General features: G+C 36.8%; 63 protein-coding genes, 1 tRNA gene and 2 pseudogenes (1 of these 66 cut by a window edge). 42 read left to right on the forward strand and 24 right to left on the reverse strand.

Going from position 1 to position 57,073, the window contains the following annotated elements:
- Positions 1-230: 230 nt before the first annotated feature.
- Positions 231-923: a lipoyl(octanoyl) transferase LipB gene (gene lipB, locus H6G25_RS16475; protein WP_190393427.1), complete on the reverse strand. Its 693-nt coding sequence runs from the start codon at positions 921-923 to the stop codon at positions 231-233.
- Between the two features lie 634 nt (positions 924-1,557).
- Here lipB and raiA point away from each other — a divergent pair.
- Positions 1,558-2,202: a ribosome-associated translation inhibitor RaiA gene (raiA, locus tag H6G25_RS16480; RefSeq protein WP_190393428.1), complete on the forward strand. Its 645-nt coding sequence runs from the start codon at positions 1,558-1,560 to the stop codon at positions 2,200-2,202.
- 198 nt (positions 2,203-2,400) lie between these two features.
- On the opposite strand, the gene H6G25_RS16485 is transcribed toward raiA, so the two are convergent.
- A complete protein-coding gene (locus H6G25_RS16485) occupies positions 2,401-2,862 on the reverse strand; it encodes a peroxiredoxin (protein ID WP_028090486.1) in 462 nt (153 codons plus the stop codon).
- Between the two features lie 124 nt (positions 2,863-2,986).
- On the opposite strand from H6G25_RS16485, the gene H6G25_RS16490 reads away from it, so the two are divergent.
- Positions 2,987-4,117, forward strand: a complete 1,131-nt coding sequence (locus tag H6G25_RS16490; protein WP_190393429.1) for an acyltransferase family protein — start codon at positions 2,987-2,989, stop codon at positions 4,115-4,117.
- A 236-nt stretch (positions 4,118-4,353) separates the two neighbouring features.
- On the opposite strand, the gene H6G25_RS16495 is transcribed toward H6G25_RS16490, so the two are convergent.
- Genes H6G25_RS16495 through H6G25_RS16515 form a run of 4 tightly spaced genes read right to left on the reverse strand, consistent with a single transcriptional unit; the run spans position 4,354 to position 5,607 of the window.
- Positions 4,354-4,752: a type II toxin-antitoxin system VapC family toxin gene (locus H6G25_RS16495; RefSeq protein ID WP_190393430.1), complete on the reverse strand. Its 399-nt coding sequence runs from the start codon at positions 4,750-4,752 to the stop codon at positions 4,354-4,356.
- Between the two features lie 4 nt (positions 4,753-4,756).
- Entirely contained in the window at positions 4,757-5,053 is a 297-nt protein-coding gene (locus H6G25_RS16500; protein ID WP_127055268.1) for a hypothetical protein, read from the reverse strand.
- Between the two features lie 42 nt (positions 5,054-5,095).
- Entirely contained in the window at positions 5,096-5,410 is a 315-nt protein-coding gene (locus H6G25_RS21320) for a hypothetical protein (RefSeq protein WP_242034998.1), read from the reverse strand.
- Entirely contained in the window at positions 5,407-5,607 is a 201-nt protein-coding gene (locus H6G25_RS16515; protein ID WP_190393431.1) for a type II toxin-antitoxin system VapB family antitoxin, read from the reverse strand. Before H6G25_RS16515 ends, H6G25_RS21320 begins: the two co-directional genes overlap by 4 nt.
- A gap of 49 nt (positions 5,608-5,656) precedes the next feature.
- Between H6G25_RS16515 and H6G25_RS16520 the strand changes: the two genes are divergently transcribed.
- The 3 genes from H6G25_RS16520 to H6G25_RS16530 all read left to right on the forward strand — a co-directional run bounded on the left by H6G25_RS16520 (position 5,657) and on the right by H6G25_RS16530 (position 6,419).
- On the forward strand, positions 5,657-5,851 hold the full coding sequence (locus tag H6G25_RS16520; protein ID WP_190393432.1) for a hypothetical protein: 195 nt from the start codon (positions 5,657-5,659) through the stop codon (positions 5,849-5,851).
- Between the two features lie 101 nt (positions 5,852-5,952).
- Positions 5,953-6,192 (forward strand): type II toxin-antitoxin system HicB family antitoxin, encoded by a 240-nt coding sequence (locus H6G25_RS16525; RefSeq protein WP_190370530.1) that lies wholly within the window; start codon positions 5,953-5,955, stop codon positions 6,190-6,192.
- A complete protein-coding gene (locus H6G25_RS16530) occupies positions 6,189-6,419 on the forward strand; it encodes a type II toxin-antitoxin system HicA family toxin (protein ID WP_071187708.1) in 231 nt (76 codons plus the stop codon). Before H6G25_RS16525 ends, H6G25_RS16530 begins: the two co-directional genes overlap by 4 nt.
- A gap of 285 nt (positions 6,420-6,704) precedes the next feature.
- On the opposite strand, the gene H6G25_RS16535 is transcribed toward H6G25_RS16530, so the two are convergent.
- Positions 6,705-6,929 carry a type II toxin-antitoxin system HicA family toxin gene (locus H6G25_RS16535; RefSeq protein WP_028091223.1) on the reverse strand — a complete coding sequence of 75 codons (225 nt, stop codon included), beginning with the start codon at positions 6,927-6,929 and terminating at the stop codon, positions 6,705-6,707.
- Positions 6,926-7,129: a type II toxin-antitoxin system HicB family antitoxin gene (locus H6G25_RS16540; RefSeq protein ID WP_027402758.1), complete on the reverse strand. Its 204-nt coding sequence runs from the start codon at positions 7,127-7,129 to the stop codon at positions 6,926-6,928. Before H6G25_RS16540 ends, H6G25_RS16535 begins: the two co-directional genes overlap by 4 nt.
- A gap of 410 nt (positions 7,130-7,539) precedes the next feature.
- Between H6G25_RS16540 and H6G25_RS16545 the strand changes: the two genes are divergently transcribed.
- Both H6G25_RS16545 and H6G25_RS16550 read left to right on the forward strand, forming a co-directional pair.
- Positions 7,540-7,788 carry a hypothetical protein gene (locus H6G25_RS16545; protein WP_015078629.1) on the forward strand — a complete coding sequence of 83 codons (249 nt, stop codon included), beginning with the start codon at positions 7,540-7,542 and terminating at the stop codon, positions 7,786-7,788.
- Positions 7,788-8,201, forward strand: a complete 414-nt coding sequence (locus H6G25_RS16550; protein WP_190393433.1) for a PIN domain-containing protein — start codon at positions 7,788-7,790, stop codon at positions 8,199-8,201. The genes H6G25_RS16545 and H6G25_RS16550 overlap by 1 nt, the downstream gene beginning before the upstream one ends.
- Before the next feature lie 382 nt (positions 8,202-8,583).
- Here H6G25_RS16550 and H6G25_RS16555 read toward each other — a convergent pair whose 3' ends face one another.
- Together H6G25_RS16555 and H6G25_RS16560 are read right to left on the reverse strand one after the other, a co-directional pair.
- Positions 8,584-8,754, reverse strand: coding sequence for a hypothetical protein (locus tag H6G25_RS16555; protein WP_190393434.1), 171 nt, complete (start codon positions 8,752-8,754; stop codon positions 8,584-8,586).
- A 1-nt stretch (position 8,755) separates the two neighbouring features.
- Positions 8,756-9,076 (reverse strand): hypothetical protein, encoded by a 321-nt coding sequence (locus H6G25_RS16560; protein ID WP_190393435.1) that lies wholly within the window; start codon positions 9,074-9,076, stop codon positions 8,756-8,758.
- A gap of 361 nt (positions 9,077-9,437) precedes the next feature.
- Here H6G25_RS16560 and H6G25_RS16565 point away from each other — a divergent pair, with 361 nt between their 5' ends.
- Positions 9,438-13,424 (forward strand): magnesium chelatase subunit H, encoded by a 3,987-nt coding sequence (locus tag H6G25_RS16565; protein WP_190393436.1) that lies wholly within the window; start codon positions 9,438-9,440, stop codon positions 13,422-13,424.
- 179 nt (positions 13,425-13,603) lie between these two features.
- Entirely contained in the window at positions 13,604-14,248 is a 645-nt protein-coding gene (locus H6G25_RS16570; protein ID WP_190393437.1) for a transposase, read from the forward strand.
- A gap of 96 nt (positions 14,249-14,344) precedes the next feature.
- Here H6G25_RS16570 and H6G25_RS16575 read toward each other — a convergent pair whose 3' ends face one another.
- A complete protein-coding gene (locus tag H6G25_RS16575) occupies positions 14,345-15,595 on the reverse strand; it encodes an STAS-like domain-containing protein (RefSeq protein WP_190393438.1) in 1,251 nt (416 codons plus the stop codon).
- A 51-nt stretch (positions 15,596-15,646) separates the two neighbouring features.
- On the opposite strand from H6G25_RS16575, the gene H6G25_RS16580 reads away from it, so the two are divergent.
- From H6G25_RS16580 to H6G25_RS16610, 7 genes are all read left to right on the forward strand, one after another.
- Entirely contained in the window at positions 15,647-15,784 is a 138-nt protein-coding gene (locus tag H6G25_RS16580; RefSeq protein ID WP_190393439.1) for a hypothetical protein, read from the forward strand.
- Between the two features lie 33 nt (positions 15,785-15,817).
- Positions 15,818-16,012, forward strand: coding sequence for a hypothetical protein (locus H6G25_RS16585; protein ID WP_190393440.1), 195 nt, complete (start codon positions 15,818-15,820; stop codon positions 16,010-16,012).
- 61 nt (positions 16,013-16,073) lie between these two features.
- Positions 16,074-16,211: a hypothetical protein gene (locus H6G25_RS16590; RefSeq protein WP_190393441.1), complete on the forward strand. Its 138-nt coding sequence runs from the start codon at positions 16,074-16,076 to the stop codon at positions 16,209-16,211.
- 46 nt (positions 16,212-16,257) lie between these two features.
- Complete coding sequence (locus H6G25_RS16595; protein ID WP_190393442.1) at positions 16,258-17,637, forward strand: DNA cytosine methyltransferase; 1,380 nt, start codon at positions 16,258-16,260, stop codon at positions 17,635-17,637.
- A gap of 101 nt (positions 17,638-17,738) precedes the next feature.
- Complete coding sequence (locus H6G25_RS16600; RefSeq protein WP_190393479.1) at positions 17,739-18,485, forward strand: TdeIII family type II restriction endonuclease; 747 nt, start codon at positions 17,739-17,741, stop codon at positions 18,483-18,485.
- Between the two features lie 171 nt (positions 18,486-18,656).
- Positions 18,657-19,034 carry a papain fold toxin domain-containing protein gene (locus H6G25_RS16605; protein WP_190393443.1) on the forward strand — a complete coding sequence of 126 codons (378 nt, stop codon included), beginning with the start codon at positions 18,657-18,659 and terminating at the stop codon, positions 19,032-19,034.
- Positions 19,035-19,046: 12 nt separating this feature from the next.
- The gene (locus H6G25_RS16610) at positions 19,047-19,463 is read left to right on the forward strand and encodes a hypothetical protein (protein WP_190393444.1); all 417 of its coding nucleotides are present in this window, start codon (positions 19,047-19,049) and stop codon (positions 19,461-19,463) included.
- Positions 19,464-19,594: 131 nt separating this feature from the next.
- Here the strand turns inward: H6G25_RS16610 and H6G25_RS16615 are convergent, their stop codons facing one another.
- From H6G25_RS16615 to H6G25_RS16630, 4 genes are all read right to left on the reverse strand, one after another.
- On the reverse strand, positions 19,595-19,909 hold the full coding sequence (locus H6G25_RS16615) for a type II toxin-antitoxin system RelE/ParE family toxin (protein WP_190393480.1): 315 nt from the start codon (positions 19,907-19,909) through the stop codon (positions 19,595-19,597).
- Positions 19,910-19,933: 24 nt separating this feature from the next.
- Positions 19,934-20,176, reverse strand: a complete 243-nt coding sequence (locus H6G25_RS16620) for a transcriptional regulator (protein ID WP_028083810.1) — start codon at positions 20,174-20,176, stop codon at positions 19,934-19,936.
- Positions 20,177-20,337: 161 nt separating this feature from the next.
- The gene (locus H6G25_RS16625; protein WP_190393445.1) at positions 20,338-20,784 is read right to left on the reverse strand and encodes a PIN domain-containing protein; all 447 of its coding nucleotides are present in this window, start codon (positions 20,782-20,784) and stop codon (positions 20,338-20,340) included.
- On the reverse strand, positions 20,772-20,990 hold the full coding sequence (locus tag H6G25_RS16630; RefSeq protein WP_015078641.1) for a hypothetical protein: 219 nt from the start codon (positions 20,988-20,990) through the stop codon (positions 20,772-20,774). The genes H6G25_RS16625 and H6G25_RS16630 overlap by 13 nt, the downstream gene beginning before the upstream one ends.
- A 339-nt stretch (positions 20,991-21,329) precedes the next feature.
- On the opposite strand from H6G25_RS16630, the pseudogene H6G25_RS16635 reads away from it, so the two are divergent.
- From H6G25_RS16635 to H6G25_RS16680, 10 genes and pseudogenes are all read left to right on the forward strand, one after another.
- Positions 21,330-21,590 (forward strand): annotated as a pseudogene (locus H6G25_RS16635) (type II toxin-antitoxin system HicA family toxin).
- 52 nt (positions 21,591-21,642) lie between these two features.
- Complete coding sequence (locus H6G25_RS16640; protein ID WP_190370542.1) at positions 21,643-21,981, forward strand: type II toxin-antitoxin system HicB family antitoxin; 339 nt, start codon at positions 21,643-21,645, stop codon at positions 21,979-21,981.
- Positions 21,982-22,088: 107 nt separating this feature from the next.
- A complete protein-coding gene (locus H6G25_RS21325; protein WP_242035000.1) occupies positions 22,089-22,253 on the forward strand; it encodes an element excision factor XisH family protein in 165 nt (54 codons plus the stop codon).
- Positions 22,241-22,571: pseudogene (locus H6G25_RS16650) on the forward strand (XisI protein). The gene H6G25_RS21325 and the pseudogene H6G25_RS16650 overlap by 13 nt, the downstream one beginning before the upstream one ends.
- Positions 22,572-22,591: 20 nt before the next feature.
- A complete protein-coding gene (locus H6G25_RS16655) occupies positions 22,592-22,903 on the forward strand; it encodes a HigA family addiction module antitoxin (protein ID WP_190393446.1) in 312 nt (103 codons plus the stop codon).
- An 82-nt stretch (positions 22,904-22,985) separates the two neighbouring features.
- Positions 22,986-23,615: a Uma2 family endonuclease gene (locus H6G25_RS16660; protein WP_190393447.1), complete on the forward strand. Its 630-nt coding sequence runs from the start codon at positions 22,986-22,988 to the stop codon at positions 23,613-23,615.
- 53 nt (positions 23,616-23,668) lie between these two features.
- Complete coding sequence (locus tag H6G25_RS16665; protein ID WP_190393448.1) at positions 23,669-24,511, forward strand: ParA family protein; 843 nt, start codon at positions 23,669-23,671, stop codon at positions 24,509-24,511.
- Positions 24,508-25,347 (forward strand): hypothetical protein, encoded by an 840-nt coding sequence (locus tag H6G25_RS16670; protein ID WP_190393449.1) that lies wholly within the window; start codon positions 24,508-24,510, stop codon positions 25,345-25,347. The genes H6G25_RS16665 and H6G25_RS16670 overlap by 4 nt, the downstream gene beginning before the upstream one ends.
- A gap of 252 nt (positions 25,348-25,599) precedes the next feature.
- The gene (locus H6G25_RS16675) at positions 25,600-26,073 is read left to right on the forward strand and encodes a type II toxin-antitoxin system VapC family toxin (RefSeq protein ID WP_190393450.1); all 474 of its coding nucleotides are present in this window, start codon (positions 25,600-25,602) and stop codon (positions 26,071-26,073) included.
- A 3-nt stretch (positions 26,074-26,076) separates the two neighbouring features.
- Positions 26,077-26,262, forward strand: a complete 186-nt coding sequence (locus H6G25_RS16680; protein ID WP_015078638.1) for a hypothetical protein — start codon at positions 26,077-26,079, stop codon at positions 26,260-26,262.
- A gap of 47 nt (positions 26,263-26,309) precedes the next feature.
- Here the strand turns inward: H6G25_RS16680 and H6G25_RS16685 are convergent, their stop codons facing one another.
- The gene (locus H6G25_RS16685) at positions 26,310-26,531 is read right to left on the reverse strand and encodes a hypothetical protein (protein ID WP_190393451.1); all 222 of its coding nucleotides are present in this window, start codon (positions 26,529-26,531) and stop codon (positions 26,310-26,312) included.
- A 669-nt stretch (positions 26,532-27,200) separates the two neighbouring features.
- On the opposite strand from H6G25_RS16685, the gene H6G25_RS16690 reads away from it, so the two are divergent.
- Positions 27,201-28,283 (forward strand): ATP-binding protein, encoded by a 1,083-nt coding sequence (locus H6G25_RS16690; protein WP_190393452.1) that lies wholly within the window; start codon positions 27,201-27,203, stop codon positions 28,281-28,283.
- A complete protein-coding gene (locus tag H6G25_RS16695; RefSeq protein ID WP_190393453.1) occupies positions 28,274-29,137 on the forward strand; it encodes a hypothetical protein in 864 nt (287 codons plus the stop codon). The genes H6G25_RS16690 and H6G25_RS16695 overlap by 10 nt, the downstream gene beginning before the upstream one ends.
- A gap of 258 nt (positions 29,138-29,395) precedes the next feature.
- Here the strand turns inward: H6G25_RS16695 and H6G25_RS16700 are convergent, their stop codons facing one another.
- Positions 29,396-31,417 (reverse strand): cation:proton antiporter, encoded by a 2,022-nt coding sequence (locus tag H6G25_RS16700; RefSeq protein WP_190393454.1) that lies wholly within the window; start codon positions 31,415-31,417, stop codon positions 29,396-29,398.
- An 84-nt stretch (positions 31,418-31,501) separates the two neighbouring features.
- Between H6G25_RS16700 and H6G25_RS16705 the strand changes: the two genes are divergently transcribed.
- Positions 31,502-32,179: a Mo-dependent nitrogenase C-terminal domain-containing protein gene (locus H6G25_RS16705; protein WP_190393455.1), complete on the forward strand. Its 678-nt coding sequence runs from the start codon at positions 31,502-31,504 to the stop codon at positions 32,177-32,179.
- Positions 32,180-32,349: 170 nt separating this feature from the next.
- A complete protein-coding gene (obgE, locus tag H6G25_RS16710) occupies positions 32,350-33,378 on the forward strand; it encodes a GTPase ObgE (RefSeq protein ID WP_190393456.1) in 1,029 nt (342 codons plus the stop codon).
- A 36-nt stretch (positions 33,379-33,414) separates the two neighbouring features.
- Here obgE and H6G25_RS16715 read toward each other — a convergent pair whose 3' ends face one another.
- Complete coding sequence (locus H6G25_RS16715) at positions 33,415-36,096, reverse strand: AAA family ATPase (RefSeq protein ID WP_190393457.1); 2,682 nt, start codon at positions 36,094-36,096, stop codon at positions 33,415-33,417.
- Positions 36,093-36,533, reverse strand: coding sequence for a hypothetical protein (locus tag H6G25_RS16720; protein ID WP_190393458.1), 441 nt, complete (start codon positions 36,531-36,533; stop codon positions 36,093-36,095). Before H6G25_RS16720 ends, H6G25_RS16715 begins: the two co-directional genes overlap by 4 nt.
- 889 nt (positions 36,534-37,422) lie before the next feature.
- On the opposite strand from H6G25_RS16720, the gene H6G25_RS16725 reads away from it, so the two are divergent.
- Both H6G25_RS16725 and H6G25_RS16730 read left to right on the forward strand, forming a co-directional pair.
- Positions 37,423-37,740, forward strand: a complete 318-nt coding sequence (locus H6G25_RS16725; RefSeq protein ID WP_190393459.1) for a DUF2605 domain-containing protein — start codon at positions 37,423-37,425, stop codon at positions 37,738-37,740.
- Between the two features lie 250 nt (positions 37,741-37,990).
- Positions 37,991-38,311 carry a DUF2973 domain-containing protein gene (locus tag H6G25_RS16730; RefSeq protein WP_028089503.1) on the forward strand — a complete coding sequence of 107 codons (321 nt, stop codon included), beginning with the start codon at positions 37,991-37,993 and terminating at the stop codon, positions 38,309-38,311.
- Between the two features lie 125 nt (positions 38,312-38,436).
- Here the strand turns inward: H6G25_RS16730 and H6G25_RS16735 are convergent, their stop codons facing one another.
- Positions 38,437-40,704 (reverse strand): amylo-alpha-1,6-glucosidase, encoded by a 2,268-nt coding sequence (locus H6G25_RS16735; RefSeq protein ID WP_190393460.1) that lies wholly within the window; start codon positions 40,702-40,704, stop codon positions 38,437-38,439.
- Positions 40,705-41,015: 311 nt separating this feature from the next.
- A complete protein-coding gene (locus tag H6G25_RS16740) occupies positions 41,016-41,510 on the reverse strand; it encodes a DUF427 domain-containing protein (protein WP_190393461.1) in 495 nt (164 codons plus the stop codon).
- 186 nt (positions 41,511-41,696) lie between these two features.
- On the opposite strand from H6G25_RS16740, the gene H6G25_RS16745 reads away from it, so the two are divergent.
- Complete coding sequence (locus H6G25_RS16745) at positions 41,697-42,872, forward strand: DNA double-strand break repair nuclease NurA (protein ID WP_190393462.1); 1,176 nt, start codon at positions 41,697-41,699, stop codon at positions 42,870-42,872.
- A 7-nt stretch (positions 42,873-42,879) separates the two neighbouring features.
- Here the strand turns inward: H6G25_RS16745 and dacB are convergent, their stop codons facing one another.
- From dacB to rplI, 3 genes are all read right to left on the reverse strand, one after another.
- Positions 42,880-44,343 carry a D-alanyl-D-alanine carboxypeptidase/D-alanyl-D-alanine-endopeptidase gene (gene dacB, locus H6G25_RS16750; protein ID WP_190393463.1) on the reverse strand — a complete coding sequence of 488 codons (1,464 nt, stop codon included), beginning with the start codon at positions 44,341-44,343 and terminating at the stop codon, positions 42,880-42,882.
- Position 44,344: 1 nt separating this feature from the next.
- A complete protein-coding gene (gene dnaB / locus H6G25_RS16755) occupies positions 44,345-45,700 on the reverse strand; it encodes a replicative DNA helicase (protein WP_190393464.1) in 1,356 nt (451 codons plus the stop codon).
- A 270-nt stretch (positions 45,701-45,970) separates the two neighbouring features.
- Positions 45,971-46,429 (reverse strand): 50S ribosomal protein L9, encoded by a 459-nt coding sequence (gene rplI / locus H6G25_RS16760; protein ID WP_137908022.1) that lies wholly within the window; start codon positions 46,427-46,429, stop codon positions 45,971-45,973.
- 501 nt (positions 46,430-46,930) lie between these two features.
- Between rplI and rseP the strand changes: the two genes are divergently transcribed.
- The 9 genes from rseP to H6G25_RS16805 all read left to right on the forward strand — a co-directional run.
- Entirely contained in the window at positions 46,931-48,019 is a 1,089-nt protein-coding gene (gene rseP / locus H6G25_RS16765; RefSeq protein ID WP_190393465.1) for an RIP metalloprotease RseP, read from the forward strand.
- Positions 48,020-48,181: 162 nt separating this feature from the next.
- A complete protein-coding gene (gene nth, locus H6G25_RS16770) occupies positions 48,182-48,856 on the forward strand; it encodes an endonuclease III (protein WP_190393466.1) in 675 nt (224 codons plus the stop codon).
- A 214-nt stretch (positions 48,857-49,070) separates the two neighbouring features.
- Positions 49,071-49,144 (forward strand) — tRNA-Asp (locus tag H6G25_RS16775).
- 516 nt (positions 49,145-49,660) lie between these two features.
- A complete protein-coding gene (locus tag H6G25_RS16780; protein WP_190393467.1) occupies positions 49,661-50,311 on the forward strand; it encodes a DUF3386 domain-containing protein in 651 nt (216 codons plus the stop codon).
- Positions 50,312-50,445: 134 nt separating this feature from the next.
- Complete coding sequence (locus H6G25_RS16785) at positions 50,446-50,676, forward strand: NifU family protein (protein WP_190393468.1); 231 nt, start codon at positions 50,446-50,448, stop codon at positions 50,674-50,676.
- A gap of 151 nt (positions 50,677-50,827) precedes the next feature.
- Positions 50,828-53,062 (forward strand): glycoside hydrolase, encoded by a 2,235-nt coding sequence (locus H6G25_RS16790; protein ID WP_190393469.1) that lies wholly within the window; start codon positions 50,828-50,830, stop codon positions 53,060-53,062.
- Positions 53,063-53,211: 149 nt separating this feature from the next.
- Entirely contained in the window at positions 53,212-54,198 is a 987-nt protein-coding gene (gene hemB / locus H6G25_RS16795; RefSeq protein WP_242035003.1) for a porphobilinogen synthase, read from the forward strand.
- Positions 54,199-54,306: 108 nt separating this feature from the next.
- Entirely contained in the window at positions 54,307-56,142 is a 1,836-nt protein-coding gene (thrS, locus tag H6G25_RS16800) for a threonine--tRNA ligase (protein WP_190393471.1), read from the forward strand.
- Between the two features lie 53 nt (positions 56,143-56,195).
- Positions 56,196-57,073, forward strand: the 5' portion of a protein-coding gene (locus tag H6G25_RS16805; RefSeq protein WP_190393472.1) for a GTP-binding protein. It continues 193 nt past the right edge of the window; the window shows 878 of its 1,071 coding nt (coding positions 1-878); it begins with the start codon at positions 56,196-56,198; its stop codon lies beyond the right edge, outside the window.

Consider the following 57,073-nt stretch of genomic DNA (forward strand, 5'->3'; position numbering starts at 1 on the left):
TTTGCGCCTCTGCGTGATCAAAATTCAGCCCTTAATTCACCAACAACGGAAAACTTCTCAAAAAGAGTATTGACAGATAATTAAATATATGTTATCATGAAGTGGATAAGGAAGAACTATCTTCATTTTCTTACAATTCTCTTTGCGCCTCTGCGTGATCAAAATTCAGCCTTTAATTCACCAACAACGGAAAAACTTCTCAGAAATTAGAGGATTGATACACATTTGCTCTAGTCCATCTCCCATAATTTCTCTGATTTAGCTGCAACTAATTTGACATTAAATACCTCGCTAAAACACTGACTGACGACAGAAGACACTTCATCACAAGTAATACCAGGAATCCATGCAGCCAAACTACAAACTGGTCTGTCAACAATGCCACAGGGGACAATGTGCTTAAACCCTGTCATGTCTGGACAAACGTTCAAGGAAAAACCGTGCATAGTAATCCATTTACTAACTTTAATACCTATAGCAGCAACTTTGTATCCTTCCAACCAAACACCAGTAAAACCAGCAATACGTTCCCCAGGCAAATCATAATGTAATAAAACGCGAATTAATACCTCCTCTAATTGGCGTAAGTACCAATGCAAATCTTGACGATAACGGCGTAAGTTTAAAATTGGATAAGCGACCAATTGTCCCGGACAATGATAGGTAACTTCACCACCTCTTTCAATGCGATGCACATCATGGTTACATTTGTCAAGATTAAATTTAAGAAATTCTAGATTTGCTCCTGTCCCCAAAGTATAAACAGGGGGATGTTCCAGCAAAATCAGTACATCATCTAATTCTGGGTTGTGAATGCGCTCAGTAACTAGCGATCGCTGCCACTGATGAGCCGTTATGTATGGTATTAAACCAGGATTATATAGTAAACAACGGTACGGTGGAAATTGAGTATTATGAATCATCACAGAACAGGAGAAATAAAAAGATTAACTGCCTCACTGGACATCTATAGCACTCACTTGACAAAAATATCCAGAACAAATGTCAAGGTATGCAAAGGATTTTAAAGTAACGTCAAGGAAAAATACTTTACAACCAATAAAGTGCTAGTTTGAATATATAACCTCAATGGTGTTGGGAGGAATTTGCCAGAAGTATCAAGCCTAGACAAGAGAAACCAATAACGCTGACTGATGATGTTCCCAGAATTAATTTGCATCAATCAGGATCGAACCTCCCAAATTGGTCACATTTTCTCTACAATGGGGAACAAGACCAAGAGACGGGGACGGAAGTACGTACTCCTGTGTTTTACAGTTGCACAGAAGGGGGCGGTTAAAAAACCATATTTTAAATTGCCTAATTCCATAGTTGTGGTTGAACAGCCCATTGCTTAACAACCGGTTGGGAGTCGTCGTAAAGGATAAAAACTAAAATTAAAACGATGAATAGCGCGAACCTGAAGATGGGAGAAACATGGGGAACAGAGCAGTGTTTTAAAAATAGGTTACTTGTGTCGGTAGCAGTGATAGACATTAACGCAATCTCTATTCCTACCCAAAAACATCACATATAATATTGAGCGGGAGAGTTTACATGAAACTTGTCATCCACGGTAAAAACATTGAAATCACCGATGCCATCCGAGAATATGTGCATCAAAAAATTGAAAAGGCGGTTAATCACTTTCAGAACATCACCAATGAAGTGGATGTCCATTTGAGCGTGGCTCGCAATCCCCGCATTAGTACAAAACAAGCGGCGGAAGTAACTATTTATGCTAATGGTAGTATTATCCGGGCGGAAGAAAGCAGCGAAAGCTTGTATGCAAGTATTGACCTAGTTGCAGACAAAATTGCCCGGCAATTGCGGAAATATAAAGAAAAAAGACAGGATCATAAAACCCAACCTATATCAACTAACGAAGCAGTAGCGCCAGAAACCGTTGCAGCGGATTTAATAGGCGACCGCAGCGCGGAATTACCCCAAGAGGTAGTTCGCACCAAATACTTCTCCATGCCTCCGATGACAGTGGCAGAAGCCCAAGAACAATTGCAAATGGTAGGACATGACTTTTATATGTTCCATAATGCAGAAACGGGCGAAATTAATGTTATTTATGAACGTAACCACGGCGGTTATGGGGTAATTCAACCTCGGAATAACAGTCATTCTAACAGCAGAAATGGCAAATCAGCTAACGCCAATATTGGTGTCACAGAGAAGTCGCACTCTAAATAGAGTCTGATGAGGTTATTCATGGGTAGAGATGTTTCGTGAAACGTCTCTACAGTGTCTTATCTTAATCGTCTCCTCAGAGGTAGTTATTGTCGGGTATAAGCTGTGCTGCATTTAATTTGTAAATTCTAGCGGGCAAGATGCCCGCACCACAACATCTAGCTAGATGAGGATGATCAAATTTGGATGCGTAACAGCTTATTACTTCACTGCTAACTGTTGTAGAGTTTTTAATGCTTCTTCAACGTGACCTTTAAAATTCAACATGGAATCAAATACATATTGAACGATGCCATTTTTGTCAATCACATAAGTGACTCGACCAGGAATGAGACCGAAAGCCGTGGTTGCACCATATTGTTTTCTTACTTTGTCACCTTGATCACTTAGAAGTGTAAAAGGTAAATTGTATTTATTGGCAAAGTTTTGATGAGAATTGCTAGAGTCACCACTCACACCAATAACTTCAGCACCAGCGGCTTGAAATACCTCATATTGATCTCGAAAAGCACATGATTCTATAGTACATCCTGGTGTATCATCCTTGGGATAAAAATAGAGGACAACAGATTTTTGACCGCGAAAATCTGCCAGACTGACATTTTTGCCATTTTGGGCAGGTAGGTTAAAATTAGGGGCGGTATCTCCAACTTTGATAGCCATATAAAAAATTTAAAATTCAAACATTACTTAATAAAAGTTTACCCTGTAAATTAGATTATCCACTCCCCTTGATCAAGTGCATCAGGAGGAGTAAAGTTAAATTCTCAAATCAGATATTCTGTCTATGCGTCTGAGTTCACTTGATGTCTTTCGTGGTATTACCATTGCAGCAATGATTCTTGCTAATATGGCAGGAGTTGCAGGTCATGTTTATCCTTCCCTCAGTCATGCCCAATGGCACGGTTGTACACCCACTGATTTAATATTTCCTTTCTTTTTATTCATTGTGGGTGTAGCAATGACCTTTTCTCTGTCAAAATATACAGCAGAGAACAAACCTAACAAAGCAGTTTATTTACACATTCTCCGTCGCGCTGCTATTTTATTTATTTTAGGTTTACTATTAAATGGTTTTTGGAATCAAGGTATTTGGACATTTGATTTAAGTAGTATCCGCTTGATGGGAGTATTGCAACGAATTGGTTTAACTTACCTATTTGCATCTTTGATAGTTTTAAAATTACCGCGCAAAAGTCAATGGTTAGTAGCAGGAGGATTACTAATTGCTTATTGGTTGATAATGATGTATATTCCTGTTCCTAATTATGGTGCAGGAATGCTAACCAGAGAAGGTAATTTTGGCTCATTTATTGATAGATTAATTATTCCCAAAGCACATTTATATAAAGGTGATGGGTTTAATTTTATGGGAGATCCTGAAGGACTTTTTAGCACTATTCCAGCCATAGTTAGCGTTTTGGCTGGCTATTTTACTGGACAATGGATCAAAGATAAAAAACAGGCTACTGCACAAACTAGCATGGATTTAGTATTATTTGGTTTGTGTTGTTTAGTAATTGCAATTATTTGGGATGTGGTATTTCCTATTAATAAGAAAATTTGGACGAGTTCCTATGTTTTATATACCACTGGTTGGGCATTAATGTTATTAGCGGCTTGTTATGAAATGATAGAAGTGAGGTTAATAAAACGCTGGAGTAAACCTTTTGAAATTATGGGACTAAATGCGATCGCTCTTTTCGTGGCTTCAGTAATTCTAATTAAAATTACAGTGAAAACCCAAATTGGTACAGGTGAAAATGCCATTAGTATCTATAATTGGATTTATCAAAATATTTTTGCATCTTGGGCAGGAAATTTCAACGGTTCATTTTTATTTGCACTTGTTACCGCGTTATTTTGGTATAGTATTGCTGTTTTGATGTATCAGAAACGCTGGTTTATTAAAGTCTAAATAAAACTTTTGTGGGACGGGCATCTTACCTGTCCAAATTCTGCAAACTTACTCATAAAAAATCCAAATTGAATGTTTGGGGAGAAAATTTAACTATCTCACATCCTATTATATATTATTAGTTACCAATTAATAGCAACCACACTAATTTTAGGCCAACTGCTTGCAGAAGCGCTAGTTTACTCGGGGACGCTCCGCGATCGCTATCGATCTCCCAACTTATTCCTAAATTTTTATCACAACCAATTTTCTAATTTAAGTTCTTCAATTCTTAATAAATCAGAATCATTAGAAAGGAGAATTAAATCCCGGACAATTGCTGTAGCTGCTATTAAAACATCAGCATCTTGGATAGGAGTACCTTTAGCTTTTAATTTGGCATGAATTTCACAGGATTTTTCAATAATTTCTAAATCATCTAAAAATAATACAGGATAATCATTACAAAATCCATGAAAATCTACCAATTGTTTAGTAGCATTGAGAGATATTAAACCTCTTTTAATTTCATAGTAGGTGATACAACTAATAAATATTTCTGACCCGAGAAAGCTTAACTCTTTCAATTTATTATTTATAGTTATATTTTTCTTTAACGCATAACTAACAATATTTGAATCAAGTAAAAAATTCATGGGTTTATTTTCTCGCTACTGCTGCATCAAAAATTGCTATTTCTTCTGGTGTTAAATCATTTAATGTCCCAGCAACAGCTTCTAATGTTAATATTTTGCCAATCCTTCTGGTTAAATCATGTTCTTTAATTGCTCTCATTTCTTCTGGGGAAAATCTGCTAAATAATTCTATTAACATTTCAGTCATTTCATACTGATCTAATTTCACCATGTAGAAACTACTACCACGAAATAGTTTATCTACAACATGAGAAATGCGTTCTGTTAGTTCTTGTTGATAGTCAGTTAATTGTTCTTGCATGATGTTTACTCTGTTTGTGCTTTGGAAAAATCTAATTCTTATTTATATTACACTCCATTGACGCAAAATCGCCCACTGAAACAGTTCAGCTACGGTCATTAATGACATTGCTAATTGTTGACCAGTTACATAAGGCATGAGTTCTAAATCAGGGAAAGCTCGAAGGTAATCTCGCAGACGGGTAAACTGTTCAAAATTGCGGATTCCAGAAAGAATTTCTTGACGAATCGCGCCTAATAAGGCAACTTGGTCATTAGTAATTAGATTCTGCAATATTGTGACTGCTGGGGAAGAATCAGACGGTGTTTTCCGACGTAGAGCCAATGACCAAACGGAAGTATCAACAATAATACTCATGCTTGATGACGTTGCTGCTTATAGTTATAGTCTTCGTCATACTCGATGGTCCCAAACAGGTCTAATACTTTGAGCCGCTTACGACGTTGAATATATTCGCGCAGTGCTGTTTCTACTAAAGAATCTATGTTCACCTGATTGTCAAGTTCCAATGCCTCTTTTAGTAAGGCTTCGTTGATGTTGAGAGATGTAGTCACAATCAATTCTGATCCTAACAATGACTAAATAAATGGTAGCTCACTCTAGGTGATTAATTTCATTGATAATGCGATCGCACCCCAACATCCCAATTTTAAACGAACTGCTTGCAGCAGCGCTTACGCTATCGCACCCCAACATCCCCAAATAGCGATTCCTAGGTCGCGCAACGCTTACGCTCACAACACCCTAATTTTAGGTGATCGCTCTCCCAATTTATTCCTAAACAGCTATTCCTACTGAGTGCAACGCTTACGCTAATGCACTTCTCCCAAATTCCCCAAACCGTTTATCATGGAATAAATCAAAGCTAAAAATCACTAACTCAAAAAACGTCAAGATATATGGAAAACAAAAGTAAACAAATTTACAATTACACTGTACTTTTGGAAAAGGAACAAGATGGTGGTTATCATGCCTTTTGTCCTGTTCTGAAAGGTTGTCATTCTCAAGGAGATTCTTTTGAAGAAACAATTGAGAATATTACAGAAGCTATTGAATTATATATTGAAAGTTTAATAGCTGATAATCAACCTGTTCCTAAAGAGGATTTAATTGTTAAGCCATTAAGTATTTTATTATGAGTAATTTACCAAGTATAAAAGCTAAAGATTTTATTAGGGTTATCGAAAATTTGGGTTTTTATTTTGACAGACAAAAAGGTAGTCATGCTATTTACAAGAATACTAATGGTTTAAGAGTTGTTGTTCCAATTCATCAAGGAAAAGACATTAAACCAGGTACTTTAATGGGAATGATTCAAGATATTGGTATTGACAAAGAAACATTTTTTAAATTAGTACAAAAATAAAGCGATCGCACCCCAACATCCCCAAACAGCGATTCCTAGGTCGCGCAACGCTTACGCACACAACTACCCCAATTTTAAGCGAAATGCTTGCAGCAGCGCAACGCTTACGCACTTCCAAGGTATTCCTAAGTGGCGATTCCTGCGGAGCGCTTCGCTATCGCTTACAACCACCCTAATTTTAAACGAACTGCTTGCAGCAGCGCAACGCTTACGCACTCCCAACCAACATCCTAAACGGCGAACTGACAAGTTATAGCTTGCACTATTGCCCCCTCTGGTTGACTTCTAAGGAGATTTCCACTCTTCCTCTGGGATCATAGCTGTAACCATAATGTTACGTAATGTTCCAGTGGGCAAGTCTCTACCTTGATGAAAAGGCACAATAACTTGGGTGTCTTGAGCTTGACTACGCCATTTTCTATGACTACCTTTCTGAGATATCAGTTCAAAGCCATGTTTACGTAATATGCGTTCAACATCATCAGCCTTCATTCTCCTGAGTCGAGTCATCCGAGCATAACCTCACGGATTACTGCTCCAGGAAGAAGTTGAATAGTATCGGGCTGTAAATAAAGCTCGATCGCTTCTCTTATATTATTAAGGGCTTCTTCTTGTGTAACACCGGCAGAGGTGCATCCAGGGAGTTCTGGACACCAAATTGCCCATTCGCTTGTTTCTGGATCAGGTTCAAGTATGACTCGCCACTTCATAGTTACTATAATATTTGTAGAATTAATCTCAATCATAGCAAACGGTTCTTCGTAGTATCCTGGCACTACAAGATTGGCGATTCCTTGGTCGCGCTGTACGCGATCGCACCCCAACATCCCCAAATAGCGATCGCTCATAACTACCCCAATTTTAAACGATTCCTAGGTCGCGCAACGCTTACGCTCACAACCCCCCTAATTCTAAATGAACTGCTTGCAGCAGCGCAACGCTTACGCTCACAACCCCCTAATTTTAAACGAACTGCTTGCAGCAGCGCAACGCTTACGCACCCCAACATTCCCAAACAGCGATTCCTACGTATCCCTTCGCTATCGCACAAATAATTTGTAGAAGGTTTAAAAATTTGATATGATGTTAATGAAAACTGTTTAATTTTTGCAGAAAAACTATGTCTCAAGCAACTGATAAACCTATAATTCAAGAAAACACACTGTTAGATAAATTTAGAAATCTAACTATTGAACAACAACAAACTATCTTAGATTTTATGGAATTTATGCACAGTAAAAAAACAAAATCACAAGACAATCAAGAGGTTTCAGCTTATGATTTAGCTAAGGAATGGGCTGGATCTGTAGAAAGTGGGATTAGTGATTTATCTACTAATAAAAGGTATCTTCAAGGATTTGGTAAATAATGAAATCAGAAATTATTATAGATACTTCGCCTTTAGTGGCTTTTATTGATAAAAGTGATAATCTTCATAAATGGACAGTAGAAAAATGGAAAAATTTACGTCCCCCTTTATTTACTTGTGAAGCGGTTATTGCGGAATCTTGTTTTTTATTACAAAATGTTCATGGAGGAGAAAGTGCTATTTTATCTTTATTGGAAGCAGAAGTAATTAAAATACCTTTTAATTTAAGTGAAGAAGTAACAGTAATTAAGCAATTAATGAAACAATATCACTCCGTTCCTATGTCTTTAGCTGATGCTTGTTTAGTAAGAATGAGTGAATTAATTAGAGGAAGTAGTGTTTTCACTTTAGATAGTGATTTTAGGGTTTATCGTCAATATAAAAATATTGCTCTTTTGTTTGTTGGTGGTTAATGTTGTAATTGTCTGATAGCGTAGCGTGGCGTTAGCCATATCAGAATAAACAAAATCATCCCCAAATTTTCACCAACAATTATTAAATAACATCCTGTAAATCCTTTAATCCTGGTTATCCTGATTCAGACAAAAAAATTCTAACTGACCACAAACCAATTCTTGATTATTGTTTATCTGTAATTTTCCTACTTAAAGAAATAACGTTCGCGTAGCGTGTCGAAGACATACCACTCCAGACACAGAGGACACAGAGGAAGAAGATTATAAACTGGGTTATAAGATCCCCGGCTTCTTCTTTGATCATATCAATTAATTATCTGTTATGTTCAGAAGTCGGGGATCTAGTTAGAGTGCAACGCTTACGCTCACAACCCCAATTTTAAACGAACTGCTTGCAGCAACGCTTCGCTATCGCACCCCAACATCCCCAAACAGCGATCGCAGACAACCCCAATTTTAACCGATCGCACACAACCCTAATTTTAACCGATCGCACTCCCAACATCCCCAAACAACGATCGCACCCCAACATTCTCCAAACAGCGATCACACTAATACTTAAAATCTTTTGCCCAAGAACAACCCTTTAATTTAGCAAATCTGGCATAGTAAATACCATTTTTGAGATGCTGTAAAGCAACTTTATCATATTCTCCAAAAACTTTAGCTCTAGCCCTGTAAGCATCTCCAGAATTACGCGCTTTAATAGAAAGTAAATCACAAGTTGATTTACTTGCATTTATCAGCCTGTCTGCTTCTGATTCAAGTGATCTAGCTTTAGCATCATAAGGATTATCAGCACGGACTGGAGTTACAAAAAAAGCTGTAATGTTTACTAGCATTAATCCTAGCAGTAGTTGTTTAAAATACATTTGTTGTTGCCTCTAAGGAATTTTGTCAAGTTATGCAGAAATTTTCCGTACAACGGCACAATTGAGCGATCGCCCAACTCAAAACCAGAATATCACAATACTGTCAGCACTAACGTTTTGTTACATAACAGCATCGCTTTGTAAACAAAATTTAAAATCAGGTGAGAGAACCTGTATTCTTTGTTAAGATTCATTAATAAATGTGTTGTTTTCTATATCATTTTATGTCAGATATAGGACAAAACCCCCACAGAATCCGAGTTTTCTGCTAAAAAACTCTTATTGCCGAAAATAATTGAAGTTACAAACGGTTATACCGCGACTAACTTCATGAGAACACGCTTGAAAGGAGCTTATTTGAATGTTTACCCAAGTCAAGTCCACTATTAGACATATTGCACCTGACGATTTACGGGGACGTAAATTAATCAAGGTTGTCTATGTCGTGCTAGAATCCCAATACCAAAGTGCATTATCTCAAGCGGTACGGGAAATTAACGCTAATCATCCCAGCGTTGCCATAGAAATCAGTGGATACTTGATTGAAGAACTACGCAACTCTGAAAACTATGAGGAGTTGAAACGCGATATAGCCAGTGCTAATATATTCATTGCTTCTCTAATTTTTATTGAAGACCTAGCACAGAAAGTAGTTGCCGCAGTCGAACCCCATCGTGATAATCTCGATGTGTCCGTTGTCTTCCCCTCCATGCCCGAAGTTATGCGCCTCAATAAAATGGGTAGCTTCTCTTTGGCGCAGTTAGGACAATCCAAGAGCGTTATCGCTAACTTCATGAAAAAGCGCAAAGAGAAATCTGGCGCTGGTTTCCAAGACGGAATGTTGAAGTTATTGCGGACTCTCCCCCAAGTGCTGAAATTCCTCCCCATGGAAAAAGCACAAGACGCGAGAAACTTCATGCTCAGTTTTCAGTATTGGCTAGGTGGTTCAGCGGAAAACCTGGAAAACTTTTTACTGATGCTGGCTGATAAATACGTACTAAAAGGTATAGAGAAAGAAAGCTTTGTCGCTGCTGAATATCAAGCTCCAGTTGTTTATCCCGACATGGGTATTTGGCATCCTTTAGCACCAACCATGTTTGAGGATGTGCGAGAATATCTTAACTGGTATTCTGCTCGCAAAGACATTTCTAGTCACCTTAAAGATCCCCTTGCACCATGCGTAGGTTTGGTATTACAACGGACTCACCTCGTTACTGGGGATGATGCCCATTATGTGGCAATTGTCCAGGAATTGGAATCATTAGGGGCAAGAGTTCTCCCTGTTTTTGCAGGTGGTTTAGATTTCTCTAAACCAATAGAAGCTTACTTCTATGAACCAATTACCAAAATGCAGTTAATAGACGCGGTAGTATCCTTAACTGGTTTCGCTTTAGTCGGTGGACCTGCTAGACAGGATCATCCTAAAGCCATTGAAGCATTAAAACGGTTAAATCGCCCTTACATGGTAGCCTTGCCTTTGGTCTTCCAAACCACCGAAGAATGGCTAGATAGCGATTTGGGGTTACATCCCATTCAAGTGGCTTTACAGATTGCTATACCCGAACTAGACGGCGCAATCGAGCCGATTATCCTATCAGGTAAAGATGGGGCAACAGGCAGAGCGATCGCTTTACAAGATAGGGTAGAAATAGTCGCTCAACGGGCATTAAAATGGGCGAATCTGCGCCGTAAACCCAAACTAGACAAAAAAGTTGCTATTACCGTTTTCAGCTTCCCTCCTGACAAAGGTAACGTGGGTACAGCCGCATATTTAGACGTATTCGGTTCTATTCATGAAGTCATGAAAGGACTGAGAAACAACGGTTACGACGTGCAGGACATTCCCGAAACCCCCCAAGAGTTACTAGAACAAGTCATCCACGACGCACAAGCACAATACAACAGTCCCGAACTCAACATTGCTTACAAAATGTCTGTGCCAGAATATGAAGCACTGACACCCTACTCCCAACGCTTAGAAGAAAACTGGGGACCACCTCCCGGAAACTTGAACAGCGACGGCCAAAATCTCTTGATTTATGGGAAACAATTTGGTAATGTGTTTATTGGTGTGCAGCCGACATTTGGTTATGAAGGCGACCCCATGCGGTTGTTATTCTCCCGTTCCGCAAGTCCCCACCACGGTTTTGCAGCATATTACACCTATCTAGAACGGATTTGGGGCGCTGATGCTGTGTTACACTTTGGGACACATGGCTCATTGGAATTTATGCCCGGTAAGCAAATGGGAATGTCTGGTGATTGTTACCCAGATCAACTAATTGGCTCAATTCCCAACTTGTATTATTACGCAGCTAATAACCCCAGTGAAGCTACAATCGCTAAACGTCGCAGTTATGCAGAAACAATTTCTTACCTAACACCACCGGCGGAAAATGCTGGTTTATACAAAGGGTTGAAGGAACTTAGCGAATTAATTGCTTCTTACCAAACTTTGAAAGACACAGGACGCGGTGTTTCCATTGTCAATTCCATCATGGATAAGTGCCGTATTGTCAACTTAGACAAGGATATTCACATTCCTGAAACCGATTCTAAGGATATGACCTCGGAGGAACGGGATAATATCGTTGGTAACGTTTATCGTCGGTTAATGGAGATTGAATCGCGCTTATTACCTTGTGGACTGCACGTGATTGGTAAACCTCCCACTGCCGAAGAAGCGATCGCTACTCTGGTCAATATAGCTAGTTTAGATCGACAAGAGGAAGAAATTCAAGGTTTACCCGGAATTATTGCCAAAAGTCTCGGTCGCAATATTGAGGATATCTACAAGAACAACGATGCCGGAATTTTGGCAGATGTACAACTACTACAAGATATCACCCTCGCTACCCGTGCGGCTGTTACAGCCTTAGTTCAAGAACAAATTGACGCAGAAGGTAGAGTGATAGCGGTTTCCAAGTTGAATTTCTTTAACATGGGGAGAAAAGAACCTTGGGTAGAATCACTGCATCAATCAGGTTACACCAAAGTTGATACTTCTGCGTTAAAACCTCTGTTTGAATATTTGGAATTTTGCTTAAAACAAGTTTGTGCAGATAACGAACTTGGTGGTTTATTGCAAGGTTTGGAAGGTGAATATATTCTCCCCGGTCCCGGTGGTGATCCTATCCGTAATCCTGATGTATTACCCACAGGTAAAAATATCCACGCACTAGATCCCCAATCTATCCCCACATCTGCCGCAGTCCAATCGGCGAAAATCGTCGTGGATAGGCTGCTAGAACGAAACAAGTCAGAAAATGATGGAAATTGGCCAGAAACCATCGCCTGTGTCCTCTGGGGTACAGATAACATCAAAACCTACGGCGAATCCCTCGCCCAAATTATGTGGATGGTGGGAGTGCGTCCAGTTCCCGATGCTTTGGGACGGGTGAACAAGTTGGAATTGATACCTTTGGAAGAATTGGGTCGTCCTAGAATTGATGTGGTGATCAATTGTTCTGGTGTATTCCGTGACTTGTTCATTAACCAAATGAACTTGCTGGATCAAGGTGTAAAAATGGCAGCAGAAGCTGATGAACCCTTGGAAATGAACTTTGTCCGCAAGCACGCTTTGAAACAAGCTGAGGACATGGGAATAAATCTGCGTCAAGCTGCAACTCGCGTTTTCTCTAATGCTTCTGGTTCTTATTCTTCTAATATTAACTTAGCGGTGGAGAATAGCACTTGGGATAGTGAAGCTGAGTTACAGGAAATGTATTTGAAGCGCAAATCTTTCTCTTTCAATTCTGATAATCCTGGGGTTATGGATGAGTCAAGGGAGATTTTTGAAACGACTTTGAAAACTGCTGATGCAACTTTCCAGAATCTCGATTCTTCGGAAATCAGTTTAACAGATGTTTCCCACTATTTTGACTCAGATCCTACTAAGTTAGTGGCAAGTCTGCGTGCAGATGGTAAGAAACCATCTTCTTACATTGCAGATACAACTACTGCGAATGCACAGGTGAGAACTTTATCAGAAACTGTGCGTTTAGATGCGCGGACGAAGTTGTTAAATCCCAAATGGTATGAGGGGATGTTATCTCACGGTTACGAAGGTGTGCGGGAACTTTCTAAACGGTTGGTTAATACTACTGGTTGGAGTGCGACTGCTGGCGCTGTGGATAACTGGATTTATGAGGACACGAATGAGACTTTCATCAAAGATGAGGAAATGCAAAAGCGTCTCATGAATCTCAATCCTCATTCTTTCCGCAAGATTGTTTCTACTTTGTTGGAAATGAATGGACGCGGTTATTGGGAGACAAGTGAGGAGAATTTAGACCGGTTAAGAGAGTTGTATCAGGAGGTGGAAAATCGGATTGAGGGAATTGATTAATTCCTAATAATAAATGTAGAGACGTTTGATGTTGTAGAGACGTTCCATGGAACGTCTCTACATTTTGGGTAAAACGTTTTTACATTTTGTAATTTGTTCGTTATATTGTGGGTCATTTATTCATATTACATAACCCACATTTTTATTAATCGTAATTTTTCACATATATAAATAACACCATGACATTATTCAAAAATAAATATAGAGTTGAATCAACCAGATTACCAAATCGTGATTATTCACAAAACGGTTGGTATTTTGTGACGATATGCACTTATGAACGTGAATGGTTATTTGGTGATGTTGTAAATGGTCAAGTTCATTTATCAACAATTGGTCAAATAGCACAAAAATTTTGGGCTGAAATTCCTCAACATTCTAAAAATACATATATAGATGCTTATGTGATTATGCCAAATCATGTACACGGAATTATTGTCATTGATAATCCTGAATCTAAAGAAATTTCCCCAAGTAAAGACGTTACCCAATGTAGAGACGTTCCATGGAACGTCTCTACAAAATCGGATGGGAATGATAATTCTACAACATCGGATGATGATTTTGATGAAACAGATGTTTACAGGAATTTATCGAAAATGTCCCCAAAAGCAGGTTCATTGAGTGTAATTATTAGGTCATATAAAGCTGCTGTTACCCGTTGGTGCAATATGAATGGTTATCCTAATTTTGCTTGGCAACAACGATTTTTTGATAAAATTATTCGTGCTGATGGATCTGTGGATCATATTAGGGAATATATTATTAATAATCCTCTAAAATGGGATTATGACAAGAATAATTCATCAGGTTTATGGATGTGATATCAAATTTTATAAAGATGCGATATCCATGATGTAGAGACGTTCCATGGAACGTCTCTACATTAAATTAAAATTGATAATAATTATTTATTTTAGTTATTTTTTTTCAATACTATTCATCATTCTTTGAGCTACTGATCTATGTAGAATAGCTTGAGATACTTCATTCATATTTTTTATTCTAAAAATACTTTGAAATCCATAAAAGCCATATATAACAACAAGTTTACCAATAAATTCGTCAGCAAAGCTGGAAGAAATAAGTCCCATTTCTGAGAAATCTAGAACAATTCGTGAAGCACCCATATTAATTATGTTAATCACGGATGTACGAATTTTTTCTCCGGCAATTCTTGTCCCAGATCCAGATGTATGATCCTTAATTAAAATACAATGTTCACCTGTATCATTTTCTAAATTTTCCAGAAATAAATTTACAGGTTGGTAGCCACCAAGAGCAGCTTTTATATCAATATCCTGACTCACATCAATTTGGAAATCAATAATTGTACCCTGATGATTTTTATCTATGAAAGGAATGTTAGAAAATGATTTAGATTCATTATTGCGTATCAATAATGAAGCAGAACCAGATGTAATACTTAGACTTCCACTATTATCTTTAATGATTTCTAATAAACCCCAGAGTCCATTACCCTGATTGGTTGTCTTGTCTCTAGTTATACCTTCTTTAATAGCCATAGTTATAGCATCAACAGGTGATTTTGGTTTATGAACAGATTGGGAAAGAGAACCATAAATTCCAATACCAGTATCAGCAATACACACGGCTAATCGTTTAGATTCAGGATGCACTTGAACCATAGCAAAACCTTCACAGGCTTGAGAATGATCAAAAACATTTCCCATTACTTCATCTAAACACCATTTAAAAGCCTCTAAAACCCCAGGGTTACATTGTATTCTTTCTCTAATAGCTTTTATCAATGCTGATGCTAGTTGATGTTCCATTACATCATCTTGAAATTTCCATATTTTTGATAAAGGATCTATTTCATTTGTTAAGATATTGGCAGTTGCAGGTAATGGAGCATTAAAATTTACTTTTGTAAGTATAGTAGGTTGATCATATAAATTTATATTAATATCGAGATTTCTGTAATGCTGAATTATAGCAGCTATGGGTACAGCAGAATTAGGAAAAACACCTTTAACATCTTGAAAAACAACTGATATATTTTTATAACCATTTTCATGTATGCTAAATAAAGCTCGAATAAACTGGCTTACACATTTTGGATGGTTTAGCTTTTGTATAATGATACAATCATCCTCTCTCCAAACGGAAAGTTTATCTTGTTCCTGGTTAAAACTATTTGAATTCATGGTTTATTAATTAATGCGGATGAGATGATATTGGCTTTATATTAAAAAATTATGTGCATCTTTACAAACAGTATAATTACGCAAAATGATAACAAGTTTGTTAATGAAGCTACGTGGGATGCGATCGCTGTTGTGGATGTGAGGGTGCGATCGCTTGTTGGGGATTTTGGGAGTGCGATCGCTGTTTGAGGATGTTGGGAGTGCGATCGCTTTTGGGGATGTGTGGGATGCGATCGCTATTTTGGGGTTGGGAGTGCGATCGCTGTTTGGGGTGTGGGAGTGCGATCGCTTTTTGAGGATGTGAGGAGTGCGATCGCTGTTTTGTGGATGTGGGGATGTGCGATAGCGAAGCGCTCCGTAGGAATCGCTGTTTTGGGATGTGGGAGTGCGATCGCTGTTATGGTTGTGGAAGGGTGATCGCTTATTGAGGATGTGGGAGTGCGATAGCGAAGCGCTCCGTAGGAATCGCTGTTTTGGGATGTGGGAGTGCGATAGCGAAGCGCTCCGTAGGAATCGCTATTTTGGGGATGTTGGGGGTGCGATCGCTGTTTTGAGGAATGTGGGGAAGTGCGATCGGTTTTGGGGATGTGTGGATGTGCGATCGCTTTACTGGTGACAGTATAGAATGTAAGAATCTATCTATAACTTCACTGATAACCCCTATGAAAAGCAGCACTTATGCTCAACAATTAGAATTATTTCAATTATTCCAACCGACTAAAATTATAAGTTGTACAAGAAAGTTTACATTTGTAGATTTATTTGCTGGAATAGGTGGATTTAGAATTCCTTTAGAAGAATTAGGAGGAATTTGTTTAGGGTATTCAGAAATAGATAAAGAAGCTATTAAGGTTTATAAAAATAATTTTATTAGTGATCATAATGCAGATGAACCATATTTGGGAGATATTACAAATTTAAACAAATTACCTTTTGAAATAGATTTAATAGTTGGTGGTGTGCCTTGTCAACCTTGGTCTATAGCAGGTAAAATGCAAGGTTTAGATGACCCCAGAGGTAAACTATGGCTTGATGTTTTTAGAGTTGTAGAAGTTAATAAACCTAAATCATTTATATTTGAGAATGTCAAGGGTTTAACCGAGCCAAGAAACAGACAAAGTTTAGAATATATACTTAGTAATTTAACATCATTTGGCTATATAGTTAAATATCAGGTGCTAAATTCCTATGATTTTGGTTTACCTCAAGATAGAGACAGAATATTTATTGTTGGTATTAGAAATGATATTGCAAATTGTTGGGGGTTTACTTTTCCTAAACCATTAAATAAACGCTTAAAACTTTATGATATAATTCCTGGAATTGAAAGAAGTAATTTTACTAAAAAGAAATTTCCTCCAGAAGTTTTATTTAATGATGGCAAAATTCCAGCTTCTAGAGGCAGATTCCAAAAAATAGATGAATTAAACGATTTCTTTACTTTTGCTGATATTAGAGATGGACATACTACAATTCATTCTTGGGAATTAATAGAAACAAATTATAGAGAAAAGCTAATATGTCAAACTATTTTGAAAAATAGAAGAAAGAAAATTTATGGTGAAAAAGATGGTAATCCTTTAAAATTTGAAGTATTAGAATCTTTAACTTCTAATTTACAGATTGCAGAAATTAACAGCTTAGTAGACAAAGAAATTCTTCGTCTTGTAGAAGGTAAAGGTTATGAATTTGTAAATTCTAAAATTTCTTCAGGTATTAATGGTATTTCTAAAATATTTTTACCTCATGCTGATGCGATTGGAACTTTAACCGCAACTGGAACAAGAGATTATGTGGCTACTATATCTATAGAATGTGAAGAACCTGAAGCATATAAGCAAACATTTATCAAAAAAATTTATCAACCAAAGCGATTTAAACCTTTAACCGCAGAAAATTACGCAAGATTACAAGGATTTCCTAAAAGTTTCAAAATAGCGGATAATGAAAATACAGCCAAACATCAATTTGGTAATGCAGTTTCTATTCCTGTTATTTACCATTTAGCAAAGGCATTGTTAACAATCATTCTATCGGTTTAATTTTGAATATGACAGCTATTAGTTCAAAAACTCGTGCATAAATTAAAGGTTATCTAGAAGGTTTTATCAAGGGTCTTATAGATGAGTATAAAGGGCGTAAAATTTTAAAGCCCACCAGTGCAGAAGAGTATTTATCAAGATCATCATCTAATGGAGAATTAAAACCATTTCAAGCAGCACTTATTCCTCCAGAACTAATACGTATTAATCAATTTGAAAGAGGTTTAAGTACAAAATTAGGTAATTCTTTTGAAGAATGCGCTCGTTTAATTGCTCTCGAACATCATCAAGATGTCCGTCGTGGTTACGATATTAAAAATCAGGTAAGTATTGCAGCTTTTGCAGAAGCTGAACTTCAAAAACAAAATTACGAATCTGCCGCAAAGCAGGAAAAAGAAAAACCATCTTTTCAGCAGATGATAACAGCAGTGATGAATGCTCGTGGTAGTAATGATTTAGAGCTAAAAATAGCTCCTGTTGATCTTTATATTCTTGCAAAAGATGGGACAGAATTTTTCTTTGAAATCAAAGCTCCCAAACCCAACAAAGGACAATGTTTAGAAGTTTTACAACGTTTGTTGAGGTTTCATTTACTGCACGGGGTTAACCGTCCTAAAGCACAAGCTTATTATGCAATGCCTTATAATCCTTATGGTGCAACTAAAGTTGATTATAAATGGACGCACGCAAAAAGTTATTTACCTTTTGATGAAGCTGTTGTTATCGGAAATGAGTTTTGGAATATTGTGGGGGGAGCAACTGCTTATGAGGAACTGCTAGAAATTTATCTAGAGGTTGGACGTGAAAAAAGTAAATATATGTTGGATACTTTAGCTTTTGGATTTTAAGACGTTGCCATTTTTGGAAGTTTATCAAAGCGATCGCTGTTTTGGGGTGTGGGAGTGCGTAAGCGTTGCGCTGCTGCAAGTAGTTTGCTTTTTGTGGGTGTAGCGAAATGCTCCGCAGCGATCGCTTTAGTGATAAAATAACCACTTATCTTTGACTCTTTAGGAGAAAACTTGATTCCAATTAGTATTGAGCAAATCTACAAAGTTAAAGAAATTATTGCCAAATATAAGAATCTGGAATGTGTTGAATGCGCTCAAGCTATCCAAGATTACTTGGTATCACAGAGAATTTCGGGAAAGCGGCTAAAAATTTATACAGGTTCAGGAATAGGACGCGATAGTTATATCTATGATGAAAGTGTTTCTGGGGATGCAATCTCTATTAATGGTCGTCATCAAGGGATTATGATTATAATAGATGGAGTAGAAATGATATTTGATAATCATCACCCTGATGGAATCATCAAAAATCAATGGTTAGCTAACTTACTGTTTTATAATAAACTGTATAACGGGCAGCAGTTCCAAATCACAGAAGAAACTTTTTAGGTGTTAAAGATTATGGAAAACAATCATCATAGTATTACTCTAATTCCCGATGAATATTTCTATGAAATGCTCCAAAGAATTAAACAAAGACCAGGAATGTTTCTAGGTCAATGTTCAATTACTCGACTAAGAGCTTTTTTAGATGGATATATGGGATCTAGGTCAGATTTAGGTTTACCACCAACTCAACAAGAGCTAGAATTTAATCAATTTCAAGAATGGGTACAGACAAGATTTAAAATTAGTTCTTCGCATGGATGGGATAGTATTATTCTTTTTTATTCTGCGGATGAAAGAGATGCACTAAATAACTTTTTTGAATTATTTGATCAATTTTGTAATAGCGAAAGTGCTACAAGAGAGGAGATGAGTCAAGAAAAACTTACTGAATCAAATCTTTCACTAACACAACAGAGAGTGACTGTATAATTACTTGGGATATCGCTTTTGGGGATGTGGGAAGTGCGATCGCTTTTTGGGAGTGTGAGAGGTGCGATCGCTTTTAGGGAATTTGGGGAGTGCGATCGCTTTTTGGGGATGTGGGGAGTGCGATTAAAAAATTAAACTTCCTCATCTAAGAATGGCAAGAGATCCTCTAAATCTCTCGCTCCATGCAAAACCCGTAGAACCTCCACCCGTTCCTCTTGAACCTTATAAAAAATCAAATAGTCCTTAAAATTCTTAATCCGCCACTGACGAATTGTTCCCATATCAGACAAAGACGACACAACCTTACCCATATTGGGAGTTATCGCCAATTGAGCAAAAGCATACTCAACAAACTCCAAAAACTTCTCCCCTGATTCCCGATTACCATTCACCAAAATATAATTTGCTTGTTGTCTAATATCCTGAGTAGCACGATTACGAATAATTAATTACCTGAAAAGCCATACTCACTACTGCGCCTTACCAAAGATTGATCGGCGCAAATCCTGCCAATATTCAGGAGTTACAGGTTCAGCTTCTGAGTCCAAACCTTCTTGCAACAAACTAGCTAATTTTGCTTGAGCATCCTTACGCCGTTGATCTTGCTGCAATAACATCAAAAAATAATCCGCCGCAGTAGCATAATTGCCAGATTGAAGCTGAACTTCAAGATAAGACTCAAGTTCTTTTGGTATCGGAAAACTCACATTCATAAGTTTCTAATATGAATAAAATTTTATTAGTATCTTATCATTTTTTATTCTGGTGATGAATTTAGGCGTAAGCGTTGCGCTCCGCAGGAATAGCTGTTAGTGGATTTGGAACGTGCGATCGCGCAAGCAATGACTTGTCAGTTCGCTATATTCAAAAATAATCAACTTATTAAGTTATTTAAAACCAAAACCGTTAACCCTGGTAAAGAAGGTAAACGAATATCATTTGTTAAGAAAAAAGACGCACCCCCATAAATAGCAGTGGCCATTTGAATAGCATCTAAAGAATGCAAATTATATACTGCTCTTAATTGTGCTGCTATTTCCGCTATATCTGGAGAAAGTTCTATAACCTTTAAAATTTCCTCATCCTCAAAGAGGATATCACGATACTGTTGAGATAATATTATATCCCCACGTCGCAAAGGATAAACTAATACTTCCAGTAAAGTTACAACAGATGTAATTACCTTAAATTCACGATTATTTAATGCTCTGAAAAACAGCCTTACCCTTTCTATATATTCAGGATTTTGCTCAATAAAGTAAATCAGTGGTGCAGTATCTAAAGCCACAGTTTCTCCCTGTAATTGTTCTATCCATTGCATTTTCCACGTTCCTGATTAACATATTCTTGAGCATCAATACCTTGCCAAATTTCCTTACCTAAACCTTCTAAATCTAGGATACTACGCTTTTTTGATTTATCTATAACGCGATTACGAACCACTGATATTAATTCAGCTACTAATTTAAGTTGTTCTTCAGCAGTTAAATTTTTAGCTTGCTGTAACAATTCTTGATAATTAGACATACATTTTTTTTCTTAAAAGTACCACTAAATTATATCATAATTTTATATAGGAATCGGGTTTGATTCTGTGAATTTACTTGTGTGGTCAGGGAACACAGGAAGAAAGACAGAATTGATACCTACTGAGTCTTGTATGGCTACGCCACGCAAGCTATCAAAAATCAAATATTATTCCTATATTTTGACAGTGATCGCTGTTTTGGGATGTGGGAGTGCGATAGCGAAGCGCGTAGGAATCGCTGTTTTAAGAGATACAATCACATTTTATTCAGAATATCTATTGACATGATATCATAATGTGATATCTTATATATTAGCTTCTGTTAAAAGTAAAAAAGGATGAATCTCAATAATAAACAGCAAAAGATTTTAGAATTAATTTTTACAAATCCTGTACCAGCAAATATTATTTAGCAAGATATAGAAAATTTATTTACAGCTTTAGGTGCTGATATTAGTCAAGGTAGCGGTTCAAGAGTTAGAGTTAAATTAAATGATGTTAGAGGTTATTTTCATGAACCACATCCAGAAAAAGAAACCGATAAAGGAGCAGTAAAAGCAGTGAGAGAATTTTTGATAAAAGCAGGAATTGAACCATAAATATTTTGTAATAAAATCAACCACAAAAAACTGAGTGAGGATTATTAAAATTATGTTGACTTACAAAGGATACACAGCATCAATTGAAGTAGATGTAGAAGCAGGAATACTTTTTGGTCGTGTTCTTGATATTAATGATGTAATTACTTTTAAAGCGAAAACGGTAGAAGAAGCACGTCAAGAATTTCAGACTTCTATAGATGGTTATTTAGCTTTTTGTGAAGAATTAGGAGAAGAACCGGATAAACCTTTTTCTGGAAAATTGCCATTTAGAACTACTCCAGAACATCACAGAAAAATTTTTATTGCAGCTAAAAAAGCTGGAAAAAGTATCAATGCTTGGATGGATGAAATTTTAATTAATGCTGCTGAAAAATCAGTTAAAGCATAGATTCAATATTTTTTCTAAGTTTTGAAGTCAAAAGTTTTTTATAAAGGTCGTCTGCTATTTCTGAATTTCACACAGCATTAGGACAATTTATTAACTATCGAGGTGCATTGAAAAGATTAGAACCGGAGCGTGTTTTATATTTAGCAGTACCTTTAACAACTTACAAAACATTTTTTCAACTTGACTTTCCCAAAGAGATGATTTTAGAAAATAGTGTAAAAATGGTAATTTATGATGTAGAGAAAGAGGTGATTTTTCAATGGATAAATTAACTCAATACCGTCAAATAGTTCAAGAAATATTAAAAGAATATGGTGAAGCACAACCAGCTTACGGCAATATAGAAGTTGAGACGATTTTTGATACAGAACGTGATCATTATCAAATAGTTCATGTTGGTTGGGAAGGTCAAAGTTGGGTACATAGTTGTATCATTCATATTGATATTAAAGGTGGTAAAATTTGGCTGGAATGGTACTGAGGATGATATTGCTGCTAATTTAGTAGCTGCGGGAGTGAGTAAAGAGGATATTGTGTTAGGTTTTCAGTCTCCTTTTATGAGGAAGTTTACAGAATATGCTGTGGGTTAATTATTTAAGGAATATTAATTATGAATAATTGGCAAAATATTACTGATGAGAGATTAGCAAGACCAATACATCCAGGTGAAGTAATATCAGATATTTTAGATGATTTAGAAATTAATTATCACGATTTTGCCGAAGTTTTAGGAGTATCTCATCAAACAATTCAAGAAATTATTAATGGTGAAAAATCAATTACTGTAGATATTGCCATTCGTCTGGGTAAAGCGTTGGGTAATAGACCGAGATTGTGGTTAAATCTTCAGCAAAAGGTTGATGTTTGGGATGCTTTGCAAACTTATCAGGAAGAATATAATAAAGTCATGAACTTGGTTTAATAATTAGCTTTAATAATTAGCAATATTTAAGATTTATTAAATATAATATACCAATACCTAAAAATCAGATTAATGGTATATAATGGGAGATGAAATAGTTAAAAATATTGCCTTAACTTTTTATGAGGATAGGACTATGAATGCTTTAACTGTCAATTTTAAATCAGTAATAGAAATGACTGATGAGCAGTTTTTTGAGCTATGTCAAAACAACCGCGACTTGAGATTTGAAAGAAATGCAAATGGGGAATTAATAATTATGCCACCAACGGGAGGAGAAACGGGAAATAAAAATGCGAGAATTACTCAACAAGTAATGAATTGGACTGATGCTGATGGTACTGGGATAGCTTTTGATTCTTCTACTGGTTTTAAGTTACCTAATGGTGCAGATCGTTCTCCTGATGCTTCTTGGATTAAGTTAGAAAGATGGAATGCTTTAACTGATGAGGAAAAACAAAAGTTTCCTCCTATTTGTCCTGATTTTGTAATTGAGTTACTTTCTCCTAGTGATAGTTTGAAGACTACACAGGAAAAGATGAGAGAATATATAGATAATGGTGTGCATTTGGGTATATTAATTAATCGTAAATCTCGTCAGGTGGAAATTTATAGACCTGGTAAGGAGGTTGAGGTTTTGGATTCTCCTGTTACGGTTTCGGGGGAAGATGTTTTAAAGGGGTTTGTTTTGAATTTGGGGATGATTTGGTAATATTGTAAATGTGTTAAATTAGACTTTGAGTATTAAAGGGGTAATCATCTCGTATGGCAACAGTAGTTTCTATGATTAATATGAAGGGTGGAGTGGGTAAAACGACACTAACCTTTAATCTTGCTTGGTATTGTGCTTGCAAAGCTAACTTAAGAGTATTAGCTGTTGATTTAGATCCACAATCTAACCTAAGTCAGTATTTCCTGGGGGAAATAAAGTATCAAAATTATATTTTGGATAACGATAATCAGAAAACAATTGTTGATATATTTGAGCGATTTACACCAGAACGGAAGTTCCAACCAGAAGATGTTATCAAAATCCACAATGATGAATGGGAGGATCGTGGTTTGATAGATTTGATCCCATGTACGTTAGAACTTAATAAAACTCTAAAAAATCCAACAAGTAAAGCTGAAAGATTGAAGAAGTTTTTAGACCAATTAGATGATAAATACGACCTCATAATAATTGATTGCGCTCCCACAGATTCAATTCTTACTACGGCAGCATATTTTGCTAGTGATCACCTGATTATACCCGTTAAACCAGAATTTTTAGCTAAGATAGGTTTACCACTCTTACGTAAATCTCTTATGGAACATTATGAAGATTATGATAATAACGCTAAAATTAGTGGAATTATTTTTACTGGTAACAAAAAAAATAGCTCCACTAGCCAAAAAGAAGTTTCCAAAGATGTTATTAGTTTTGCTATAAACTATGGATATTATGTATTTAAGAATGAATTTTATCATTCTGATTTCTATCCATCTAGTTCAAAAGATGCCAAACCAATTTTTATGGTAGATCGTGTACAAACTCAAGTCGAGGAACAACTTTATCAAGTCGGTGAAGAATTTTTAGAAGTTATAGGATTACTAGGATTACAATGAAAGACAAAAAATTTTCAAGTGCTATGAAAATAGCTATAATGATTGCAATTATTAATGAGTTTCCTGAAAGTGAAATTAATCAAGCATTAGAGCTTCTGCAAGAAGAAGAAATAGATTCTAGCCTTTTTTCTTATTTGGTTAGTTCTCAGACAAGTAAAAATTCTGCTGGGAATAAAAAAACTAAGTTAGATGATCAGCCATATCGCCAAAACTTGTTAAAACTTAAGAAAAAAGACAGTAAAAAATATCAACTATTATCAGATTTGGATAAGTGGATGAGAGATGGTTACACATTAAAAAATGATTCTGAACTAATAGATTTATACAAATCTTACCTAGAAGATTATTTAAAGCATACACCACGTAATAAATTGATTAGTAAGTTTATAGACTTATTAATTGAAGCAGAAAATGGTAAAATAGAAGAATTACATTCATCTATGTCTGCAAATATAGCAAATGCAGGTAGTAGTTTTTTAAATTTTAGTGATTCTATGTCAAGAAAAAGACATAGAACTAGCAATGAGAAACAAGAATCAAGTTTAACCATCGAGAAACCAATAGATGATAATTCAGCAAAAGATAATAAAAAAATCTTAGGTAATAGCAGCGAAATTAATTCATCAGACAGAGAAAAAATATCTCCAGAACCAAAAGGAGAATCATCTTTAGATACCTCAGAAGAAGATAAAAAAATATCTCCACAGAGACAAGAAGAAAAAGATTTAGAGAGAGAAACAACAATCATGAACGAAAAAACAAATGATAATTTATCAGAACTACCAGCAGAAACACCAGAGGATACAAAAGAAACCGACTCTAACAATAGCAAGTAACTGTGCGATCGCTGTTTGGAGATGTGGGGGTGATGCGATAGCGAAGCGCTCCGTAGGAATCGCTGTTTTGGGGGATGTGGAGGATGTGCGATCGCTGTTTGGGATGTGGGGATGCGATCGCTTTTGGGGATGTGGGAAGTGCGATCGCTTTTTGGGAGTGTGAGAGGTGCGATCTTTTTACCTTAGTTATTGCTTTTTGATAGAGAAAGATTTAGGTTGGTTACAATAAATCCATCAATAGCACATAATATAATGAGTGAAACCGTCTACATAGAAACCAGTGTTATTGGCTATTTAACAGCCAGATTCACCAAAAATTTAATTATTGCAGCCAACATGGAAACGACGAGAGACTGGTGGGAAAATCGCCGTCATGATTTTAATCTTTACATTTCTCAAGCTATTTTAGATGAAGTTGCCGCAGGAGATTTAGAAATAGCTAATAAACGTCTAGAATTGCTAGAAAACTTTGAACTTTTATCAATAAACGAAACTGTTATAAATCTTGCAGAACAATTTATTAATAAAAGTAACCTACCTTCTAAAGCTGCCACAGATGCAATACATATTGCACTAGCTACAATTCATGGTATCGATTATCTGTTAACATGGAATTGTAAACATATTGCTAACGCACAAATTCAGAAAAAATTGGCTCAAGTCAGTTTAGACTTTGGGTATGAAATGCCAACTATTTGTACACCTTACGAATTAATGGAGCGATAAATTATGTGGGAAGATGAAATTGTAGAAGAAATTCATCACGTTCGAGAAGCCTACGCTAAGTCCTTTAACTATGATTTGCGTGCCATATTTTTGGACTTACAAAAAAAGCAAAATTCAAGCGGACATAAAGTTGTTACACTACAACCAAAACTAAGGTCTAACAAATTATTGGAAGGTACAAAATCATAAATAAATGCGATAGCGAAAACTAACCTAGTAATCTCTGTGTAATTTATTTAACTATTCCATGAATCACGCTCCTGATTGACATATTCCTGAGCGTCAATATTTCCCCAAATTTCCTTACCTAAACCACGCAATTCTAAAATACTACGTTTTGGTTTTGATGTCATTTTCAATTGTTGACGAATTAAGATAGATAAATTTTCGACTAATTTAAGCTGTTCTTCAGGAGTCAGATTTTTAGCTTGTTCTAACAATTCTTGATAATTAGACATACATTGTTTAATCCTCTTTTATCCACAGGAAAATACTCTCAATATCAGCAATAGCACTAGGTGAAATCTCAATCCGGTATGCCTTATGTTTCCTTTTTGTTCCTCGCTGAAATTCTGATAGGGGGTGAATATTGCTTAGGCTAAACATCATAATTTTAAGAAATTATTTGATAATTTCATGTTAATAGGACTTACGCAAGATTCATGGAATAACGAACCACTCCAGGCACAGAGGTCACGGAGAAATGAGGATTTGAGAGATATTTTGCGTAAGTCCTGGTTAATTGCATGAAAATACTTTGTCAAGAGGACAGATCGCTTGTTTGAGATGTAGGGAGAGTGATATAGCAATCCTAAATGATACGTGAGAGTTCAATAAGGCTAAAGTGCTTATAAAACAAGGATTTTTATCTACGTATTTTCTCAAGGTTGGGGTAGGATTGCTATAGCGCAAGTGCTGACTTGTCAGTTCGCTGTTTCGGGGATGTTGGGGTGCGATTTATTTTTGGTATACCAACATATTTTTGATATAATAAGTAGGTCAACGGAAAAAACGAGATAAGTAACGAAAAGTAAAGTTGCCCAAAACCTCTTCCCAGTTAAGAGTTCCCTTGTCATAACGACAATTTTTAACGCCAACCTAAGAGATTATACATAATCAAAAAACTTATGAAAATTGAATCAATATCTATTCAAAACTTTAAACGATTTGAGAATTTACCTCCTATTTCTTTTAAACATAAAACCTTACAAGAAGTCAGTGATCAGTTTCTAATTTTAGGTGATAATGGTTCAGGTAAAACAACCATTTTGCAAGCGATAGCCTTACCATTAGCATTAGCTACTAAGAAAATTCAAAAAGTAGCTGATTTTAATTGGATAGGATTTTTAGCTAGTCGGTATTGGCGATGGGGAACACCTCACATTGAACTAGAAATATCTTTTGTGGATGAAGAAATAGAAGCGACAAAAGAAGTAGCTAAACTTTGGTTTGATTCTTTACCTGATTACTTCCGAGATAGAAGAGAATTCATTGAACCAGCAGATAAAAAAATATTGAGAGTTGTCTTAGATGGTGAAGATTGGGAAGTAGGAGATGATGAAAAAGATCGGTTACAATTTCAAGGACGCTATTATGTCCAAAAAACTCTCAAAAAAAACCCTAGCATTCGCTCAAAATTTGCTCAATTACCGGGAATATTTTGGTTTGATCAATATCGTTTAAAAACCAGTGATAGTGGTAATACAGAAGATGGTAAAAAAGATGATATAGCATCTATTGAAAGTATAGCCAGTTTACGTCCTTATTTACTCGATTGGACAGAAAAAAGAAAAACACCTAATTATCATTCTGAAAATGATTATTACCTCAAATTAGAAAATTATTACAAACGTATTTTTAAAGGACGTTCATTTGCAGGATTAGAACCATCTAATAATCAAGGAGATGAACCATTTTTTGTTCTTAATGACGAAAATAGAAACTATGACATTGTAGAAATGTCTGGCGGTGAATATTCAGTTTTCCCGATTTTATATGAATTTGTTCGTCAACAAATTGCTTATTCAATTGTTTTAATTGATGAACTTGACTTAAATTTACACCCCCCTTTAGCTCAATTCTTCGTTAACCAATTACCTCAAATAAGTCCCACCTCTCAATTTATTTTTACCACTCATTCAGAGGCTGTTACCGAAATTATTGGTAATGATGAAATTTATCGTATTAAAGGGGGGAGATTATGTCTGTAAGTTTATTATACTGTGAAGGTGGAAAAAAGAAAATAGACAGTCGTGTTCTTAATTTATTTTTAAGCGACTTATGTACAGTTCAATCTGTTGGTAGTAAATACGCGTTTAGGGAAAAAGTTTTAATCAGTAGAGAATTGAAACCTGATACAATTATTGCAGGTATCAGAGATAGAGACTTTGATGATTTTGCTCAAAATCCATCTTCACCTCAATTTATACCAAGAAACTGGATAGTGCAAGATAACCAAAACTTTATTCAAATTGGTTGGTATTGGGAAAGAAAAGAAATAGAAAATTACCTAATTGATCCACAAATAGTTATTCCAGTTTTAGGTAAGAAAGCGCCGACTTTATCTGCTGAATATCAAAGAATTTTAGAACAAGCAGCTTTAAAAATTGCTACATATACAGCAGCAAGAATAGCATTATCATTATGTCGTGTTCCTCGTTTATTACCTTTACCTAATGATTGGGGTGAAGAAAGATGGAGTACGAAATTTCCCTTTGGACAAATAATAGATGCAGCATCTTGTCTTTTAGAAATTCAACGGATTCATACCCAATATACAAACACACAAATACCTCAAGAGAATGATATTGTTGAGAGGCTTACACAAATGTTAACTTATTGTCAACCAGGCGGATTTTACTTTGAAAATCAGAATTATTTAACTTTTTTTGCAGGTAAAGATTTACTTTGTGCTATGGAAGAAGATTTAGATCGTTTGGGATTGGGTACTCCTGCTGATTTTAAAGAAAGAATGTTAGTAGGTATGAGAAAAATTAGTGATATTTGGCAATACTTACCTGAATGGCAAAGATTACGACAATTAATCGAAACATATTCAATCTAACACAATGTATCAAGGGAAATGTAGAGAATGCGATCGCGTTTGGCGAATAACTTTTAAAGTTGAAGATGTTGATGCTTATGATGTCAATTGAGAAGATTACCATTAATGTTGTGTTAATATGGTAGTAAATATCGGTAATATTCTGTATTTTTTGGTAGAGAAACTTAAAATAAACCAGAAAAATTAGATAAATGAAATTTTTCTGGCTGCAATTTTTCAAAAATATCAATAATCCGAGTGACATCTGCGGAGTGTGGGTTATAAACCAGGAAAAATAGTGATTTTACCCTCGGCAATTTCGACTAGGGCATTGAGTTCCTGATTTGATCCTACCACCAACAAGCGATCGCCTAAAAGAAATGTAGTTTGATGATTAGGATAATCTATTTCTTCACCATCAGCACGACGAATAGCCATTAAACTGACTCCAGTTAAATAACGCATATTCACCTCTTCTAAAGTCATCCCAATAAAAGGAGAATTTGCTGGTAAATCATACCAACGACGATTTAGATCACGAGTTACCTTTTGTAAATACTGAGAAACTTCAGCAGGAGAACGTTCAGGACGTAAATCTAAATAATGATTTTGGCGAATTTCTTGCATTTTTTGTTGTAGCAAATCTGGCAACAAACCCGCACCAATTAATAGGTGATTTGCCATTTCTAAACTAGCTTCAAATTCGGGTTGTATTACTTCCTTTGCTCCCAATTGATAAAGAACCTCAATATTTTTATCTTGAGTAGCACGGACAACTGTATCTAATTCTGGACATAGTTCTAAAGCCCGTTTTAAACATAGTCGAATACTTGCCGGATCTGGGAGAGCAATGGCCATACCTTGAGCGTGACTTACTCCAGCAGTTTCTAATACATGAAGACTGACAGAATTACCATAAACATAGGGTATACCCGCTTCCCGTAACTGCTGAATACGACTTTCCGATTGGTCAATAACCACCACAGGTAATTGATATTGCTGTAACAACTTCACCAAATTCTGACCAATGCGGCCATAACCACAAACTACTATATGATCTTTCTGTGGCAAATCTGCCGATAAATCAAGAGCTTGATCATTGACTAAATAGGATTTAAGCCAAGGAATAGATTCCGCAAAATCGAATAAAAAAGGTAATAATCGCAGGACAAACGGAGTTAACATTAAAGTAACAGCCGTAGTTCCTAAAATTAGTAAATATATGCGCCGAGAAACCAAACCCAAAGCTTGTCCTTCACTAGCAAGAACAAAAGAAAATTCTCCAATTTGAGCTAGTCCCAAACCAGCAATTAAAGCAATTTTTAAAGGGTAGCGAAATAGCCTTACTAAAGGAGTAATAATTAAAAACTTACCCACAAAAACCAAAGCCACTAATCCCAGAATTAATTCCAGATTTTGCCACAAAAATACCGGGTCAATCAACATCCCAATGGCTGCAAAAAACAAACTAGCAAATATATCGCGTAAAGGTTCAACAATAGTTAAAGTTTCATCGGCGTATTCCACCTCAGAAATCATCAAACCGGCGACAAATGCACCCATTTCAATAGATAACCCTAAATATTCTGTCAGGAGAGCAATTCCCAAACAGATTGATACAACACCTAATAAAAATAACTCCTTACTTTCCGTACCAGCTAATAATCTTAATAAACGTGGAATTAACCAAATTCCCGCCGCATAAGCGCCAGCCGCAAATAAACCAATCTTCACCAAAGCCATAACCACAGCTACACCAATAGCTTCTCCTGGTTGGTGGAGGGCTGGTAATACCGCTAACATTAATCCTAGAGCTAAGTCCTGGACTACCAAAATCCCTAGCATTACCTGTCCGTGGGGTGTTTCCGTTTCATTGCGTTCCATCAAGCATTTGAGGACTACAGCAGTGGAAGACAAAGACAAAATCGAACCCAGGAATACACCTTTAGCAGGTAAAGTTCCCCATGCGCCAGTAATACCACACACCAACACAGTGAAGATAATAGTGAGGATAATTTGTAAAGTACCACCTCCCAGGGCAATGGCCTTAACCTTCTTGAGTTCCGTCAAAGAAAATTCCACACCCAAAGCAAACAACAAAAAAGCCACTCCAAACTGGGCTAGAGTTTCTACCTGGACAATTTCCTTAATTAACCCTAGTCCTGTTGGTCCGACAACCATACCACCGATGATATATCCTAATAAAACAGGTTGCTTCAAAAGCACCGCCAATAGACCACCACAAGCGGCGACAGCAAACACCGAAACCAAATCAACTATTAAGCGAAAATCTTCTTGCACCAGTTTTATTCAACTACTATAAACAACTATATAGATTCAAGATAGCTTAATATTGACTAAGAAAAATTTGAGGCGTGAATTATTATGATCAATGTTACTCAAACTCCTTACAGTAGCGAACAAATTATTGCTTGGTTGCGTGGATTACTGACAATTGCTTGGGCAGATGGTAATTTTAATGCTCAAGAACAGGAATTAATTACTAATCTAACCAAAAATGAATTAGCCCCTGCGGTGGAATGGGATAGCCTAGAAATAATTGGAGTTGATGAATTAGCGGCTATATTGGGTAAAGGTACACCCATAGCGGAAAATTTTTTGCGGACAGCGGTAATGGTAGCGATCGCTGATGGTATATACTCTCCTAGTGAAGATGATCTACTTCAGCAATTATGTCAAAAATTAGAACTGCAAGAAAGTTTACTCACAGCTTTACGTCATACCCTAGAGGATAGCACACAAACCCAAGATTCCCCACCGGCTGGACTTCAACCCCCCGCAACACCTGATGTTTTAAATCCTTTGCGTCAATGGTTAGACGGGTTGGATATTCAAGATCCCAGAGTGGCGAGGTTTTTGTGTAAAATGATTCCTTCCCAATGTCCCTTTGAAAGAGATGTAACTTTATTTGGCCGGAAAATAGTTCATATTCCTCCACTTTGTAAAATTAACCCCCTTTATGAACAAATGGTAGGTTTACGCTTCCGCGCTCTTTCATACTTAGCAGATGACTGTGGTGAGGATATTACACCTTATATTTAAAGTTAATAGCATTTCCCATCTTAGTTAGGTACAAAAATAGAGAAGTTCACCACAGATAAAGGCGGATAATTTTGTACCTCAGTGGACTAGAAAATGGTATATTACCGAATTACCGAAAAATATATTGGTAATTTTTCAAAAAGAAAATGACAACTGATAACTGACTAATTATGCAATTTATAGACCAATCAGTAATTGAAGTAGAAGCAGGTAAAGGAGGTGATGGTATTGTCGCTTTCCGAAGAGAGAAATATGTACCCGCAGGGGGTCCTTCTGGGGGAAATGGAGGCAAAGGTGGTTCAGTAATTTTTGTGGCTGATACCAACCTCCAAACCTTACTAGATTTTCGATATAAACATCTGTTTAAAGCCGAGGACGGAGAACGCGGTGGTCCAAATAATTGCACTGGTGCAGGGGGGAAAGATCTAATTATCGAAGTTCCCTGTGGTACTGCTGTTTATGATGCGGTAACGAGTGTTTTACTATGCGATATTATTGAACCTGGACAAGTTTTTCGTGTTGCGGAAGGTGGAAAAGGTGGACTGGGAAATCAACATTTTTTGAGTAACCGTAACCGTGTTCCAGAATATGCACTTCCTGGTTTAGAAGGTGAAAAAAAGGTATTACGTTTAGAGTTGAAACTGTTAGCAGAAGTGGGAATTATTGGTTTACCAAATGCTGGTAAATCTACATTAATTTCTTCTTTATCGGCTGCGCGTCCCAAAATAGCTGATTATCCATTTACTACCTTAATTCCTAATTTGGGTGTGGTCAAAAAACCCACGGGTGATGGTACGGTTTTCGCTGATATTCCTGGTTTAATTGCCGGTGCTTCCCATGGTGCGGGTTTAGGTCATGATTTCCTACGTCACATTGAACGGACAAGGGTTTTATTACACTTAATTGACGCGACAAGTGAAAATGTCATTGCTGATTATCATACCATTCAAGAAGAACTTAAAGCCTATGGTAGAGGTTTAGCTAAACGTCCGCAAATTTTAGCTTTGAATAAAATAGATGCTGTTGATAGGGAAACGGTTGATTTAGAGGCCTTAGCTACTCAATTAAATCATCTAGCTTTAGCTCCTGTTTTCATAATTTCCGCTGTAACTCGCACTGGTTTAGATCCCATGATGCAGGAAATTTGGCGGATTTTAGATGAAATTAATGCCTTGGAAGCCCAGGAGGTTGGGGTTTAATTGGTGGGTTGATTTTGTTATTTTAACTTAGTTTCGCTATCGTTGTCCCTTACGAACCATCCCTAGTCCATACAGGTACAATTCAGTAACTGCATAGACGCGAGGAGGAGAATCTTTGGGACGAGAGCGTTCTGTCAAAATACCAGCATCAACCATATCCTGAATACGCAGCGCTAATTCACCATCCTGCACTTTCCATATTTCAGCTAAACGATTTTCATCAATAGGAGAGCGTTCACCTTGAAGTCTTTCTAGAAAATCTTTCAATTCAGGATATTCATTACGAACCTCAGCCACACGCTGCTGGGAAACACTAGGAAAAGCATTAATTAAAGCTTTTGGTCGCAATGTTATTTCTAAGGAATATTCTGTAGAAAATCCTTTTTCAATTTTGACAGCTTCTTCTAAGAGTAATATTAAACTGCGTGGAAAACAGTTTTTTTGACTATCTGCAATACGAGTTCTCACCCAATTATAAGTATAGGCTTTATTACCACTTCCCATGCGCTCACCCCACAGGGGATAAAGACTTTGGCGCAATTGTTCCAGCACAATTATATCTAATCTTTCAACAGTAAGTCCTCCTAACGATTTGCTTAGAGATGGGGAACTTTTAAGGGCTTGACGGAGTACAAGTCGCCAAAGATCAGCTTCCTCCCAACGTAATTCTAGTGAACGTCCGCTGTAATGTCCTGTATTAGTAAAGTTAAATTGCTTCCAAATATCTTCACGTAAAAATATTTTAGGGACAATTTGTTTAAGATTTATACCACTTTCTAACCACCAGTCCAGCAAAGCTTCTAGGGATCTTCTCCGTCGAGCATAATCTTCTGGGGTAGAACCAAAACCTGCATCTAGTTCATCATATAATAGCCATACTACTTGATTTTTTTCTTGTAACGCTCGGTCAATTAAACGCAGTTCATCAGCAGCTTGTGGTTTCTTTTGTGGTGAGTTGGATCTTTCTACCAGCCATGTAATAATATCAGAGTGAGCAGGTTTTTCTTGATTACTTAATGCAACTAATTTTTCATCTAAACCAGGTAGTGAACGTAATTCAGTTAAACGATAACAAAGTTGTAAAAGAGCATAATTGAGCCAGAAAAATTGCCAGTCATTTGTACCAGCTTGATCTTCGTAGCTTTCAAGATCAAACCTATCTAAAATTGTGCTTGATACTCTAAGTTGACCATGACCAGAAACAAAGTGAACATGATCTAAATTGACATCCGATTGAGCTAGTTCTCTTGCTGCTGTTGGTTGTTCTACAAACAGTCTAAACAATAGGCTTTTACCTGTTCCTTTAGCACCACGAATTAACCAGATTTTATTACTCAAAAATCTAGGAAAATCTTCTGTACGTTGAAATATTTCTGAAATATTTTCTGGTTCTAGTTCTTGTGCTGTAGCTGCCTGAAATTTTAATTCATTAAGAATCTTTTTCCGATCATCAATAGTTTTACTAACAATACTGGATTTGATATCGGGTAAACTAGCATCAATAGTATCGGCAATTGGTATATATTCATCTAATAAACTTTTGGGTACATCATTAACTAGACTAGATAGAGTTGTGATGATAGGATTATAGAAAATTGTGTGATGTAGTTCATCAATTTTTGCACCGGCAGATATAGATAAATCATCTTCATAGCAATATTGATCAATCCAATTTTCAACTGTTCCGATTAAATCTTTATACTGATTAGGTGTAACTGATGGAATGGGAGTTAATAGAAATCTGACATCAGGCTTACCCTGATATTGTTTTTGTTTAAGAATTGCTTTGATTACCCAACGCAATCCTTGAAAACTTTGATCAGTTGGTGAAAAACAAATTATTGCTGTATCGGCTAAATCGAAAAGTGTAATTGCAGCTACATCATTAAATCCAGGACGAGCATCAATTAAAATTACATCCGGTTCTAGTTGCTGTTTAATATCTTCTATCAGTTGCTTAACTGGATTTTTTGCAGTCCGATAAAAAGAACGCATATCTAAATCAGCTAACCGATGAATATAATTTTCATCATATTCTCCTACGGGAACTAAATAAAGTTCCCCGCGAGTTTGTAAATTTATTTGTTGAATACAATCAAGAATATTAGGAATATTTTCTTCAGGAGTTAAAGACCTTTGATGTAGGTAATCCAAGACTCCAAAATGTTCACCGCTGGTCTTTTTAACATCTTCCTGAAACATAACTGAAATTCCCGGAGCTTCTAAGTCAAAATCTACCATGACTACACGACGATTGCGAGTTGCTAGTATCCCTCCTACTAACCCTAAAGCGGTGGATCTACCTACACCACCTTTAAATGAATAAAAGGTAACAATTAAAGGTTTTTTAACAGGAATATCTTCATCTACTTCTACCGCTTGATCAGGTTCGGGAGCCATTAAAATATCCGACCAAAGTGGTACTTTAACATATTCAGGAGGTTGTTTTATTGCTTCTTCTGGTGTTAGTAATTCATAGCCAGATATGGGATATTGACCAAGATTGAAATTAGGTTCAAGACTAGCTAATAATTCATCTATTTTTTGTTCTCTTTCAATTAAAGATTTACCTGCAAATTTTTGAGTAACTACTCTAATTTTTACCCAACCTAATGAAATCCTTTTGACACTCACTTCTACTTGTTCATCTTCACGGCTAAGATTTTCATGTAAGTGTTGATAAATAATCTCAGGTGTTAAGTTTATATTTTCTATCATGATGTCTCGTTTTGCTTTGCTAGAAAAAAGGTGTGTAATATTTTTACTGCTGCTATAAATTCTTTACTATCTTTTTCATCACCTAATTTATCGGAATATCTTAATTCATCATTAAGCCACATTGATGATACTAATTTCCATGCAGGTAATAAGATATTACTTCTATCTAATTGTATACTTTTTTTAGTATATTCTAACTCATTGAGTAAGTTTGTTAAATTATGCAAACTAGCACCTTGAATTTTCTGGAAAACGGTTGTTTCTTTAAAGTGGTTTTTTCGTTGTTCATAACATATTAGAGATTTTAACGCACATTCAACGGCATAACCACCGAGATAAATAGCACCCGTCCAACGTTTTTGTTTATGTAATGTTTCAGCATCTTCTAGACGACGACGAGAAGCACCTAGCTGACAGTTTCTATGATAAGTATCCATCAAGGAACATCCCTGGTATATACAACATAAAGAAAATAATCATTGTAATAATAACATTAGTGGCTCTATCATTCTGAAGATTCTCAAATCAATCATGGGGAATTATACCCCAAATCTAGCTTATATCACATCTTGCATTGATAAAAAATCTCATGGAATTGTTAATTAATATTAAATCAAGCCTCTTGAATTAGTCGTAAAAATAAATAAAAATAAATAAAGTGGCCAGATCGCGCAAAGATGTAAATAAACAAAGGCGCCAAGTTTTTATTAACATCTTTACGCCTTCCTGAGCAAAATTTACACTTTAATAAACCAACGTTTCTGATACATCAAAACAGCAATACTATACCAAAATAACAGGGTAACAAGTGCAAATAAAATCGATCACTTATAAAGCATAAACGTTGCGCGACCTAGTAATACCATTTAAGTGAATAAAAGTATAAATTTGTCTGACGCTGAGGCGCGGAGGAACGGAGAGGAAGAGTTTGAGAAACAGAATTTTTTACTTTCATACCTCAGTTCAGCAAGGCCAAAATTAGCCAATTCAACGGCACGTAAGTCAGTATAATCAAAACTCAAACCGGATATTCTTAACCTAGTATATGCAAAATATAGTGCCTAGATATAATGCCTAGAGTCTTCTTTTTTGAACTTTTTCCTAAAAAACTTCATAAATCTCAAATGGGGTTTATTTCCTCCTTTAGAGGTATCCAGACTTACTCCCAAGGGGCTTTACAAGACTATTGCTAAATTTATATAATTGTGGCCTGTATACTAATGTTACAGATTTTCTGATTTTTTTCGTATGGGAGGCTATGAAATGATTGTTAAGAATCGTAAATAACGTTAATATAAAAAAAATTAGGAAATATGCTTCTCATATATGGAGGAATCGAATCTACCAAATGCTGATTTACTGGAAGCCGTCTTACAACCGCTGTTAGAGGATTTTCAATATTGGTTTGAGCGATATCAGCAAATTCTGGAAAATGAGAAAATCCCTTTCATGAGTGAACAAGAGCAATTTAACTTACTAAAACGAGTTGAAAATGCACAAAATGAACTCAACACAGCCAAGATATTGTTTACAGTCACAGGTAAACAAGTGGGAATTGATATGGCAACTGTAACACCTTGGCATCAATTAGTTACAGAATGTTGGGGTGTGGGAATGCGTTTAGGTCAATTAAAGGAATTGTAAAGCCTTTGAAACAATCTAAATCAATCTAAATCAACTGAAAATCGTCAGAATACTAGACAATTCTTAACATTGTTTTCATAAAAAAATAATGTCTCTCATGTTACCTTAATCTGAATATAAGGATTACACTAGATAACATAGGGGCATAGGTACAGGATTTTACATTCTCTTTTACCGTAGATAGTTTATTTACGGAGTTTAAGTTTTACAAAAAAACATTCTCAACCTTGCTATTCTGGAGGAAAATTCGATGCTACACCTGCTCTATATTTTAGCTTTCACCGTTCTAGCATTTATCGCCGTTGGTAATTTAATTCGGAATTTGATCATGTTCAGTTTTGACAGGGAAAGGACTTATTCTAGCAACCAATCATCACCAGGTGGTTTTGGTTATTATGCAGCTAGAAGGCAATATGTTCCTCACCCTGAATTGTTAGACAGTGCTGGTAATATAATTAAAGAACCTTTGTTGGTCATGCGTTCCATTAATGTTGAAGATGCGAGAGAACAGTTAGATGCTCTTTATGAATCTTCCCCTAGTCAGAGAATTGATCATTCAGAAGGAGCTTGATTAATACTTTACTGCATTAAGTATGATTCTAGCGGGCAAGATGCCCGCGCCACAAGATTATTAGGTTTGTAACAGCTTAGTCATCCTGTAGATATTTAAATCCTGTAAATCCTGATTGAGACTATTTACGCTTCAATCACTACCCGTAAATTACCGCGTTTTTTCGCAACCCGACAAGCGGTAGTGCTACCAGAACGCTCAAATTCTAAATCCAAAATAGTCCCACCAACACGCAAATTATGTAATGATAAACGATTGATGGATTCTGGTAAAGCCGGGTCAATAATTCGCAAACAATTATTTTGCGCGTCTGGGACTAAATTCACGATCATTTGCAATAATTGAAAGATACTACCAGTAGCCCAAGCTTGGGGTGTACAAGCAACAGGATACTGTACTGGTGCATTATCACCTTTCATTTCATAACCGCAAAATAGTTCTGGTGGTCGTTGATAAGGTTGCTGGGAAGTCATGTCAAATAACCCTTGAAATAATTCCAAAGATTGATCTATTAAACCTAAACTTCTTAATCCCATGGCAATTAAACTATTATCATGAGGCCAAACTGAACCAATGTGATAACCCATGGGGTTGTAAGCGGGTGATAAACTACTTAAAGTTCTAATTCCCCAACCATTAAACATATCCGGCGCTTGTAATCTTTCGGCTACACTGTAGGCTTTTTCTGGGAGAAAAATTCCTAAAGATAAACAGTGTCCAGGGTTGGAGGTAATACTGTCCACTGGTTTACCTTCTCCGTCTAAAGCTAAAGCACAAAAATCTTGATCTTCTATCCAAAAATCTTCATTAAAACGAGTTTTTAAATCTCTAGCTTCTTCTAACCAAATTTCTGCTAAATCTAGCTGTTTTTTCGTTTTTGCAATTTCGGCTAATTTAACTTTAGCAGCATAGACATAGGCTTGAACTTCACATAGAGAAATTGGACCTATGGCTAATTCTCCTTTGAAGTTAACAATACAATCACCAGAATCTTTCCAACCTTGGTTATTTAACCCACGTTTTGACCGCCGATAATAACTAAGATAACCGGTTTTTTGCATATTCCGATCTATCCAATCCATGGCGGCTAAAGCATTCTGCCAAAGTGCTTCTAAGGTTTCTTGATCATGAGTCCAGGCGTAGTATTCAGCATATAACATTAACCACAATGGAGTCGCGTCAATTGTCCCATAATAGGGTGTATGGGGAATTTCTTGACACCGCGCCATTTCTCCTAAACGCAATTCGTGTAAAATTTTTCCTGGTTCTTCTTCCTTCCATTCATCTTCGTTTTTCCCTTGATAATCAGCTAATAACATCAATGTTTCTTTAGCAATTTGGGAATTTAACATCAATGTTTGGGAAGCGGTAATAATAGAATCCCGGCCAAATAACGTTGAAAACCAAGGTACACCAGCAGAAACAGTTTTATATTTACCAAAAGATTGGCGTAATAAGTAAATATCTTGTTCTGCTCTTTCAATAACTCGATTGAAAAGACTTTTATCGGAACTAATGCGGGTAATTTGTTGTACCCAACTTTGCTCCTCCATCATCTCCGAGGCTTTGGCTTGTGCTAAGGTAATAGCTGGATTTACCGTTGAACCACCATTGTTATTAATTAACAAGTTCAAACGATAACCGAGTTTTTGGGTTTCGTGAGAGCCTAATTCTAGCCGCCAAATCGCAGTATAACCTTGAAAATCATCCGGTTGTCGGTGTTGGAATTGAATCCGCGATTCCATGATCGAATTATCTAAACCTTGATAGGCTAGAGTTAGGGATTCTTCTTTTTGGTGTTGAGATTGTACGCAAGGGATTAGGTCAATTTCTGGATTTTTTGGTTCTACTAAACGTAAAATTTGTCCCCGTTTTTCCCGACTATGACCCCGAACTTCAAATAAATCTACAAAATCTGCATCAAAGCTGAGACTTAGTTCAAAATTAATGGTGGTGGTGCTGTAGTTCGCTATTTCTATTTCTTCAAATAGTGCGCCATTGAGAACAATTTCCCGGCGTATCCCAATTGTATCAGGTTTTAACTCCTCTGTGATTTTGGGATTTGTACATAAAACCGATAGAGCAAAACCCTTGTCAGTAGTGCTACTCAGTAATACAGGCGATCGCCCATTAATCTGTAATTCTAAACGACTCAAAAACCGAGTATCACGACAAAACAGCCCCATGCTAGAATTACTTTCATCTGGAGAACAACTAGAAATATTCCCCATAGTATCCGTCACCAAAAATAAATCATCATCTTTAACGGTCAGCGTTGGTTGTGGTCTTTCACTGACAACACAAGGCCATTCTGGAATTGGTAATTTTTCTGCGGAAATAAATGTTTTTCCATCTAAAACAATTTTTTCTGATAGCTGGCTGGGTGTAGTCATATTTATTAATTTATCTGATATCATTAGTTGAAGTTACCTGTATAGGTGTAAATTGGTTTAGTTTGATGCGGTTCAATTAAAGGAGAAAATATTAACGTTACAACAATGAATCTCTCTAAATGTATACCTTTTTAACCAGAAGTCAAGTGGGAAAACTGGCTATTTTTCAGTATTTTTTTCCTTGCTAAACCTTGAGGGATGCTAAAGGTAGAGAATACTTACTCAGACATAATATCTTATCTAAATTACAAAAAAGTGGGCAAGGAAGCCCACCCTAAAAGAGTTATATAATTAGAATGTGTGTCCTTCATTTACCACCAGTTAGTTCCTGGTTCACCTTTAAAAGGTCCAACAATATCAGTAGTAATCCATCCTCCGTAAAAATCACCTGTTTGAGGTTTAACTAACTCATTATTCACATAGCAACCATCCATTTTACTGGCATAAAAACTGTAATATTCTTGAATTGAGTTAAAATTAGGACTGGGCTGAATATATCGCCAAGCAGCATTATTTACATATTTATCTCCCATTGAAACATCATAATATTGACACCAACCTTTCCATTCACACCAAGTTTTTCTAGGTGTTGCTATCAAGTATTCTAATTTAATATCTTCAGCAGGAATATAATAACCAGGAGGATGACTAGTTTCTAAAACTCTTTTGGCTTTATGTGTTTCTGCTAAAACAATCCCATTAAAAATTACTTTTAGATGTTTGTTAGTATCTTCTAAAATTGCGGGACGGGGATAATCCCAAACTGATTCTTGTCCGGGTTGTGGGAGGATAGGATTTGGTTGCATATAGTTAGTTTTTACGTCAATCGTATCTATTCTATAGGAATCATAACGGATTTCGGCGTTGCTGATTTGAGGTAAGTAGGTGAACGGAAAAAAACCGACATAAGTAACTAAAAGTAAAGTTACCCAAAACCTCTTCCCTGTTCCCAGCTAAGAGTTCCCTTATTCACACCAATAAACCCAACCAATATGCTTGATTTAACAAAAATATCGGGACAAATGCAAGGTTTCAGTCAACATTTGACTTCAGAAGTGGCCGCAAGTCATCAGCGGTTAGAATTAGCACAACAATTTTTTAAACAGGCTGTAGAGTGTCAACAGCAGTTAGTTGAACGTCAGGAAAAATGGCACAATCGGATTCTCTTTGCTAATGCTACACCAATTGAACCTTTAGAAACCTGTATTACTATTCCTGTTCCCCCGAAAATTCATACTGTCATTTCTACTGATGGTTCGCAAATCGCCCCTAATCATCATGAAATTGCGTATTGTTACTTACTCAATATCGGCAGGGTAGTTTTACACTATGGTCAAAATATTCACCCCCTTCTCGATAGTTTACCGGAGGTATTTTATCGCCCTGAAGATTTATATATCTCCCGTCAATGGGGAATTAGAACGGAAGAATGGATGGGTTATCGGCGTACTGCTTCCGAAGCTACGGTATTAGCTGAACTAGCCTGTAGTGTGAAAACAGCAGCACCAACTTTAGCCATGGTTGATGGTTCTTTAATATACTGGTTTTTAGATCAGTTACCGATGGATGCCCGCGATCGCATTTTACCACCTATTTTAGAAGCTTGGCAAAAACTTCAACAAGCTCAAATACCCCTCATGGGTTATCTTAGTGCCTCTCGCAGCACGGAATCTACTAACTTTTTACGGTTTTTGGCTTGTCCCTATCCCGTCCCCGATTGTATCACTCATTGCCCTAACCAACTAGAATACGTACCTTGCAAAAAATTTGATACTTTGCGCGATACAACCATCATGACTAGCCAACTTCAACCTGGACAACGAGGACCTTTATGGCGGAGTAATGCACGAATTTTAGAATTGTATGACGAGCAAATTATTTATTTTTGTTACGTCCATGTCGGTACAGAAATCGCCCGGATTGAAGTCCCTGCTTGGGTTGTCGCCAATAAAACTATGTTTGATCAAGCACTAGGGTTAATGTTGGCACAGGTAAATAAAGGATACGGTTATCCTGTGGCTATTGCGGAAGCTCACAATCAGGCTGTAATCAAAGGTGGTGATAGGACCCGTTTTTTTGCCCTGTTAGAAAGACAAATGATCAAGGCCGGGATTAAAAATGTCGGTATTTCCTCTAAAGAAGCCAGAAAACGCGGTAGCATTGCTTAAAATTATTTTAACATCGTTTTAATTGGGTTAATAAAACCACAATTTCATCTATTGCTGTTCTCACAATTTTATTAGGTTGTTCAGATTGATTCACCATAATACTAAAAACTAAAGGTTCATAATTAGCTGAATTTACATATCCAGAAAGAGCAGAAACTCCTGTCATTGAACCCGTTTTTCCTTGGACAATTCCCGCAGCAGCAGTATTAATCAAGCGATTTTTTAAGCTACCTGTCATACCTGCAATGGGTAAGGAAGCCCGAAAAATTTCTCTTTGAGGTGATTTATCAATTGCTTGTAAAACTTGTACTAAAGCTGCGGGAGTGGTTAAGTTCTTCCGAGATAAACCAGAACCATCTACAATTACATAACTTTCTGGTTCAACTCCTAATTGAGTTAGAGTTTCTTTCATGACTTGTAATCCGATATCAGCCGTATTTTGATTTATTTCTCTTGGTTTTTTGATAGCTAAACTTCTGAGTAAAGCCTCAGCATACAAGTTATTGCTATTTACATTTGTCTCTATTAATAATTCAGACAAAGGTGGAGATTCTACTGCGGCTATTTCTTTGCCATTTTTATTCAAATTACTAATTACAGTTTCTTTAACAGTAATTCCTACTGTAATTAAATTATGACGAAATTGTTTTAAAAAATTGCTAATTGGATCAAATACAGCTATAGCAGTAATTTCCGGTTGGGAATTTACCGCTAATTGTCCTTTTATCCTCAAAATCTGTCCTTTTAAATCGCGGTTAATTTCTACAAAACTAGGTTTATCTGCTTGGGTAGTAATGGTATTATTCTCAATTTTCCACTGATATGCTTCTGTAGGTTCAGTCCATTTTAGTTGTAATGGTTGTCCGATATTTTGGGGTAAAAAACTTAATTCTGAAGCATTCTCATTTAATATTAAACTATTCACAGGAGCGCCATAATCAGCCTGTATATCCTCCCATTCCCAACTGGAATGAACTACTTCACCTTGAAAATAACTATCATCAACAATTAACTGATTAATTTCTCTAATTCCCTGTTGATAGAGTTGTTTTGTTAATAATCTTAATTGAGGGTTTTTAAAACTCGGATCTCCCCTACCCACAACACGCAAAATACCATTACCATCATCATAAATAGAGGTACGAATCCGAAAATCTGAACCTAATTTCTGTAATGCTACAGCAGTGGTAAATAGCTTAATATTAGAAGCGGGAATAAAATATTTCTGGCTATCTTGACTATAAAGAATCTTGTCTGATGATAATGTTTTAATTAAAATTCCCCAACGTCCTCGACTAAATTCAGACCGATTGATAATAGTATTAATTGTTGATGATAATTGAGCGGGACAAAGGGATTTGCTAGTAGTAACTTCTGGAACTACTGTTTGTGCTTCAGCTACTTTCTGAATGCTACCAATTTGGATACTGATAAATAGAAATATCAAGCTAAAAAAGTATTTTTTTAACATATTACCAACTGTTTTGTTTCGCTAGATTTTTAAATTTTGTAAATTGAGGATCAAATAATAATTTGATTGTTCCTGTGGGTCCATTCCGATGTTTAGCTATGATTACTTCAGCAATTCCTCTATCTGGAGTATCTGGTGAATAATATTCATCACGGTATAACATCATTACTATATCCGCATCTTGTTCGATTGATCCCGATTCTCTTAAATCAGATAACATTGGCCGTTTATTAGTTCTTGCTTCCACCCCCCGACTTAACTGTGATAAAGCAAGAACCGGTACAGACAATTCCCTCGCTAAACCTTTTAAAGAACGGGTAATTCTTGATAATTCTTGCACACGATTATCACCTGCACCTTCCATTAATTGCAAGTAATCAATGACTATTAATCCTAAATTTCCATTTTGTTCTGCTTGCAGTCTTCGGGCTTGACTTCGTATTTGTGTAACTGTAATATTTGCCGTATCATCAATAAACATTGGCGTTTCTGAAAGCTTGTCAATAGCACGGCTTAACGGTTCCCATTGAGTTTGACTAATGCGACCACTTCTTAAATAACTGCTTTCAATTCCCGCTTCACTAGCTAATAGTCTTTGTACTAGTTGTTCCTTGGACATTTCTAAACTAAAAACAGCCACCGGTAGTTTATAACCAGCAGCAATATTATGAGCAAGGTTAAGACAAAAGGCTGTTTTCCCCATTGACGGTCTCCCAGCAACGATAATTAAATCAGAACGCTGAAAACCGCTAGTCATACCATCTAAATCATAAAAACCACAGGGTATTCCTGGTAAAGCAATACCTTGATGACGAGTTTCAATATCTTGGAAAGTATTAATTAATGTATCACCAATATGAACTAGTCCTGATTGGGGTTTTTCTTGGGTGACATTAAAAACTTTTTGTTCGGCTTGATCTAGAACAATTGGTAATTCTGTTTCTGTTTCATAACCCAAATGTACAATTTCATTACCTGCTTTAATTAATTGTCGTCGCAGGTATTTTTCCATCACTAACCCTGCTAAAGCATCAATATTTACCGCTGAAACCGTGCGGTCTACTAATGTGGCTAATTTATTTCTCCCACCAATTCTTGTTAGTTGATCATTGTCTGTTAACCAATTGGTGATAGAAAGCAAATCTGTGGGTTTTTGTTGCGTATGAAGACGCAAAGCGGCCTTATAGATTATTGTATGGGCGCTAATATAAAAGGCTTCAGGAACCAGGCGATCGCTCACTCGACCAATTGCTTCAGGATCTAGTAAAATACCCCCTAGAATCTCCTCTTCTGCCTCGATATTTTGCGGTGGTAGGCGATTACTACCATCACTTTGAAAACTTAGTTCTTCAGCCATTAGGTTTATTGGATTTTTATAGTTTGCATTTATACTTGAACTATACCAAAAGCTGTAAGTCAAAATTTAAAATTTTGGATTAAAGATTTAAAATTTTGGATTAAAGATTTAAAATTCAAATCTGAATCTGAGTCCGCCAAATTTATGCGGGTATAAATCCAAAATCCCAAATTGATAAGTCCCCGGTCTAATTACTGGAGTCCATCTAAAATCCAAAATCTAAAATCCAAAATCTAAAATCTAAAATCCAAAATCTAAAATCGAAATCCGTTAGTTAGAGACGACTTCAATATTAATTTCTGCTGTCACTTCAGAATAGAGCTTAATTTCCGCTTTATAAGTACCCAATTGGCTAATATCAGGAATGGTAATACCACGACGATCTATTTCTAGATTAGCTGCTTTTAAAATAGCATCTGCTACATCTTGGGTAGTAACAGTACCGAAAATAGCCTCATTTTCACCAACTTGCTTGGCAATTTTTAAGTTACCAACTGTTTCTAAAGCTGCTTTTTGTTCAGTTGCTTGTTGTTTGAGTTCTAATTGTCTTTGGCGTTCTTTTTCCCGTTTGCGTTCTACTTGTTTGAGAATACCCGGTGTCGCCCGATCTGCTAAACTCTGGGGAATCAGATAGTTACGAGCATAACCGGGAGCTACTTCTACTAAGTCGCCGATTTTTCCCAGTTTACTGACATCTTTTGTTAAAACCAATTGCACACGTTTCGCCATTGTTTTTCGCTTTTCTTTGTAAGATCTTAGTTATTTGGATGTCATCAGTGTGGCTGACAAGATTGTAGCTTGATTCTCAGCGACTTTGAACATACCCACAGCCTTGACATTGTAGCGAAATTTGGGTAGCGATCGCAATACTAAATCCCAGAAATAAAAATATTAAAAATTAAAATGGCAGTCTATAGCACTTCTTAATCTAATGATGTACATCCTAGCCCCCTCCCCCAAGGGAGAAGGGGTTGGGGTGGGGTTCCTGTACTGAACTCAACCAAGAACCGCTATATATGGTAAATTCTCAGTATTAGGTTTAAACAACAAAAATCTAGTCAGATATTGATGTTCTTACTTTTGAACAACATCCAATCTCTTAACTCACATCAGGCCTATAATATTCTGTTCCATAAACAATACTTTAGCTAAAGTTACTCAAAATGGTGTCTGTCTGACCATTCCCAAACTACAATTAGAATATATATCCGAATATTTTGATTAAGCTCTATGTCAGTTTTAGCAGCGATCGCAGTTTTGGCTATTTTGATCTTAGTACATGAGTTAGGACATTTCATAGCCGCCCGTTCTCAAGGCATTTACGTTAACCGCTTTTCTCTGGGTTTTGGGCCGACGCTTTTAAAGTACCAAGGATCACAAACGGAATATACCATCCGCGCTTTCCCTTTGGGTGGCTTTGTTGGCTTTCCTGATGATGATCCCGATAGCCAAATTCCCCCCAATGACCCGAATCTGCTGCGTAACCGCCCTGTTTTAGACCGTGCCATTGTCATTAGTGCGGGTGTAATCGCTAATTTAATCTTTGCTTATTTAATGTTAGCTTTGCAATTGGGAATCGTTGGTATACCTCAAGAATTTCAGTATCAACCAGGTGTAGTTGTCAAACCCGTAAATGAACAATCTATTGCTTACCAAGCAGGGATTCGAGAAGGAGACATTATTCTGGCTGTGAATGGTCAAGAAATTCCTTTAGGTAAAGACGCAACCACATTATTAACAAAGGAAATTCAAACCCATCCCAATCAAGAAATTGACCTGAAAATTCAACATGAAAATCAACAAAATTACCTGAAAATCACACCTAAACAAGGTGCTGACGGTAAAGGTGTCGTCGGAATTGAATTAGTAGCCAATGGTAAAGCAAACTATCGTCGTCCTCAAAATATTACCGAAATTTTAAAAGTTGCTGCTAATCGTTTTCAACAGTTAGTTGTAGGCACATTTCAAGGTTTTCGACAGTTAATTACTAATTTTGGCAAGACTGTCGGGCAAGTTTCAGGACCCGTGAAAATTGTCCAAATTGGCGCACAATTAGCCGCTAGTGATAGCACAAATTTATTCTCTTTTGCCGCAATTATTAGCATTAACTTGGCAATTATTAATATTTTGCCTCTTCCCGCTTTAGATGGTGGACAATTAGCCTTTTTATTAATTGAAGGTTTATTTGGTAAGCCTTTACCTAGCAAAATTCAAGAAGGTGTCATGCAAACTGGTTTATTCTTCCTTTTAGGATTGGGTATTTTCTTAATTGTCAAAGAAACAACCCAGTTAGAATGGATTCAAAAATTGTTACAGTAAATATGCTCGGATGATCACCTGACTGCTAATACCAAATTATGATGAAGCTGCAAGGATTAGGATTTAATAATAATTCACCGCAGATAAATACGGATGATTATTTTTTTGTGCAGCCTCACATAAAATTGGTATGATAACTAACCACTCAAAATTGAAAATTGATTGACTCGTAAATCATTAACTAAAAAACAGCGGGCTTTAGAAATTCTCTCCCGTCTTCACTATCTTTATCCAGATGCAACTTGCTCTTTAAATTACTCAACACCTGTACAATTATTAGTAGCAACTATTCTTTCCGCTCAATGTACAGATGACCGTGTAAACAAGGTTACGCCTGAATTATTCAAACGATTTCCTGATGCGAAAGGTTTAGCAAATGCTGATATATTAGAATTAGAGGAGTTAGTTCGTTCAACGGGTTTTTATCGTAACAAAGCTAAAAATATCAAGGCTGCTTGTCAGATGATTGTCAATGATTTTAACTCTATTGTTCCTAATCAAATGGAGCAATTATTAAAGCTTCCGGGAGTAGCACGCAAAACCGCAAATGTGGTTTTAGCTCATGCTTATGGTATTAATGCTGGAGTGACGGTAGATACTCATGTTAAGCGCTTGAGTCAACGTTTAGGGTTGACAAAAAATACTGAACCGGTGGGAATTGAAAAAGATCTAATGCAGTTATTACCCCAACCAGACTGGGAAAATTGGTCGATTAGATTAATTTATCATGGACGGGCTGTCTGTAAAGCCCGTTCTCCTGGTTGTGATGTTTGTAACTTGGCTGATTTGTGTGAGATGAATTTTTCTCTCCCAGCGTCCGAGCGTCACCAAGGGTGATTTAACCTGTCACCTTGTCACCTATACTCATAGATAAATTCTTCAGCAAGCCCTAATTAATTTTCACCCGTCTATCCACTAAACCTGCTAAATTTTCTAACCTACATTCCCTATTCCCTATTCCCTACCTACTAAAAAGGAACTTCAAAAAAAATTTCCAGAACTACTTGACAATTACAAAAAGAACAGGCATAATGATTGAAGTGCAAGTCGAGGGACTGTAGTTCAATTGGTTAGAGCACCGCCCTGTCACGGCGGAAGTTGCGGGTTCGAGCCCCGTCAGTCCCGTTAGGTTAAAACTCAACAATAAACTCAACAATAAGAGTTGTACAACAACCCACTCTAAGTGTGATTGATCTTATGTACAAGATATTTGTTGGCTCATGTTTCTTACTTATTAAAATACAGCACTTCCCGGCCTGACCAGGTGCAATTGGTTAATCATCAATATTTAGGGCTGGCTGAATAAAACTAAAACTGTTTCGTTTATTAATAACTGTTGACTGTTGAGATTTCCCTACCCTCACAGACAAATTTTTCAGCAAGCCCTATTTAAGTAATTAGTTTTGGAATTTATGCTACTGTACCTTATAAGAGTGAAAACCTCTGTATCGCCAAAGTTATCAAAATATGATTGACATGATCCTAGTTTGTGTTACTATGGGGTCGAAATTGGGCGGTATTGCTGTACAAAAGTCGAAATTATTACTTCCCATGTAAAAATACAAATATATTTTGCGTAGGAATTGTCAACTTTGAATTAAACTATTATAAAAGCTATAAAAGCGCAGTCAAAGTGGGGATATGGCAAGTCAGTCAACGGCAGAAACTTTATTTCAAACTGCTTATGAAAGTCGTTACACTTGGGATGAGAATTTTCCTGGTTATGCTGCCAATGTGCAACTGCTACAGGAAGGTGAGGTTTATACTGGTAAGATGCAGATTGACCCCAGCCTGAATATACAAGTTACAGAAGTCGCAGATAAACAAATAGCAGCAGGAATTGATATTCAGTTACAGGAAGTAGTTACCCGCTGTCAAAAAACCAGTTTTTTAGATTCCTATGGTCAACATGAGTTTATTTTAGGTGAATCGGTAGCAGATGGTGGTGTAAAGGTTTTTGTCAAGGGTGGGAATACTGATTCTCACTATCAAATCCGTAACCAAAAAATATATCAAGAAGTTCGGGTTATGGGTCGTATGGCTTTGGAGATGAATTATGAGGAATTTCTAGATACAGACTCCGGTTATCTTCCTCTTTCATATCATGTGGTTTTTCGTAATTCCCAAACAGGTGATGTTAATAGCATTCTCAAGTTTACGGATACATATCAAAAGCTTAGTGATTATTATATTTCGACAAAGCAGGTAGTGGCAGAGTATGAAGATGGGAAAACTGAAATTCCCCAATCAATTACTGAGTTTGTTTATTCTCATATTCAGCTACTAGAATAGGGAACAGGCAAGGAGTAGGGGAGAAAAATATAACAACTGACAACTGACAACTGACCAATTATCCATTCCCAGCCTAAACTAGATCATTAGCAACTCGGATAATTACCAATTTATCAAGAAGTAGGACAGGAACAATGCAATTAACGCTAGAAAATGTAGAAACCGTACTAGATGAAATGCGCCCTTATCTCATTTCTGATGGTGGTAACGTGGAAGTTGTCGAATTAGATGGACCAATTGTTAAACTCCGGTTACAGGGTGCTTGTGGTTCTTGTCCTAGTTCGACTATGACTTTGAGAATGGGTATTGAACGTCGTCTCAAGGAAATGATTCCTGAGATATCTGAAGTAGAACAAGTTATCTAAATTACTGGTAATGGGTAATGGGTAATGGGTAATGGGTAATGGGTAATGGGTAAGATATCCCTGTTCTCTATTCCCTGTTCCCTGTTCCCTGTTCCCTGTTCCCTGTTCCCTATTCCCTATTCCCTATTCCCTATTCCCTATTTTCAACACTATGTCTCATCCTCTGCACGTTGCATTTATCTGGCACCAACATCAACCGTTGTACAAGTCTCCTGAAAATGGCAGTTCTCTGGTGACTAGTCAACAGTATCGCTTGCCTTGGGTCCGGTTACATGGCACTAAGGATTATTTGGATTTAGTATTATTGTTAGAAAAGTATCCTAAGTTGCACCAAACGGTAAATTTAGTACCTTCGTTAATATTACAACTGGAAGATTATGTTGCGGGTACGGCTTTTGACCCCTATTTAACTGCTAGTTTGACTGCTGTGGAACAGTTGACCCGTGAACAAAAAGAGTTTATTATTCAACATTTCTTTGATGCTAACCATCATACTTTGATTGATCCCCATCCTCGTTATGCCGAATTATATTATCAAAGACAGGAACAGGGACAGCAATGGTGTTTAGCAAACTGGAAATTGTCAGATTATGGCGATTTATTAGCTTGGCATAATTTGGCTTGGATTGATCCTTTGTTTTGGCATGACCCGGAAATTGCTGCTTGGTTAGAACAAGGACGTAATTTTAGTTTAGGCGATCGCCAGCGCATTTATTCCAAACAGCGGCAAATTCTTAGTCAAATTATTCCCCAACATCGGAAAATGCAGAAAAGTGGTCAACTAGAAGTTACCACGACTCCCTATACTCACCCAATTCTACCGTTATTAGCTGATACTAACGCTGGACGGGTAGCAGTACCGCAGATGACATTACCTAAACAGAGGTTTCAGTGGGTAGAAGATATTCCTCGACATTTACAAAAATCCTGGGATTTATATATAGATAGGTTTGGACAAGATCCTAGAGGTTTGTGGCCTTCGGAACAGTCCGTTAGTCCAGAAATTTTACCGTATATTATTAAACAAGGTTTTAAATGGATTTGCTCAGATGAAGCGGTTTTAGGCTGGTCATTAAAACACTTTTTTCATCGAGACGCTGTGGGAAATGTGCAAAAACCAAAACTGCTTTATCGTCCCTATCGTCTGCAAACCGCCGCTGGGGATGTATCTATAGTCTTTCGTGATCATAGGTTATCGGATTTAATTGGTTTTACCTATGGATCTATGCCGGCAAAGAAAGCAGCAGCGGATTTAATTGGACATTTGCAAGCGATCGCTAAACAACAAAAAGAAAGTGATGATGATCAACCTTGGTTAGTTACAATTGCCCTAGACGGGGAAAATTGTTGGGAATTTTATCCCCATGACGGTAAAGACTTCCTAGAAACACTATACGAAAGTTTGAGTCATGAACCCCACATCAAACTTGTCACTGTTTCGGAATTTATTGACCAGTTCCCTCCCACCGCAACCATAAAAAGTGAACAACTCCATAGTGGTTCTTGGGTAGATGGCAATTTTACCACATGGATAGGAGACCCAGTTAAAAACCGCGCTTGGGACTATCTCACCGCAGCTAGACAAGTATTAGCAAATCACCCGGAAGCTACAGAAGAGAACAACCCCGCAGCCTGGGAAGCCTTATATGCTGCTGAAGGTTCAGATTGGTTTTGGTGGTTTGGAGAAGGCCATTCTTCTAACCAAGATGCCATTTTTGACCAATTATTTCGGGAACATCTGCACGGTATTTACACAGCCTTAAATGAACCTATACCACCCTATCTCCACAGTCCCCTAGAAATCCATGCAGCCCGTTTAGACCACAAACCAGAGGGATTTATCCATCCTAACATAGATGGTAAAGGTGATGAGCAAGATTGGGATAGAGCCGGACGGATAGAAGTGGGTGGTGCAAGGGGAACAATGCACAGTAGTAGCACTGTTCAGCGTCTTTGGTATGGTGTAGACCATTTAAACTTTTACGTGCGGGTAGATTTTAAAACTGGTGCTGTTCCCGGTCGGGACATACCACCGGATTTACACCTATTCTGGTATTATCCTGAGCGGACAATGGTGAATAGTTCTATACCTATAGCTGAAGTACCAGATACAGCACCCTTGAATTATCTATTTCACCATCATTTAGAAGTTAATTTACTGAGTCAGTCCGTGCAATTTAGAGCAGCAGGAGACAATCATTTATGGTATCCCCGTGCTACTCGCGCTCAAGTTGCTTTAGATTCTTGTCTAGAAATAGCAATACCTTGGGCTGATTTGCAAGTTCCTCCAGATTATCCTCTACGGTTAATTTTGGTGTTATCTGATGATGGTTGTTTTTCTAGTTATGTGCCGGAAAATGGTTTGATTCCTATTGATGTTCCTTAGTGGTAATTCCCGATTTTTATCGGGATTTCTGGTTTTTGTTTCGCGCAAATTCGCTGCAAACACGGAGGAAAATTAAAATAAATAAAATTGGTGGTGGGGATTTAAAAGAGATGATTTATAATAATGATTATCATTTTGGTGAATCTTCTATGTCGTCTCAAAGCTTGCTTAAACGTCCCCGCCGTCTGCGTCGTACTGAAACTCTACGGAGCATGGTACGGGAAACAATTTTAACTGTGGATGATCTGATCTATCCCGTGTTTGTCATGGAGGGGGAAGGGGAAAAGGTAGAGATATCTTCTATGCCCGGTTGTTATCGTTTTTCTCTCGATTTACTCCTGAAAGAAATTGCCGAAGTGTCACAATTGGGAATTAATGCTGTAGCAATTTTCCCGGTAATTCCAGAGGAAGATAAAGATGAAACAGGTTCGGAAAGTTACAACCAGCAGGGATTGGTACAGGAAACGGTTAAAGCTATTAAAAAGCTAGTCCCGGAAATAATTGTCATTACTGATGTCGCTCTTGACCCTTTTACTACCCATGGTCATGATGGTTTAGTGGATGAAAATGGAATTATTCTCAATGACCCCACTATAGAAGTTTTGGTGAAAATGGCACTTTCTCAAGCAGAAGCAGGAACTGATTTTGTTGCTCCTTCTGATATGATGGATGGTAGAATTGGCGCAATTCGTCAAGCTTTAGACGCTGAAGGTTATATAAATGTGGGGATTTTAGCATACTCGGCTAAATATGCTTCTGCCTATTATGGACCATTTCGAGATGCTTTAGATTCCGCGCCCAAATTTGGTGACAAAAAAACCTATCAAATGGACCTGGCTAACGCTAAAGAGGCTTTAAAAGAAGTTAAACTTGATATTGCTGAGGGTGCGGATATTATTATGGTGAAACCAGCTTTGGCCTATTTAGACATTATATGTCAAGTAAAATTAGCCACAAATTTACCAGTTGCAGCTTATAATGTTAGTGGTGAATATGCAATGATTAAAGCGGCTGCTCAAAAGGGTTGGGTTGATGAGAAAAAGGTGATTTTAGAGACTTTAACCAGTATGAAGCGGGCTGGTGCTGATTTAATTTTAACTTATTTTGCCAAAGAAGTGGCTTTGATGTTGAGTTAAGGTTCTGTTCAGGAAGTGGCAAAGATTTTTTGGCAAATAAATGACAAAATCATTTACATTCTGACTTTTTTTGTGTTAACTTGATAACGGTTATCATTTTTGTTAGCTATGGTCAGTTTATTAAGCCAGTCTCAAAATAGTTTAAAAGCGCATAACTCTGATAAACTTACACGAATTCGTCACACCTGCGCCCATATCATGGCCATGTCCGTACAACGGATATTTCCAGGCACTAAGATAGCAATTGGTCCTGTCACAGACACTGGATTTTACTATGATTTTGATTGTCCAGTTAGTATCACCCCTGATGACTTAGGAAAAATTGAAATCGAGATGAAAGGGATCATAAAAGCGAATTTACCGATTATCCGTGAAGAGGTAGAAAGAGCAGAAATTCGTGGTGAGATTGTGGAGTTAAATGAACCCTACAAGCTAGAGATATTAGAACATATACCCGCATCAGAAATTATTACCCGCTACTTGATTGGTACTCCTGAAACTGGTAATTCAGAAGCTTCATTATTTGCCACAGAAATTCAATTAGGGGATCAATATTGGTGGGACTTATGTGCCGGTCCACATATTGATTTTACTGGTGAAATTGATGCTGATGCTTTTAAACTGTTAAATGTGGCTGGTGCTTATTGGCAAGGTGATCAAACTAAACCTCAGCTACAACGAATTTATGGTACAGCTTGGCAAACAAAAGTAGAATTAGAGGCTTTTATCCAACAAACAGAAGCAGCTTTGCTTCGAGATCATAGAAAATTGGGTCAGGAACTCAACTTATTTAGTATTCAAGAAGCAGCGGGTGGTGGTTTAGTATTTTGGCATCCCAAAGGGGCAACTACGCGCTATATAATTGAAGATTATTGGCGTAAAGCTCATCTTAAATCTGGTTATGAACTACTGTATACACCTCATATAGCCAATCTTGATTTATGGAAAACATCGGGTCATTTTGACTTTTATCAAGAAAGTATGTTTGACTCCATAGATGTGGAAAATCAGGCTTATCAGATTAAGCCCATGAATTGCCCTTTTCATGTTCTCACCTATAAAAATAAACTCCATTCCTATCGAGAATTACCATTAAGATGGGCAGAATTAGGGACAGTTTATCGTTATGAACGGTCTGGGTCACTACATGGGTTAATGAGAGTGAGGGGATTTACTCAAGATGACGCTCATATTTTTTGTTTACCTGACCAAATTGCTGATGAAATTTTAGGAGTTTTAGAACTCACAGAACGGATTTTATCAGACTTTGGTTTTAAACAATATGAGGTCAATCTTTCTACCCGTCCCCATAAGTTTGTAGGAACTGATCATGTATGGGAATTAGCTACCACAGCCCTAGAACAAGCTTTAAATACTAAAGGTTGGAATTATACTGTAGACGCTGGTGGTGGGGCTTTCTATGGACCGAAAATAGATATTAAAATTCAAGATGCTATTGGTCGTATGTGGCAGTGTTCAACTATTCAGGTAGATTTTAATTTGCCAGAAAGATTTGACATGGAATATATTGCCAATGATGGTAGTCGTCAAAGACCAATCATGATTCATCGGGCTATTTTTGGATCTTTAGAACGCTTTTTTGGTATTTTAATCGAGAATTATGCAGGTGATTTTCCTTTATGGTTAGCACCAGTACAAGTGCGATTGTTGCCTGTAAGTGATGATTTCCGAGAATATGCAAAATCAGTTGCCAACAATCTCAAAAAAAATGGCTTTCGGGTAGAATTAGATAGCAGTGGTGAGCGTTTGGGTAAGCAAATTCGGGTAGCGGAATTAGAAAAAATTCCTGTTGTTATTGTTATTGGTAAGCAGGAGGTCAAAAACCAAACTTTGAGTGTCAGAACCAGACAGAATGGAGATTTAGGGGTGATGAGTTTCAATGAAATTGTTTCTTATCTCCAAACAGTACAAAGTCAGCATTAAAACAGTTAGCATTATCTGATTAACTAAGATACAGAAGGTAAAAAACTTTTGACATGAATACAATCACTCTAAACACAACAAATACAATTCCTGAAATACCCAAACGCGGAATGCCAATAACTATAATTACAGGGTTTTTAGGAAGTGGTAAAACTACGCTTTTAAATCAGATTCTTCAAAACAAACAAGATTTAAAAGTCGCTGTCCTCGTCAATGAGTTTGGTGATATTAACATTGATAGTCAATTACTAATTTCTGTAGATGAAGCTATGATGGAACTTAGTAATGGCTGTATATGTTGTACAATTAATGATGGTTTAGTTGATGCGGTTTATCGAGTTCTAGAAAGAGAAGATTGCATTGATTATCTAGTTATTGAAACTACAGGTGTTGCTGATCCTTTACCAATCATTTTAACTTTTCTGGGAACAGAATTGAGGGATTTAACTAACCTAGATTCAATTATTACAGTGGTAGATGCTGAAGCCTTTGATGAAAAACATTTCGATAGTGAAGCAGCTTTAAGACAGATTACCTATGGAGATATTATTCTCCTCAATAAAATAGACCTTGTGAAGCCAGAAAAAATACAAGAATTAGAAGATTTTATCCATGATGTCAAAAGGGGAGCGAAAATTTTGCATACTCAATATGGTGAAGTTGCTTTACCATTGATCTTAGATGTGAGTTTAACACCAATAAATAAGTATATTGTCATTGATGATGAAGATCGTCATAAACATGACCATAAACATGAACATGAACATAAACATGACCATGACCATAAACATGAACATGACCATAAACATGAACATCATCATCATCACTCCGATCATTTAGATAATGATGGGTTTGTTTCAATTTCTTTCCAAAGTAATAAACCATTTGATGTCCATAAATTTGAGCATTTTTTGACTGAAGAAATACCTCA

This window comes from Dolichospermum sp. FACHB-1091 (assembly GCF_014697585.1).
Taxonomy (GTDB): Bacteria; Cyanobacteriota; Cyanobacteriia; order Cyanobacteriales; family Nostocaceae; genus Dolichospermum.

What these genes read in the sequence shown, in the direction of transcription:
- lipB (WP_190393427.1), bottom strand. Translation starts at nt 923, where the DNA reads ATGATTCATAATACTCAATTTCCACCGTACCGTTGTTTACTATATAAT.
- raiA (WP_190393428.1), top strand. Translation starts at nt 1,558, where the DNA reads ATGAAACTTGTCATCCACGGTAAAAACATTGAAATCACCGATGCCATC.
- H6G25_RS16485 (WP_028090486.1), bottom strand. Translation starts at nt 2,862, where the DNA reads ATGGCTATCAAAGTTGGAGATACCGCCCCTAATTTTAACCTACCTGCC.
- H6G25_RS16490 (WP_190393429.1), top strand. Translation starts at nt 2,987, where the DNA reads ATGCGTCTGAGTTCACTTGATGTCTTTCGTGGTATTACCATTGCAGCA.
- H6G25_RS16495 (WP_190393430.1), bottom strand. Translation starts at nt 4,752, where the DNA reads ATGAATTTTTTACTTGATTCAAATATTGTTAGTTATGCGTTAAAGAAA.
- H6G25_RS16500 (WP_127055268.1), bottom strand. Translation starts at nt 5,053, where the DNA reads ATGCAAGAACAATTAACTGACTATCAACAAGAACTAACAGAACGCATT.
- H6G25_RS21320 (WP_242034998.1), bottom strand. Translation starts at nt 5,410, where the DNA reads ATGAGTATTATTGTTGATACTTCCGTTTGGTCATTGGCTCTACGTCGG.
- H6G25_RS16525 (WP_190370530.1), top strand. Translation starts at nt 5,953, where the DNA reads ATGGAAAACAAAAGTAAACAAATTTACAATTACACTGTACTTTTGGAA.
- H6G25_RS16530 (WP_071187708.1), top strand. Translation starts at nt 6,189, where the DNA reads ATGAGTAATTTACCAAGTATAAAAGCTAAAGATTTTATTAGGGTTATC.
- H6G25_RS16535 (WP_028091223.1), bottom strand. Translation starts at nt 6,929, where the DNA reads ATGACTCGACTCAGGAGAATGAAGGCTGATGATGTTGAACGCATATTA.
- H6G25_RS16540 (WP_027402758.1), bottom strand. Translation starts at nt 7,129, where the DNA reads ATGAAGTGGCGAGTCATACTTGAACCTGATCCAGAAACAAGCGAATGG.
- H6G25_RS16545 (WP_015078629.1), top strand. Translation starts at nt 7,540, where the DNA reads ATGTCTCAAGCAACTGATAAACCTATAATTCAAGAAAACACACTGTTA.
- H6G25_RS16550 (WP_190393433.1), top strand. Translation starts at nt 7,788, where the DNA reads ATGAAATCAGAAATTATTATAGATACTTCGCCTTTAGTGGCTTTTATT.
- H6G25_RS16560 (WP_190393435.1), bottom strand. Translation starts at nt 9,076, where the DNA reads ATGTATTTTAAACAACTACTGCTAGGATTAATGCTAGTAAACATTACA.
- H6G25_RS16565 (WP_190393436.1), top strand. Translation starts at nt 9,438, where the DNA reads ATGTTTACCCAAGTCAAGTCCACTATTAGACATATTGCACCTGACGAT.
- H6G25_RS16570 (WP_190393437.1), top strand. Translation starts at nt 13,604, where the DNA reads ATGACATTATTCAAAAATAAATATAGAGTTGAATCAACCAGATTACCA.
- H6G25_RS16575 (WP_190393438.1), bottom strand. Translation starts at nt 15,595, where the DNA reads ATGAATTCAAATAGTTTTAACCAGGAACAAGATAAACTTTCCGTTTGG.
- H6G25_RS16580 (WP_190393439.1), top strand. Translation starts at nt 15,647, where the DNA reads ATGTGCATCTTTACAAACAGTATAATTACGCAAAATGATAACAAGTTT.
- H6G25_RS16590 (WP_190393441.1), top strand. Translation starts at nt 16,074, where the DNA reads ATGTGGGAGTGCGATAGCGAAGCGCTCCGTAGGAATCGCTATTTTGGG.
- H6G25_RS16595 (WP_190393442.1), top strand. Translation starts at nt 16,258, where the DNA reads ATGAAAAGCAGCACTTATGCTCAACAATTAGAATTATTTCAATTATTC.
- H6G25_RS16610 (WP_190393444.1), top strand. Translation starts at nt 19,047, where the DNA reads ATGGAAAACAATCATCATAGTATTACTCTAATTCCCGATGAATATTTC.
- H6G25_RS16620 (WP_028083810.1), bottom strand. Translation starts at nt 20,176, where the DNA reads ATGAATGTGAGTTTTCCGATACCAAAAGAACTTGAGTCTTATCTTGAA.
- H6G25_RS16625 (WP_190393445.1), bottom strand. Translation starts at nt 20,784, where the DNA reads ATGCAATGGATAGAACAATTACAGGGAGAAACTGTGGCTTTAGATACT.
- H6G25_RS16630 (WP_015078641.1), bottom strand. Translation starts at nt 20,990, where the DNA reads ATGTCTAATTATCAAGAATTGTTACAGCAAGCTAAAAATTTAACTGCT.
- H6G25_RS16640 (WP_190370542.1), top strand. Translation starts at nt 21,643, where the DNA reads ATGTTGACTTACAAAGGATACACAGCATCAATTGAAGTAGATGTAGAA.
- H6G25_RS16655 (WP_190393446.1), top strand. Translation starts at nt 22,592, where the DNA reads ATGAATAATTGGCAAAATATTACTGATGAGAGATTAGCAAGACCAATA.
- H6G25_RS16660 (WP_190393447.1), top strand. Translation starts at nt 22,986, where the DNA reads ATGGGAGATGAAATAGTTAAAAATATTGCCTTAACTTTTTATGAGGAT.
- H6G25_RS16665 (WP_190393448.1), top strand. Translation starts at nt 23,669, where the DNA reads ATGGCAACAGTAGTTTCTATGATTAATATGAAGGGTGGAGTGGGTAAA.
- H6G25_RS16670 (WP_190393449.1), top strand. Translation starts at nt 24,508, where the DNA reads ATGAAAGACAAAAAATTTTCAAGTGCTATGAAAATAGCTATAATGATT.
- H6G25_RS16675 (WP_190393450.1), top strand. Translation starts at nt 25,600, where the DNA reads ATGAGTGAAACCGTCTACATAGAAACCAGTGTTATTGGCTATTTAACA.
- H6G25_RS16680 (WP_015078638.1), top strand. Translation starts at nt 26,077, where the DNA reads ATGTGGGAAGATGAAATTGTAGAAGAAATTCATCACGTTCGAGAAGCC.
- H6G25_RS16685 (WP_190393451.1), bottom strand. Translation starts at nt 26,531, where the DNA reads ATGTCTAATTATCAAGAATTGTTAGAACAAGCTAAAAATCTGACTCCT.
- H6G25_RS16690 (WP_190393452.1), top strand. Translation starts at nt 27,201, where the DNA reads ATGAAAATTGAATCAATATCTATTCAAAACTTTAAACGATTTGAGAAT.
- H6G25_RS16695 (WP_190393453.1), top strand. Translation starts at nt 28,274, where the DNA reads ATGTCTGTAAGTTTATTATACTGTGAAGGTGGAAAAAAGAAAATAGAC.
- H6G25_RS16705 (WP_190393455.1), top strand. Translation starts at nt 31,502, where the DNA reads ATGATCAATGTTACTCAAACTCCTTACAGTAGCGAACAAATTATTGCT.
- obgE (WP_190393456.1), top strand. Translation starts at nt 32,350, where the DNA reads ATGCAATTTATAGACCAATCAGTAATTGAAGTAGAAGCAGGTAAAGGA.
- H6G25_RS16715 (WP_190393457.1), bottom strand. Translation starts at nt 36,096, where the DNA reads ATGATAGAAAATATAAACTTAACACCTGAGATTATTTATCAACACTTA.
- H6G25_RS16720 (WP_190393458.1), bottom strand. Translation starts at nt 36,533, where the DNA reads ATGGATACTTATCATAGAAACTGTCAGCTAGGTGCTTCTCGTCGTCGT.
- H6G25_RS16725 (WP_190393459.1), top strand. Translation starts at nt 37,423, where the DNA reads ATGGAGGAATCGAATCTACCAAATGCTGATTTACTGGAAGCCGTCTTA.
- H6G25_RS16730 (WP_028089503.1), top strand. Translation starts at nt 37,991, where the DNA reads ATGCTACACCTGCTCTATATTTTAGCTTTCACCGTTCTAGCATTTATC.
- H6G25_RS16735 (WP_190393460.1), bottom strand. Translation starts at nt 40,704, where the DNA reads ATGACTACACCCAGCCAGCTATCAGAAAAAATTGTTTTAGATGGAAAA.
- H6G25_RS16740 (WP_190393461.1), bottom strand. Translation starts at nt 41,510, where the DNA reads ATGCAACCAAATCCTATCCTCCCACAACCCGGACAAGAATCAGTTTGG.
- H6G25_RS16745 (WP_190393462.1), top strand. Translation starts at nt 41,697, where the DNA reads ATGCTTGATTTAACAAAAATATCGGGACAAATGCAAGGTTTCAGTCAA.
- dacB (WP_190393463.1), bottom strand. Translation starts at nt 44,343, where the DNA reads ATGTTAAAAAAATACTTTTTTAGCTTGATATTTCTATTTATCAGTATC.
- dnaB (WP_190393464.1), bottom strand. Translation starts at nt 45,700, where the DNA reads ATGGCTGAAGAACTAAGTTTTCAAAGTGATGGTAGTAATCGCCTACCA.
- rplI (WP_137908022.1), bottom strand. Translation starts at nt 46,429, where the DNA reads ATGGCGAAACGTGTGCAATTGGTTTTAACAAAAGATGTCAGTAAACTG.
- rseP (WP_190393465.1), top strand. Translation starts at nt 46,931, where the DNA reads ATGTCAGTTTTAGCAGCGATCGCAGTTTTGGCTATTTTGATCTTAGTA.
- H6G25_RS16780 (WP_190393467.1), top strand. Translation starts at nt 49,661, where the DNA reads ATGGCAAGTCAGTCAACGGCAGAAACTTTATTTCAAACTGCTTATGAA.
- H6G25_RS16785 (WP_190393468.1), top strand. Translation starts at nt 50,446, where the DNA reads ATGCAATTAACGCTAGAAAATGTAGAAACCGTACTAGATGAAATGCGC.
- H6G25_RS16790 (WP_190393469.1), top strand. Translation starts at nt 50,828, where the DNA reads ATGTCTCATCCTCTGCACGTTGCATTTATCTGGCACCAACATCAACCG.
- hemB (WP_242035003.1), top strand. Translation starts at nt 53,212, where the DNA reads ATGTCGTCTCAAAGCTTGCTTAAACGTCCCCGCCGTCTGCGTCGTACT.
- thrS (WP_190393471.1), top strand. Translation starts at nt 54,307, where the DNA reads ATGGTCAGTTTATTAAGCCAGTCTCAAAATAGTTTAAAAGCGCATAAC.